This is a genomic window from Nocardioides luteus (assembly GCF_000960475.2).
GTDB classification, from domain to species: domain Bacteria; phylum Actinomycetota; class Actinomycetes; order Propionibacteriales; family Nocardioidaceae; genus Nocardioides; species Nocardioides luteus_A.
The window spans coordinates 1-43,064 of record NZ_JZDQ02000048.1; the positions used below are offsets into that span (position 1 = coordinate 1).

The 43,064-nt window shown below is 70.5% G+C and carries 38 protein-coding genes, 1 tRNA gene and 1 riboswitch; of the genes, 17 read left to right on the top strand and 22 right to left on the bottom strand.

Features of this window, described 5'->3' with window-relative positions; translation table 11 throughout:
• Positions 1-234: hypothetical protein (locus UG56_RS28720; RefSeq protein WP_218145284.1), on the top strand; the 234-nt coding region annotated here is incomplete at its 5' end.
• A gap of 221 nt (positions 235-455) precedes the next feature.
• On the opposite strand, the gene tyrS is transcribed toward UG56_RS28720, so the two are convergent.
• Positions 456-1,727 carry a tyrosine--tRNA ligase gene (tyrS, locus tag UG56_RS24870; protein WP_045551421.1) on the bottom strand — a complete coding sequence of 424 codons (1,272 nt, stop codon included), beginning with the start codon at positions 1,725-1,727 and terminating at the stop codon, positions 456-458.
• Positions 1,728-1,860: 133 nt separating this feature from the next.
• Between tyrS and UG56_RS24875 the strand changes: the two genes are divergently transcribed.
• From UG56_RS24875 to UG56_RS24885, 3 genes are all read left to right on the top strand, one after another.
• On the top strand, positions 1,861-3,333 hold the full coding sequence (locus tag UG56_RS24875; RefSeq protein WP_143055189.1) for a serine/threonine-protein kinase: 1,473 nt from the start codon (positions 1,861-1,863) through the stop codon (positions 3,331-3,333).
• Positions 3,334-3,468: 135 nt separating this feature from the next.
• Complete coding sequence (locus UG56_RS24880) at positions 3,469-3,714, top strand: hypothetical protein (RefSeq protein ID WP_218145285.1); 246 nt, start codon at positions 3,469-3,471, stop codon at positions 3,712-3,714.
• Between the two features lie 54 nt (positions 3,715-3,768).
• Positions 3,769-3,845: transfer RNA gene (locus UG56_RS24885), tRNA-Ile, on the top strand.
• Here UG56_RS24885 and UG56_RS24890 read toward each other — a convergent pair.
• From UG56_RS24890 to UG56_RS24910, 5 genes are all read right to left on the bottom strand, one after another.
• Positions 3,840-4,802 carry a GNAT family N-acetyltransferase gene (locus UG56_RS24890; protein WP_143055190.1) on the bottom strand — a complete coding sequence of 321 codons (963 nt, stop codon included), beginning with the start codon at positions 4,800-4,802 and terminating at the stop codon, positions 3,840-3,842. The genes UG56_RS24885 and UG56_RS24890 overlap by 6 nt on opposite strands.
• Positions 4,803-4,892: 90 nt before the next feature.
• The gene (locus UG56_RS24895) at positions 4,893-7,106 is read right to left on the bottom strand and encodes a transglycosylase domain-containing protein (protein WP_256206890.1); all 2,214 of its coding nucleotides are present in this window, start codon (positions 7,104-7,106) and stop codon (positions 4,893-4,895) included.
• Positions 7,107-7,348: 242 nt separating this feature from the next.
• The gene (locus UG56_RS29080) at positions 7,349-7,774 is read right to left on the bottom strand and encodes a ribonuclease domain-containing protein (protein WP_045551426.1); all 426 of its coding nucleotides are present in this window, start codon (positions 7,772-7,774) and stop codon (positions 7,349-7,351) included.
• Positions 7,775-7,883: 109 nt separating this feature from the next.
• A complete protein-coding gene (locus tag UG56_RS24905) occupies positions 7,884-8,537 on the bottom strand; it encodes a response regulator (protein WP_084101585.1) in 654 nt (217 codons plus the stop codon).
• The gene (locus UG56_RS24910; protein WP_084101587.1) at positions 8,534-9,838 is read right to left on the bottom strand and encodes a sensor histidine kinase; all 1,305 of its coding nucleotides are present in this window, start codon (positions 9,836-9,838) and stop codon (positions 8,534-8,536) included. The genes UG56_RS24905 and UG56_RS24910 overlap by 4 nt, the downstream gene beginning before the upstream one ends.
• Positions 9,839-9,955: 117 nt before the next feature.
• Between UG56_RS24910 and UG56_RS24915 the strand changes: the two genes are divergently transcribed.
• The gene (locus UG56_RS24915; protein WP_045551410.1) at positions 9,956-10,708 is read left to right on the top strand and encodes a GAP family protein; all 753 of its coding nucleotides are present in this window, start codon (positions 9,956-9,958) and stop codon (positions 10,706-10,708) included.
• 3 nt (positions 10,709-10,711) lie between these two features.
• Here the strand turns inward: UG56_RS24915 and UG56_RS24920 are convergent, their stop codons facing one another.
• From UG56_RS24920 to UG56_RS24965, 10 genes are all read right to left on the bottom strand, one after another.
• Positions 10,712-11,563: a hypothetical protein gene (locus UG56_RS24920; RefSeq protein WP_045551409.1), complete on the bottom strand. Its 852-nt coding sequence runs from the start codon at positions 11,561-11,563 to the stop codon at positions 10,712-10,714.
• 187 nt (positions 11,564-11,750) lie between these two features.
• Positions 11,751-12,356 (bottom strand): LutC/YkgG family protein, encoded by a 606-nt coding sequence (locus UG56_RS24925; RefSeq protein WP_045551408.1) that lies wholly within the window; start codon positions 12,354-12,356, stop codon positions 11,751-11,753.
• Positions 12,353-13,804: a LutB/LldF family L-lactate oxidation iron-sulfur protein gene (locus UG56_RS24930; RefSeq protein ID WP_045551407.1), complete on the bottom strand. Its 1,452-nt coding sequence runs from the start codon at positions 13,802-13,804 to the stop codon at positions 12,353-12,355. The genes UG56_RS24925 and UG56_RS24930 overlap by 4 nt, the downstream gene beginning before the upstream one ends.
• Entirely contained in the window at positions 13,801-14,556 is a 756-nt protein-coding gene (locus UG56_RS24935; protein WP_045551406.1) for a (Fe-S)-binding protein, read from the bottom strand. Before UG56_RS24935 ends, UG56_RS24930 begins: the two co-directional genes overlap by 4 nt.
• Positions 14,557-14,599: 43 nt before the next feature.
• Positions 14,600-14,821, bottom strand: a complete 222-nt coding sequence (locus UG56_RS24940; RefSeq protein WP_045551405.1) for a helix-turn-helix domain-containing protein — start codon at positions 14,819-14,821, stop codon at positions 14,600-14,602.
• A 3-nt stretch (positions 14,822-14,824) separates the two neighbouring features.
• Positions 14,825-17,920, bottom strand: a complete 3,096-nt coding sequence (locus UG56_RS24945) for a glycosyl hydrolase (RefSeq protein WP_071327316.1) — start codon at positions 17,918-17,920, stop codon at positions 14,825-14,827.
• Complete coding sequence (locus UG56_RS24950) at positions 17,917-19,419, bottom strand: rhamnulokinase (protein WP_071327317.1); 1,503 nt, start codon at positions 19,417-19,419, stop codon at positions 17,917-17,919. The genes UG56_RS24945 and UG56_RS24950 overlap by 4 nt, the downstream gene beginning before the upstream one ends.
• Positions 19,416-21,446, bottom strand: coding sequence for a bifunctional rhamnulose-1-phosphate aldolase/short-chain dehydrogenase (locus UG56_RS24955; protein WP_045551691.1), 2,031 nt, complete (start codon positions 21,444-21,446; stop codon positions 19,416-19,418). Before UG56_RS24955 ends, UG56_RS24950 begins: the two co-directional genes overlap by 4 nt.
• 17 nt (positions 21,447-21,463) lie before the next feature.
• Positions 21,464-22,633, bottom strand: a complete 1,170-nt coding sequence (rhaI, locus tag UG56_RS24960) for an L-rhamnose isomerase (protein ID WP_045551692.1) — start codon at positions 22,631-22,633, stop codon at positions 21,464-21,466.
• A 331-nt stretch (positions 22,634-22,964) separates the two neighbouring features.
• A complete protein-coding gene (locus UG56_RS24965) occupies positions 22,965-23,312 on the bottom strand; it encodes an L-rhamnose mutarotase (RefSeq protein ID WP_045551693.1) in 348 nt (115 codons plus the stop codon).
• 139 nt (positions 23,313-23,451) lie between these two features.
• On the opposite strand from UG56_RS24965, the gene UG56_RS24970 reads away from it, so the two are divergent.
• From UG56_RS24970 to UG56_RS24995, 6 genes are all read left to right on the top strand, one after another.
• Positions 23,452-24,495, top strand: coding sequence for a LacI family DNA-binding transcriptional regulator (locus UG56_RS24970; protein WP_071327318.1), 1,044 nt, complete (start codon positions 23,452-23,454; stop codon positions 24,493-24,495).
• A 242-nt stretch (positions 24,496-24,737) separates the two neighbouring features.
• Positions 24,738-25,772 (top strand): LacI family DNA-binding transcriptional regulator, encoded by a 1,035-nt coding sequence (locus tag UG56_RS24975; protein WP_045551795.1) that lies wholly within the window; start codon positions 24,738-24,740, stop codon positions 25,770-25,772.
• A 210-nt stretch (positions 25,773-25,982) separates the two neighbouring features.
• Positions 25,983-27,134, top strand: a complete 1,152-nt coding sequence (locus UG56_RS24980) for a Gfo/Idh/MocA family protein (protein WP_045551796.1) — start codon at positions 25,983-25,985, stop codon at positions 27,132-27,134.
• Positions 27,131-28,315 carry a dihydrodipicolinate synthase family protein gene (locus UG56_RS24985; protein WP_045551797.1) on the top strand — a complete coding sequence of 395 codons (1,185 nt, stop codon included), beginning with the start codon at positions 27,131-27,133 and terminating at the stop codon, positions 28,313-28,315. Before UG56_RS24980 ends, UG56_RS24985 begins: the two co-directional genes overlap by 4 nt.
• Complete coding sequence (locus UG56_RS24990) at positions 28,312-29,163, top strand: sugar phosphate isomerase/epimerase family protein (protein ID WP_045551798.1); 852 nt, start codon at positions 28,312-28,314, stop codon at positions 29,161-29,163. Before UG56_RS24985 ends, UG56_RS24990 begins: the two co-directional genes overlap by 4 nt.
• Positions 29,163-30,296, top strand: a complete 1,134-nt coding sequence (locus UG56_RS24995) for a glycerate kinase (RefSeq protein ID WP_071327322.1) — start codon at positions 29,163-29,165, stop codon at positions 30,294-30,296. The genes UG56_RS24990 and UG56_RS24995 overlap by 1 nt, the downstream gene beginning before the upstream one ends.
• Before the next feature lie 79 nt (positions 30,297-30,375).
• On the opposite strand, the gene rhaS is transcribed toward UG56_RS24995, so the two are convergent.
• Genes rhaS through UG56_RS25015 form a run of 4 tightly spaced genes read right to left on the bottom strand, consistent with a single transcriptional unit; the run spans position 30,376 to position 35,047 of the window.
• Positions 30,376-31,404, bottom strand: a complete 1,029-nt coding sequence (rhaS, locus tag UG56_RS25000; RefSeq protein ID WP_045551099.1) for a rhamnose ABC transporter substrate-binding protein — start codon at positions 31,402-31,404, stop codon at positions 30,376-30,378.
• 3 nt (positions 31,405-31,407) lie between these two features.
• The gene (locus UG56_RS25005) at positions 31,408-32,484 is read right to left on the bottom strand and encodes an ABC transporter permease (RefSeq protein ID WP_045551098.1); all 1,077 of its coding nucleotides are present in this window, start codon (positions 32,482-32,484) and stop codon (positions 31,408-31,410) included.
• Positions 32,481-33,524 (bottom strand): ABC transporter permease, encoded by a 1,044-nt coding sequence (locus tag UG56_RS25010; RefSeq protein WP_045551097.1) that lies wholly within the window; start codon positions 33,522-33,524, stop codon positions 32,481-32,483. Before UG56_RS25010 ends, UG56_RS25005 begins: the two co-directional genes overlap by 4 nt.
• Positions 33,521-35,047, bottom strand: coding sequence for a sugar ABC transporter ATP-binding protein (locus tag UG56_RS25015; RefSeq protein ID WP_045551096.1), 1,527 nt, complete (start codon positions 35,045-35,047; stop codon positions 33,521-33,523). Before UG56_RS25015 ends, UG56_RS25010 begins: the two co-directional genes overlap by 4 nt.
• Before the next feature lie 178 nt (positions 35,048-35,225).
• Between UG56_RS25015 and UG56_RS25020 the strand changes: the two genes are divergently transcribed.
• The 4 genes from UG56_RS25020 to UG56_RS25035 all read left to right on the top strand — a co-directional run bounded on the left by UG56_RS25020 (position 35,226) and on the right by UG56_RS25035 (position 39,131).
• Positions 35,226-35,924: an NAD(P)H-dependent oxidoreductase gene (locus UG56_RS25020; RefSeq protein ID WP_045551095.1), complete on the top strand. Its 699-nt coding sequence runs from the start codon at positions 35,226-35,228 to the stop codon at positions 35,922-35,924.
• 28 nt (positions 35,925-35,952) lie between these two features.
• A riboswitch (cobalamin riboswitch) is annotated at positions 35,953-36,139 on the top strand.
• 54 nt (positions 36,140-36,193) lie between these two features.
• The gene (locus UG56_RS25025) at positions 36,194-37,231 is read left to right on the top strand and encodes an ABC transporter substrate-binding protein (RefSeq protein ID WP_052694065.1); all 1,038 of its coding nucleotides are present in this window, start codon (positions 36,194-36,196) and stop codon (positions 37,229-37,231) included.
• A complete protein-coding gene (locus tag UG56_RS25030) occupies positions 37,228-38,373 on the top strand; it encodes a FecCD family ABC transporter permease (protein ID WP_256206892.1) in 1,146 nt (381 codons plus the stop codon). The genes UG56_RS25025 and UG56_RS25030 overlap by 4 nt, the downstream gene beginning before the upstream one ends.
• Positions 38,370-39,131, top strand: a complete 762-nt coding sequence (locus UG56_RS25035) for an ABC transporter ATP-binding protein (RefSeq protein ID WP_045551094.1) — start codon at positions 38,370-38,372, stop codon at positions 39,129-39,131. The genes UG56_RS25030 and UG56_RS25035 overlap by 4 nt, the downstream gene beginning before the upstream one ends.
• A gap of 7 nt (positions 39,132-39,138) precedes the next feature.
• Here UG56_RS25035 and UG56_RS25040 read toward each other — a convergent pair whose 3' ends face one another.
• Positions 39,139-40,008, bottom strand: a complete 870-nt coding sequence (locus UG56_RS25040) for a glycoside hydrolase family 16 protein (protein ID WP_256206893.1) — start codon at positions 40,006-40,008, stop codon at positions 39,139-39,141.
• Positions 40,009-40,175: 167 nt separating this feature from the next.
• On the opposite strand from UG56_RS25040, the gene UG56_RS25045 reads away from it, so the two are divergent.
• A complete protein-coding gene (locus UG56_RS25045) occupies positions 40,176-40,391 on the top strand; it encodes a hypothetical protein (RefSeq protein WP_045547858.1) in 216 nt (71 codons plus the stop codon).
• A complete protein-coding gene (locus UG56_RS25050; RefSeq protein ID WP_045547859.1) occupies positions 40,388-41,932 on the top strand; it encodes an amino acid permease in 1,545 nt (514 codons plus the stop codon). The genes UG56_RS25045 and UG56_RS25050 overlap by 4 nt, the downstream gene beginning before the upstream one ends.
• Here UG56_RS25050 and UG56_RS25055 read toward each other — a convergent pair.
• The coding region (locus tag UG56_RS25055; RefSeq protein ID WP_071327319.1) for a S1C family serine protease at positions 41,933-43,064 on the bottom strand (1,132 nt) is incomplete at its 5' end.

Here is a 43,064-nt window from a genome sequence, read left to right on the forward strand (position 1 = left end):
TCATTTCCCTGCTTCGCCTATCCGGACTTTAGCGGAGAGTTTCTCGCTTTCGCAATTCCGCGCATTCCACGCATTCCTGCTCAAACTCGAAGCTTTATCGCCTCAGTCCTGGAGGACTTTATCGGATCCCGCTTTCAACACCAACTCGGCGAATTCACACCACAATCGGATAAAAGCAATATCCACACCAACACAGCACAAGACAACTCCACTGCGATTCATCGTGACCTCTGATGTCTGGTCCGAGGACCCGACAGAGACTCTGAACCGAGCTGATGCTCGAGAATGTTGGCGGCCGACTCAGGGGCCGGAAACCCGCTCGAAGACTTGAGCTTGCTTCCCGCCGCACCCCGGCGACCAGATGAACATTACGCCTCGGTGACGCCCTTGCCAAATCGAGGAACGTCCCAGGGAAGGAGATCACCTTCCCCGGGACGTTCTCGCAGGTCAGCGGCCTACTTGAGGCGCACGCCGGCGAACTTCTTCTTGCCCCTGCGCAGGACCACCCAGCCGTCGCCGAGCAACTCCTTTTCGTCGAGGGACCCGTCGGCGTCCTCCACACGGACGTTGTTGACGTACGCCCCGCCCTCGGAGATCGTCCGGCGCGCCTCCCCCTTGGAGGAGACGAGACCGGCGGCGACGAAGAGGTCGACGTACGTCGGCAGCTCCTCACCACGCTCCAGCTCGACGGCACCGGCCTCCGTGATCGCGGCGGCCAGCGTCGTACTGCTCAGGGTTGCCAGGTCGCCGCCGCCGAAGAGCGCGGCTGCGGCCTGCTTGGCCTGCTCGGTCTCCCCTGCCCCGTGAACGAGGGTCGTCATGTGATCGGCGAGCGCCTTCTGGGCCACCCGCAGGAACGGCTTCTCCGCGTGCTGCGCCTCCAGGGTCTCGATCTCCTCGTGGGAGAGGAAGGTGAAGACGCGCAGCATCTCCCCCACCTTGGCGTCCTCGACGTTGAGCCAGAACTGGTGGAAGGCGTAGGGCGACATCATCGTCGGGTCGAGCCAGAGGGCACCGCCCTCGGTCTTGCCGTACTTGGTGCCGTCGGCCTTGGTGATCAGCGGCGTGGTGTAGGCGTGAACAGTCTCGCCGGTGACCCGTCGGACCAGCTCCACACCGCCGGTGATGTTCCCCCACTGGTCCGAGCCGCCGAACTGGAGGCTGACCCCGTGCGTACGGAAAAGGTTCAGGTAATCCATGGACTGCAGCAGGATGTAGGAGAACTCCGTGTAGGAGATGCCGTCCTCGAGGCGCTTCTTGACCGTGTCGCGGGCGAGCATCCGGTTGACCGGGAAATGCTTGCCGATGTCACGGAGGAAGTCGATGACCGACAGGGATGCCGTCCAGTCGGCGTTGTTGACCATCGTCCCCGCGTTGTCTCCCTCGAAGGAGACGAACGGCTCGATCTGCGCGCGCACCTTCTCCACCCACTCCTTGACCGTGTCGGCCGAGTTGAGGGTGCGCTCCCCCGAGTCGCGCGGGTCACCGATCATGCCGGTCGCGCCACCGACGAGGATGTAGGGCGTGTGGCCGGCCCGCTGCAGGCGCATAGCCATCGTGATCTGGAGGAGATTGCCCATGTGCAGGCTCGGCGCGGTGGGGTCGAACCCGATATAGAACTTCACACTCCCGCCGGCCAGCGCTTCTCGGAGCGCGTCGCGGTCCGTCGAGTCGGCGATGAGACCTCGCCACTCGAGATCGTCGAGGAGTGTGGGATCGATGGACACGTGGTGCCTTTCTCAGATCGTTCTCAGAAGGTGTTTCCGGGGCCCGGAACGGGTTGTCCCGGAAGCAAGGGTAGTAGGCGATACCCCCTAGAGTTGACCACTGGCGTTCGCGACGAGACTTGAGGGGACCTGGGTGATCGCAGGGAGGTACCGGCTCGAGAGGGAGCTCGGCCGGGGAGCGATGGGGGCCGTCTGGCTCGCCACCGACGAAGTTCTGGGGCGATCGGTCGCGCTCAAACAGCTGGTCGCGCTCGATGGCGTGTCCGATGCTGCCGTCGAACGCGAGGCACAGCTTGCCGCACGGCTGGTCCACCCGAACGTCGTCGCCGTCTTCGACCTCGTGCGCGACGACGACAAGCCGTGGCTGGTGATGGAGTACGTCGAGGGGAAGACCCTCGCTCACATGGTGCGTGACGACGGACCGCTGGATGTCGAGCACGCCGCGAGACTGATCGGTCAGATCGCCTCCGCCCTGCGCGCGGCGCACGCCGCCGGGATCGTCCACCGCGACGTGAAGCCCGCCAACATCGTGGTAGGCCGTGCCGGCCGTGCCAAGCTGACCGACTTCGGGATCGCGCGCGGCGTCGACTCCCAGACCACCCAGACCGGGCAGGTCACCGGCTCGCCGGCGTACCTGGCTCCGGAGATCGCCACCGGCGGGCGGGCCAACCCGGCCAGCGACATGTGGTCGCTGGGCGCCACGCTCTTCCAGGCGCTGACGGGCGAGCCGCCGTACGGGATCGGCGACAACGCGCTCGCGACCCTGTATCGGGTGGTGCACGAGGAGCCGCCGCGTACGCCGCTGGCCGGCCGGCTCGCGCCGTTGCTGGAGCACACGATGGCGTACGACCCTGCCGACCGGTGGTCGGCCGGGGACGTCGTCGACTTCCTCGCCGGGCGGATCGCGGCCGAGAAGCTGGAGCCGGTGGCGCTGCGTACGCAGACCCTTGCCGCGGTCACCGCGCCGGTAGCGGTAGCGGCAGAGACGCCCCCGAGCGCGGTGGCCTCGAAGCCGGTCGCGGCAAGTCGGCGCAGGTGGTGGCCGGTGCTGCTCGTCGCCGTAGCCGCAGCCCTGGTACTGCTGCTCGGCGGGGCACTGTGGGCCAACCGTGGGGACGAGCCGTCGGCCGAGCCGAAGCAGGTCACCTCGGGCTCGCCCTTGGCGGAGGCCACCGACGAGCAGACCGAGGAGGCCGCCGACGAGGAGTCGGAGGAGCCCTCGGAGGAGCCGACCCCCAGCGAGACCGCCAGCGAGACCCCGAGCGAGAGCCCCTCGGCGAGCGCGACCGCCGGCGCGACCGCCGAAGGCATCGACGCGTTCATCCGCAACTATCTCGCCACCGCGCCCGCGAATCCCGACAGCGCCTTCTCGATGCTGACCCCGGCGTTCCAGGCCAAGAGCGGCGGGATCGAGGGTTATCGCGACTGGTGGGGCTCCGTCGCGAGCACCAGTGTCGTCTCGGTCTCCCCCAGCGTCGACCCGCTCAGGGTGACCTACACCTACAAGTACACGATGAAGGACGGCCGCCAGGACGGCGGCACGGTGACGCTGGGGCTCGTCTACAGCGACGGCCGGTACCTCATCGACACCGAGGGCAAGGGCTGACGGATCCTCTTGCCAAAATCTCTGAATACGGCGCAGCCACTCGTCCTAGCATCGTGAGGCCGGGGGCATCTTCGGCGCAGGCCCGTCGCCACATCGGAGGTAGCCGTGTTCGCTCGAGTCGCCGTGTGGGAGCCCATGCCTGACGATGACCGCCAATGGGTGATCGATGCCGCGAAGACCGTTCCCGGCGTGCTCGGCGCATATCACCTGGTCGACCCGGCGACCGGCAACGGACTGTCCGTCGCGTTCTTCGAGGACGACGTGGACCCCGCCGAGGTCAGGGACGCGATCGCGGCCAAGGCGGCCGAGATCGGCTGGAACGACGTACCGCGCCCGGCTCCGTCGTCCGAGACCATCTATCAGGTTCTCCGGAGCGGCTGAGCCGCTCCGCTGGTCGACCGAGAGCCGTCCGGACCGGCCCGCTAGGATCTGCGCGGGCCGTTAGCTCAGTCGGTTAGAGCAGAGGACTCATAATCCTTGGGTCGCGGGTTCGAGCCCCGCACGGCCTACCAACGATCGGTGCGCTGGACCTCGTGCATGAGCTCGATCTTGCGGAAGCCGAACTGCTTGTTGATGCGCTGCATCACGTCGTTGGACGGGTCGGTCCAGGTGTGGATGCTGGTGCGTTCGGGGTGGTCGCGCTGGACGGCGGCGAGGGTGGCGACCTTGAGGGCGAGGCCGAGCTTGTGGCCGCGGTGGGCGGCCTTGACGAAGGTGTCGTCCTGGATGGCCTCGTCGCTGCCGTGGGCCAGGAAGATGACCGAGTAGCCGACCAGCTCGCCGGTGAGGATCTCGCGGGCGGCGGCGGTGATGCGGTCGTAGGAGCGGGCGGTGCTCTTCTCCGCGGACCGGATGCGGTCGGCGGTGTGGGCGATCATGTCCTGCTCGGACTTGCCCGGCATCTCCTTGCCCATCTGGTTGCGCAGGCCGACGAACTGGGCGAGCAGGTCCTCGGGCGTGCGATCCTCCCACATCAGGATCTCGTAGCCGAGCACGTTGAAGGGCTTGTGGGGCAGCGGGAGGTCGGCGGCGAGATGGTCCTCGCGGCGTACGGACTTGAAGCCGAGCGCCCGGGCGAAGGCCAGGGACGACTTCGGGGGGATGGTCACCTCGGCGGTCGTCAGGGTGCGCCCGTTGGTGCGGCGTACGTCATCGGCGGCCCGCCACAGCTCGGTGCCGACCCCGCGCCAGCGGTGCACCGGGAGGACGTGGATCCCGAGCTCGACGACGTGGCTGCGCTCCTCCTCGGGAAGATCGAGCTCGGCGATGCCGATCGTCTCGCCCTGCTCCTTCGCGGCGAGGAGGACGCGGCGGCCGTGGTCGTGCGGGGTGCGCACGGAGTTGGCGAGCGCCTCGAAGGTGCGATGTGACGCGTAGGGTCGATCGAAGGCCATCGATGCCGCCTCCACGGCGTACCAAGCCTTCAGAGCGGTGTCATCGTGGACGTCGACGGGGGCGATCACAGACACGGGCTCTATCTAACCGTGTCGGGCAAGGTCACGGGAAGTGAGGTCCCCCAGCAAGCGTTGACACGTCATCTGATCCGGACTGGAGCCGCCTCAGACCGGCCCCGGCTCGGTCCCCGGATCCTCCGGGGTGGGATCCGGAGGGCCGGGCGACTTGGTCGGCGTCGGGGTCGGCGTCGGGGTCGGGGTGGGTGTCGGCGTCGGGGTCGGCGTGGGAGTCGGCGTGGGTGTCGGCGTGTTCGACGGCGACGGCTTCTTGCTCGGCTTCGGCTCCGGGGGCGGCGTCACGTAGGGCGCATGGCCGGACTCGGGCGCATCCCCGTCGAGCCAGGCCGGCTCCGGGAACGCCTCGTAGTCGAGCCCGTCGGTCAGCGGGCCCATGATCTCGACCCAGGTGTCGGCGGGATAGTCGGCGCCGAAGTACGTGTCGAGCCAGCCGTCCAGGGCACCGCTGCCGAGGCCGCGGCTGTAGGCGACAGCGGTCGCCAGCTGCGGGGTGTAGCCGGCGAACCAGGCCGAGGAGACCTCGTCCTTGTCGTTGGTCGCGGTACCGGTCTTGCCCGCGGCCGGCTGGACCACGGCGCTGGCCGCCCGGCCGGTGCCGCTGGCGACCACCTGCTGGAGGGCGTAGGAGGTGTCGTCGGCGACGTCCTCCGACATCGCGCGCTCGCCCTTGGCCGAGTCGTCGTGCTCGTAGAGCACGGTGCCGTCGGCATCGACGACCTTGGAGACCACGAAGACGTCGTTGTGGACGCCGCCGTTGGCGATCGTGGCGTAGGCGTTGGCCATGTTGATCGGGCTGGTCCGGTTCTTGCCGAGGGTGAGGAGGAAGTCCTCCGGCTCGAAGTCACCGGTCGTCATCGGGATACCGGGATGGGCCGAGTCCGCCTTCGCCGGCGGGAGGCCGGCCGCCAGCGCCATGTCGTAGACGTCCTTGCTGCCGTTGGGCAACGAGTCGGACATCTCGACGAAGGCCGTGTTGACCGACTGCTCCATGGCCATGAGGCTGCTGATGTTGGACCCGTAGCTGTGGCCGCTCGGGTTGGCGGCGTCCTGGCCGGAGTTGCGGATCGGGTGGCCGGGCAGGGCGTCGAACTCCTTGGGCGAGTTGCCGTCCCAGCTGTCCTTGAGCGAGTAGCCCGCCTTCAGCGCTGCCGCGAGGGTGAAGGCCTTCATCGTCGAGCCGGCCATCGCACCGGTCGCGGCCCAGTTGGTCTGCGAGTCGAGGTAGTCCTGGCCACCGTAGAAACCACGCAGAGCACCCGTCTTCACGTCGACCGTCGCCGCGCCGACATGGAGCTCGTCGCCCTTCTTGCTCTCGTCCGCGATGTAGGCCTTCTTGTCCTCGGGACGTACGTCGTTGACCGCCTGCTCGACGGTCTTCATCGTCTTCTTGGTCAGCGTGGTCGTGATCCGCAGGCCGCCGCCGTTGATCTCGTCCTCGGTGAGCAGCTGGTTGCCCTGCTCGTCCTTCAGCTTGAGCAGCTCGTCGCGAACCAGCTTGAGCGCGTGACCCTTCTGGCCGCCGTAGCGGCTGTCGGAGCGCGGCTTCTTGAACTTCGGCAGCGAGGCCTTGGCCTTCTCGCCCTCGGCGGCGTCGACCATGCCCAGCTTGACCATCGAGTTGATGACGTAGCGGTAGCGGCCCTCGAGCTCGGTCACCGACTCCTCGCCGTTGCTCGGGTCGAGGTCGTTGGGGTCGTTGAGGATCGCGGCCAGCGCTGCGGCCTCCTGGAGGCTGATGTCCGCGGCCGGCTTGGCGAAGTAGGCGTTGGACGCGGCCTCGACGCCGTAGGCGCCGCGGCCGAAGTAGATGGTGTTGAGATAGCCGGCGAGGATGTCCTCCTTGGACTTCTGCCGGCTGATCTTCAACGAGATGACCGCCTCCTTCACCTTGCGGGTGTAGGTGCGCTCCTGGGTGAGGTAGAGGTTCTTGACGTACTGCTGGGTGATCGTCGAGGCGCCGGACTGGGTGCCGCCGGTGTTGTTGTTGACCACCGCGCGCAGGATGCCCTTGATGTCGATGCCGCTGTTCTTCCAGAACGTCCGGTCCTCGGCGGCGACCGCGGCGTCCTTCATCAGCTGCGGGATCTCGTCGAAGGGCAGCGAGTCGCGGTCCTGCGAGTCGGCGATGTAGCGCCCGAGCTCGTCCTTGCCGCCGCGGTAGTAGACGAAGGAGGTCTCCTTCTCGTAGGCGGCGTTGGCGTTGGGGATCGGGATGGCGTTGTAGGCCACGATCACAGCCAGGGTGCCGATCAGCGCGCCCACCAGAACCAGGACGAAGAAGGCCTTCAGGACCTTCCTCACCCGCTTCTTCTTCGGCTTCGGCGTGGGTGTGTAAGGCGGATTGCCCTGCCAGCTCAAAGTGTCCCCTCCCGCGGTCACAAACGTTCCTAGAGTACGGCCGGGCTCATGACCGTTCGTGATCCTCGGCTCCGTGTCCAAGACGTTTCGGCTGCGTATCAGGTTGCGCGAGACGTACGAAACGGCCTCCGGCCTAGGCCCGCGATGCGGTGTTCGCCCAGGTCAGAGGCCGTTACGGAGAACGATCAGGTCAGGAAGTAGAACGTGCCGTAGTGGTCGGGTGTGAAGTAGACGTCACCCGTGGTGCGGTCGAGGATGATCCGGTACGCCTGACGCTGGGCGCCGCACTCGCGCGGGGTCACGTCGAACTCGAGGTAGGAGTGGCCGGAGGGCAGCTCGCCCTCGTAGTTGTTGTAGGTGCCGCCGGCGAAGTTGCAGGTGCCGGTGGGCGGCCAGTCGTACCAGCCTCGCGAGGACGGGTAGCCCAGGGAGGCCCAGGTGCGGTTGGAGCTGAGCGCCTCGGCGCAACCCGAGTGGGTGCAGCTGGATGCCCAGTCGGCCTGGGCGGCGGGAGCGGAGATGATGCTGGCACCGAACAGGCCGGTGGTGGCGACGAGGGCTGCGAGCAGCAGCTTGACGACGGTGAGCACGGAGCGGTTCTTCCCGGACATGAATCCTCCAGTGTGTGCGTTACGGACGGTTGGTAATTCTGCTACCTAAGCCACCCGGATGGGGGCTCGCGAGGTCACGAACCGGTGAACTCTCGGGTGCGCGGGCCGCTCAGGCGAGGCCGGCCTCGCGGGCCACGATCGCCGCCTGGACCCGCGAGGTGACCTCGAGCTTCGCCAGGACGCGGGAGACATGGGTCTTCGTGGTCGCCTCGGAGATCACCAGCCGCCGGGCGATGTCGGCGTTGGACAGGCCCTGCCCCAGGGCCGCGAGCACGTCCCTCTCCCGCGGCGTGAGATCGGCGGGGAGCGGCGCGCCGGGACTGGTTGCGTGGCCGGGCCCGGCCGGTGTGCCGGCCAGCTCGGCGAGCACCCGGCGGGTGACCTCCGGGGCGACCACGCCGTCGCCCGCGGCGACGTGCCGGACCGCGTCGACCAGGGCGTCGGCCTCGGCGGTCTTGAGCAGGAACCCGGCGGCGCCGGCGCGGAGGGCACCGAAGACGTACTCGTCCAGGTCGAAGGTGGTGAGCACGAGTACGTCGGCGAGCCCCTCGTCCACGACCTGGCGGGTCGCGGTGACGCCGTCGGTGCCGGGCATGCGTACGTCCATCAGCACGATGTCGGGTCGCAGGGCTCGGGCGTTGGCGACCGCGGTCGCGCCGTCGGCGGCCTCCCCCACCACCTCGATGTCGCCGGCGGTGGCCAGGAGCATCCGCAGGCCGGCACGGATGGCGGCGTGGTCGTCGGCGAGCAGGACGCGGATCACGAGGTCGCTCCCGGGAGTGGCAGGTGGGCTCTGACCCGCCAGCCGGTGCCGTCGGGGCCGGCCGCGAACGTGCCGCCGAGCGCCTCGGCGCGTTCGCGCATCGAGATCAGGCCGGTGCCGGTGCCGGCTTCGGGTGCCGGCTCCTTCGCGCCGCCCTCGCTGCCGTGGTCGCCCTCGTCGCTGACCTCGACCTCGAGGGCGTCGCCGGGGACGAGCCGCAGGCGGGTCGTGCCACCGCCGTGCTTGAGCACGTTGGTCAGGGACTCCCGCACGATCCGGTAGACCGCGTGGTCGACGGCGACGGGCAGGGCCAGGTCGGCGCCGTCGAGGAGCCCGCCGGGGTCCTCGACCCGCAGCGGCAGACCGGCCAGGCGCGCCTGCTCCAGGACGGGGCCGAGGTTGGCGGCGCGGGAGGCGGCGGTGAGGTCCTCGGAGGCGCCTCCCGGCTCGCCGTCGGAGCGCAGGACCCGGATCATCGCGCGCATGTCGTCGAGCGAGGCCAGGCTCTCGGCCCGCACCAGGCGCAGCGCCGCCCGGTCCCGCTCGGGGTCGTGCTCGCCGGCCAGCGCCGCGCCGGAGGTGAGCGCGATGGCGGACAGGTGCGAGGCGACCACGTCGTGGAGGTCGCGGGCGACCGCGGAGCGCTCGGCCCGGACCGCGTCGTGCCGCTCTGCGTCCGCCAGACGCAATAGCGCGGCGCTGCGCTCGCGCTCGAGCCGGGCGCGGTCCTCGGCAGCGTCGGCGAGCTCGCTGCCCTGGCGTACGTTGCTGCCCCACCACATCGGAGTGACCACGAGCGCGACGAGGGTGAGCGCGAGCACCGCGGGTGTGCGCGGCTCGGAGGTGGCTGCGGCGGAGCCGACGACCGCGGCCACGATGACCACCACGACCGCGATCGTGGTGATGCGGCGAGCGCCCGGCGAGCCGTGCAGGTAGCCGGCGAAGAGAGCGTCCCAGAGGACGATCACCATCGCCACGCTGCCCCCGATGAGGAGGTCTCCGCCGAGGCAGAGCGCGACGACGGCCAGGACCGCGAGCGGCTGACGCCGCTTGAGCACGAGCGCGGCGGCTGACAGCGCCAGTGGGAGCAGGTGCCACCAGGCCGGGGCGGTGTCGGAGCCGAGGCCGAACGGGTGCAGCCCGCGTACGCTCCCGGTCTGCCCGAGGGCGTAGAGAGCGAGGCCCGCGGTGAGCACGACCGCGGCGTCGAGCCAGGCCGGGCGACGGTCCGCGGCGCGCAGGCTGGTGCCACCGCCGAGAAGCGCCGCGGGCAGCTGCTGCAGCAGGGTCGGGCGGTCCACGACACCATCTCAGCACGTACGCCGCCTCTGCGGAGTCATCCGAAGGATGTATCCCCGCGCGAGATATCAGCGGTTCGGCCGACGCGCGAGAGAGAGGCCGCGCGCGAGCCTCGGGGCATGGACATCGACCTCGGCCCACTGACCGGCGACCTCGGCGGCACCGCGACGTACCTCGCGCTGGCGGTGCTGGCGCTGATCGACTCGACCAGCTTCGGCACCCTGCTGATCCCGGTGTGGCTGCTGATGGCGCCCGGGCGGCTGCGGCCGGCGCGGATCCTGGTCTATCTGGGTGCCATCGCCGGGTTCTATGCGCTGCTCGGCATCGGGATCCTGCTGGGCGGCTCCGCCGTCGCCGACACGTTCGCCGGGCTGAGCGGCTCGCGCCCGTTCCTGTGGGGGCAGCTGCTCGTCGGCGCCGGCCTGTTCGCGTGGAGCTTCAGGCTGGATCCGCCCGGTCCGGGACGGGATCGTTCCGCGGCTGCCGAGCCGCCGCGTCGTCTGCTCCGCTGGCGCGAGCGGGCGGTCGCCTCGGAGAGCGGGTCCGCCTCGGCGCTCGGCGCGCTGGCGGTGCTCGCCGGTCTGGTCGAGGCCGCCTCGATGCTCCCCTACCTCGCCGCGATCGGGGTGATCGGGACCGAGGGACCGTCGTGGCCGGTCTCGGGTCTGTGGATCGTCGCCTACTGCGCGGTGATGATCGTGCCGGCGCTCCTCCTCCTGGGTGCGCGCGTGTTCGCCGCCCCGCTGGTGGCGCGGCCGCTGGCCGTTCTCGACGGCTGGCTGACCAAGCACGCTGCGAGCGCAACCGCGTGGGCGGTGGGCATCGTCGGGTTCCTGCTCGCCCGGGCAGCGCTCGGGCCGCTCTTCGGCTGAGGCTCACTCCCAGCCGCAGTAGCCGGGCAGGAAATCGTAGAGGGCGCGCCTGTGCGCCTGGTCGAGGATGAGGAAGTAGCTGGCCCCGTCAGGGACGTCGGGACCGCCGACGTGGACGCGGAAGAGGCTGCCGACCTTGTCGTCGGCCAGGGCGTGCGGGTCGCACCGGGCGGGCAGGACCCGCAGCTCCCGCGTTACCGGGTCTCCGGTCATCGGGTGAGGCGTGGCCCGCGGCCAGGTCGGTGTCTCGGTGGCGAGCTGGAAGAGGACGGTGCCCTCCCAACCGTCGAAGGTCACGTCCGGGGCCTTCTCGGTCGGGGTGAAGGTGATCGGGAGGACGAAGACTCTCTGCTTGCCCTCGCCCTCGACCCGGGGCTCGCCCACGGTGATCTCGGCCGCGTCGGTCAGGGTGCGCTCGGCGCAGTCGCGGTCGAGGAGACGCTCGATGTTGGCGTACCTGTCCTCGGCGGTGCCGGTGCTGGTGCGCCACTCCCCTGCCTCGCCGGCCTCGCCGGGCTTGCGCCAGGTGATGGTCAGGTCGGCGTCGCCGCCCTCGCCGCACTTTCCGCGGGGCATGGGGAAGTCGAAGTCCATCTCGGGGTCGACCGGTTCCGAGCCCGTCCAGCGGGCCCGGAACCGGTCGCTGCCCACCTCGAGGTGCGAGACCTCGATCGCGGAGCCGGTGTCGTTGACGAGGCGTACGAACGCCTCACCGGTGTTGCGCTGCAGCCGGGTCTGATCGACGTAGGCGGTCAGCCCGTCGGGCCAGTCCGTCTCCTGCGGCTCGGCCGTGCCGCAGGCGGCCAGCAGCGATCCGATCAGGAGACCCGCGGCCAGCGCGGCGGTTCGGCGCACGCCGGAAGGCTAGCGGACTCCCCGGATCCAGTCAGTCCAGTCGAGGCGTCGATCTCTGACGCCGAAGCGTCGAATATCGAGTGCGAGAGGTCGATTTCCGGTGGTCCCCGCGTACAGAAATCGACTCCTCGACGTCGAACAACGACGCTTCGCGGTCAGAAACTGACGTCTCGGCGTCAGGAAGTGACTACTCGGGGTGGGTTATCAGGACGTGGAGGGTGCGGGGGCCGTGGACGCCCTCGACGCGGTCGAGCTCGATGTCGCTGGTGGCCGAGGGGCCGCTGATCCAGGTCAACGGACGGGCGGGGTCCAGGAGGGCGATGGCGTCGGGGACGTCGGGGACGACCTGGTCCTCGCGGACGACGCAGATGTGGGTGTCGGGGACGAGGGAGATGGCGCGGCGGCCCTGGTCGGGGGTGTGGTCGAGGACGATGGTGCCGGTCTCGGCGATGCCGACCCGGGCCTCGGTGACGACGGCCGCGATCCGGTCCAGCTCCGCGGCGGTGAGGGTGCCGTCGTCGACGATGGCGTCGGCGACCCGGACCGAGAGGCCGGACGGGACGATCACCTGGCCCGCCGGGAGGGCGGCGGCGATCCGGTCCTCGAGGTCGTCGGCCCCGCAGCGCTCCACGACCGCGCGGTAGTCGGCGACGCGTTCGGCGAAGAGATCGACGACCTCGGGGGTGGCGACGGACGCGAGGTCGCGTCGCGCAGACGGCGGGGCGGGTTCGACCGCCGAGCCGGCCAGTGCCTCACGGACCCGGGCGAGGATCTCGGTGCGTGCGTCGGTCATGCGTCGTCCTTCCGTCCGCCGTCGGTCCGTTGCCACCAGGCCCGGAAGCTCTCCCCCGGCGCGTCCGGCAGGTCGCGGGCGCCGGTCCAGGCCGTGGGTCCGAAGCGGCGCGCGAACCGCATCCCGAGACCGGTGAGGCGCTCGAGGGCGGAGAGGCGGGGCGAGCGCCCCAGGACGTACGCCGCGCCCTTCATCGCCGCGGCCTCCGGCTTCGGCACGCCGCCTCGGTGGGCGTCGACCACCTGGGCGCGCAGGTCGACCAGGACGGAGGGGATGTCGATGCGTACCGGGCAGACCTCGAAGCAGGCGCCGCACAGGCTCGAGGCATACGGCAGGGAGTCGGTCTGGTCGTCGTGGCCGACGCCCTTCAGCAGCGGGTTGAGGATGGCGCCGATCGGGCCCGGGTAGACCGAGCCGTACGCGTGGCCGCCGGTGCGCTCGTAGACCGGGCACACGTTGAGACAGGCCGAGCAGCGGATGCAGCGCAGTGCCTGCCGGCCGACCTCGTCGGCGAGCGCGCGGGTGCGACCGTTGTCGAGCAGCACCACGTGCACCTCCTGCGGGCCGTCGCTCGGCCCTTCCTCTTGGGCATGTATCCCGCTCCACGTCGAGGTGTAGGGGTTCATCCGCTCGCCGGTCGAGGACCTCGGCAGCAGTCTCAGCAGAGGGTCGAGGTCCTCCCAGCGGGAGACGACCTTCTCGATGCCGACCACCGAGACGAGCACCTCGGGCAGGGTCAGGCACATCCGGCCGTTGCCCTCCGACTCGACCACGACGAGCGTGCCGGTCTCGGCGACCGCGAAGTTGGCGCCGGAGATCCCGACCTTGGCGCGCAGGAACTTCTCGCGCAGGTGCTCCCGGGCCGCGGCGGCGAGGACGGCCGGCTCATCGGTCAGATCGGATGGCGCCGGGCGGCCCGCGGCCGCCATCCGGGACCGGAAGATCTCCCGGATCTCGGCGCGGTTGCGGTGGATGGCCGGCACCAGGATGTGCGAGGGCAGGTCGTCGCCGAGCTGCACGATCAGCTCGGCCAGGTCGGTCTCCCAGGCCGCGATGCCCTCGGCGGCGAGCGCCTCGTTGAGACCGATCTCCTGGGTCACCATCGACTTGACCTTCACGACCTCCTCGGCGGCGTGCGTCTTGGCGATCGAGGCGACGATCGCGTTGGCCTCGGCCGCGTCACGGGCCCAGTGGACCGTCGCGCCGTTGGCGGTGAGGGTCTCCTCGAGGCGTACGAGCTGGGTGTCGAGGTCGAGCAGCGCGCGCTCCTTGACCGCGGCACCGGCCAGGCGCAGCTCCTCCCAGTCGGGGACCTCGGCGACGACCCTCGCGCGCTTGGCGCGGATGGTGCCGGTCGCGTGGGCCAGGTTGTGGCGCAGCTGGGAGTCGGCGAGGGCCTCGCGCGCGGCGGTCGGGAAGGCCGGCATGCCGACGAAGGTCCCGCTCATCGGAGCGTCCCTTCGATCGAGCGCGCCTCGGTCGAGGCGAGGATCTCGGCGAGATGGACGGTGCGTACGCCTGATCTCTGCCGGGACAGCACGCCGCCGATGTGGGTCAGGCAGGAGTTGTCGCCGGCGACCACGATCTCGGCGCCGGTCTCGCGGATGTGACGGGCCTTGTCGGCACCCATCGCGATCGAGGTGTCGGCGTTCTTGACGGCGAAGGTGCCTCCGAAGCCGCAGCACTGGTCGGCTTGGGGAAGGTCCACGAGCCGGATCCCCCGGACCGCCTCGAGCAACCTGCGCGGCCGGTCCCCCACCCCGAGCATCCGCAGCGAGTGGCAGGTCGGGTGGTAGGTCACCCGGTGCGGGTAGTAGGCACCGACGTCGGTCACCTTCAGGACGTCGATGAGGAATTCGGAGAGCTCGTAGACCTTCGGCCCGACCTCCGCGACGGCCTCCTGGAGGGCCGGGTCGCCGGAGCGCCGCGCCACGATCGAGTGCTGGTGGCGCGCCGAGCCGGCGCACGACCCGGACGGGGTCACGACGGCGTCGTAGCCGGCGAAGGCGTCCACGAACGTACGCACGACCGGGACCGCCTCGTCCAGATAGCCGGTGTTGACCATCGGCTGCCCGCAGCACGTCTGCGCCTGCGGGAAGTCGACCTCGACGCCGAGCCGGCGCAGGAGGCGCACGACCGCCTGACCGGTGCTCGGGTAGAGCGCGTCGTTGATGCACGTGACCATCAGCGCGACTCGCATCCGGCGGCCTCCTTCGTCTGTGGTTCTTCCATCACATCAGTTTTCAGATGAGTCCGGTACGTACGGCCCGAACGACCGCCTCCACGCTCGTCCCCGCTCCCAGCGCATCCGCGGCCGCCCGGAGACGGCGCCGCACGGTGCGCTCGGAGATCCCGAGCTCCCGCGCGATCCGTTCGATCGTGTAGCCCCGGGCGAACAGAGCCAGCACCTCCACCTCGTCCTGGGGAAGGTCGGTGGAAGGTCGTACGCCGCCCGAGGCTGCCACGGTTCACTCCTGTCTCAGCGTGGTGGTCACGTAGGGCACCAGACGCACCGGCCCGGTGAGCCCGTAGCTCTGCCGGGTCGCCGTGCCGTAGACCGACGGGGTGACGGTGCGCAGCCGGTTGAGCAGCGTCGAGGCCACCTCGATCTCGATCGTGTTGACTCCGGCGACCAGGGCGTCGCCGAGGTCGACGACCGGGTCCATCGGGTCGCAGGGTGGCAGCAGCTCGCCGTTGACCCGGACGCGGAAGGTGTCGTTGACGTCGCCGAGCTCCAGGTAGGCGCCGTCGTCCGCGGTCCAGTCGGTGCCGAGGTCGACGCTCGTGCGGTAGCGACCGATGCCGGAGACGTCCTCGAGGCCGGCGACCTTCGACCAGGCCTGCGGCGCCGCGAGCTCGCGCGTGACGACCTCCTTCGAGGTGGCGAGATCCTTCGGGTCGGCGTCGTTCGCCGGCTTCCAGTCCTCGAGCTCGAGGCTCCACGAGGCCGGGGTCACGGGTTCACGGACCCGGTCGACGGTGACGTTCACCGTCCGTCCGTCGGCTTCGGTCAGCTCGAAGCTGCCGGCGGTCGTCGTGCGTAGCGCGACGTTGGCGCCCCGCGCCACCACGGCTTGGCCAGCGGTGGCGACGGGGAGTACGGAGCGGGCCACGCCCGCGCCCGGGGCCGCGAGGGCGACCACGGTGGACTGCCCGGGAACGAGGTCGACACGGACCCGGATCCGGTCGCCGGCACGCTCGTAGCCGGCGATCCGGGTGATCCGGCCGCTCCACGCATCCAGCAGCCACGGCACGGCGGCGCGGTCGGTGGCGGTCAGCCAGACGTCCTGCTGCACCGGGTTGAGCCGCCGGTTCTCGGCGTGCCTCGCGTTGGCGAGGTAGTAGAGGTCGACCTCGCCGGCGACCCGGTGGACGTGCATCACCGTGGAGTCGGCGTGCTCGACGTCGCGTACGACACCGAGAGCGGCCAGCGCGTTGCCGACCTCGGCCTCGGGGACGGTGCGGGTGGTCGGCAGGGCGCCGATCTGGGCCATCACTGCGCGAACCTCGGCGGTCGCCGCGGCGTCGTCGCGGCCGGCCGAGGTGACCTGCGACCAGTCGCCGATGAGCACGATCGGCAGGCCCTTGCGGCCGAGCGCGAGCAGCCGCTTCGCGCCGTCGATGTCCATCGTGAACGCGTTGCCGCGCAGCGAGTCCGGGCCGACGACGACGGCCTTGTAGGCCGGTCCGCCGGGCGCCAGACGGCCGTTGGCGACGTCGACGCCGTCGAGCGCCAGCAGGGAGGCGCTCACGAAGGAGTGCGACCAGCCGAGCTTGGTGCCGTTGTTGGTGATCCACTGCGGGCCGATGCCGGTCGAGGCCCAGCCCTTGTGCCGCCAGAACGCGACGTCGTACTTCGCGGCGCCGGTCTGCAGGACCAGCTGGGTGCGGGCCAGGTAGGCCGCGATGCCGGGGACGTGCTGCCACTGCGGGGTCCGCGGGCCCCAGGCCTCGCCGAAGCCGATCGCGTTGTTGTAGTAGGGCGAGAAGGCGGCGAAACCCGGCCAGGTGACGTCAGGAGCCTTCGCGTACGGGAAGCCGTGGATCATCAGCTGGTTCACGCCCGCGACGAAGATGCTGTTGATCGTGAACAGGGCCTGGTTCTGGGCGGTCGGGCTGGTGCTGTTGGCGCCCCAGGTCGTGTTGTAGGCCGCGCCGTTGTAGCAGATCGCCTCGCAGGAGAGGACCGTGTGGCCGGCCAGGTCGCGGCCGGCCGCCATCACCCGGTAGTCGTCGAGGTTCTTGAAGCCGAGCGACTCGGTCTCCGGCACGTCGACCACCGCCGCGTGCTGCATGGTGTCGGTCTCCAGGCCGTACGGCTGGATCCGGATGCCCATGCCCAGCGACTTCGCGAACTCCTGCATCGGACGCAGGTGCTGGTCGCGGTAGAGGTCGGAGAGGACGATGTTGTAGTCGTCGCGGATCTCGTTGGTGCGCAGGGCGTCCGCGGTCGCGGGGTCGGCGGCCGCCAGGGAGAACTGGTACTTCTCGTCCTTGTCCAGCACGAACGGCAGCCACGGCCGCAGGTCGTAGCCGTGCCTCGCCTGGAACTCGTCGAGGAGGTCGCGCGTCCAGATCGTCGCGTCGGTCTCGATCTCCAGCGAGTCCTCGAAGAGGTAGCCGCCGGCTTTCCGGAGCAGGGTCCGCAGCTCGCCGTCGAGGAGGCGGTCCTGCCACAGGTCGATCACCTTCTGCGCGCCGCGGCGGCTGAAGTGGTCGACCACGTAGGCGCGCGGCGAGGTGTGGGGACCCGCCTCCGGCTCCTGGCCCGAGCCGCGCTGCCAGGTGGCGAGCAGGACCCAGGTGGCACCGGCCGGCTCCGCCGGCGCGGTCCAGGTGAGGTGCTCGCCCTCGACGCTCGCGCTGAGGTCGAGATAGGAGGCCGGGTCGAGGATCGTGCTGGTGACGTTGTTGTTGCGGTCGCGTACGTAGCCGGTGATGCGGTGCGCCTGAACGGTGACCAGCTCCGAGCGGGTCACCGAGGGTGCCGGCTCCACCACGGGCTCGGGCAGAGCGGCGTCATACGTCGAACCGGCCGCGACCACGGCCTGCCCGTGCACCAGCTCGGTGCAGGCCGCGTCGTCGTCGGGAGTGATCGTCGGGACCGCCGCGGGCCACGACGGACCGACGGTGACGTCGACGCGTACGCCCCGCTTCGCGGCCTGGGCGAGGGCCGCCTTCACGCCGGCGACCCACGGGGCACTCCCCCAGCCGTACGTCGCGACGTCGATGTCGATGTTGCGGGCGCGCAGGCTGTGGGTGACGTCGGCGACCTCCAGCACGCCGAAGCCGGCGTCGGCGACCTGGTCCACCTCGCGCGCGATCTCGGCCGGGTCGACCAGGCCGTGCGGCCACCACCAGCGGAAGCCCGCCGCGGTGGTGGTGCCGGGCTTGCGGAAGGACTTCGTGAAGGCGTCGGGCAGGCCGGTGGTGATCCCCGCTTCGGCGGCCTGGGCAGGGGCGCTGCCGACGGCGCCGGTGACCGCGGCGGTGCCGAGCGTGGCGGCCGCGGCACCGAAGAGCGCGCGCCGGGTGAGCCGGGGGTCGGTGAGGGAGTCGGTCATGTGGGGGCCTTCTTGTCGATCAGGTCAGAGATGCGGGCCTCGGCGGCGGCCCAGTCGAGGCCGTCGCGCGGCTCGAAGCGGCGTACGTCGTAGGAGCGGCGGACGAGGTCCCGCATCGCGGGCAGGTCGGGCAGGTCGGCTCCGAGGGACCTGCCCTGGATCAGCACGTTGCCGAGCGCGGCCGCCTCGACCGGACCGGCGAGCACCGGCAGGCCGCAGGCGTCGGCGGTGAGCTGGCAGAGCAGCTCGTTCTGCGAGCCGCCGCCGACCACGTGGACGACTGCGGGCGAGGTGCCCGCGAGAGCGGCCGCGGTGCGGACGTGGCGGCGGTAGGCGACGGCGAGGCTGTCGAGGATGCAGCGGGTGACGGCGGCCGGCGAGTGCGGGATCGCCTCGTCGGACTCGGTCGCCAGCGCGGCGATCCGCTCCGGCATCGGGTCGGCCGAGGTGCTCGGGAAGAGCAGCCGCGGGTCGTTGATGTCGACGACCGTACGCAGCGGCTCGAGCTCCGCGGCGGCCGCGAGCAGCGCGTGGAGCTCGGCGTCCCGGTAGCTCCGCTCGCGCCAGGAGCGCAGCGACTCGGACAGGACCCACAGGCCCATCACGTTCTTGAGGAATCGGATGGTCCCGTCGACGCCAACCTCGTTGGTGAAGTCGGCGAGCCGGGCGTCCTCGGTCAGCACCGGCCGGTCGAGCTCGAGGCCGACCAGCGACCAGGTGCCCGAGGAGATGTAGGCAAAGTCTCGGGCCTCCGCGGGGACCGCGACGACCGCCGAGGCGGTGTCGTGCGAGCCCACCGCGACCACGGGCACGTCGGTGCTGACACCCAGCTCGTCGGCGACGTCGGGCAGCAGCGGACCGAGGAGGGAGCCCGGGTCCCGGAGCGGCGGGAGGATCCCTCCGGGGAGACCGAGCTCCTGGCACAGGTCGAGCACCCAGGTGCCTCGACGGACGTCGTAGAGCTGGGTGGTCGAGGCGTTGGTGCGCTCCGCGCCGATGGCGCCGGTCAGCCAGTAGCCGAGCAGGTCGGGCAGCAGCAGCATCGTCTCGGCGGAGTCGAGGGCGCTGGTCCCCCGCGCCGCGACGAGCTGGTAGATCGTGTTGAACGGCAGCTGCTGGATGCCGGTGATGCCGTAGAGCGTCGCTGCGCCGATCTGGGCGACGACCTTCTCCGCGATCCCCTCGACGCGGGCGTCGCGGTGGCTGAAGACCTGGCCGAGGAGCTGGCCGTCGTGGTCGAGAAACCCGTGGTCGATCGCCCAGGAGTCGATCCCGACGCCGTCCAGCGGCCCGGTCCGGGCGGCCTCGCGGATGCCGGCGAGCACCTCGCGATGGATGTCGAGCACGTCCCAGAAGAGCGAGCCGCGGACACGTACGGCTGCGTTGGGGAAGCGGTGCAGCTCGTCGAGCTCGACCCGGTGACCACCGATCCGGCCGGACATCACCCGGCCGGAGGTGGCACCCAGGTCGACCGCAGCGACCCTGACGTGTTTGCTCATCGCAAGAAGGCGGCGGCGACGCCGGCGTCGACGGGCACGTGCAGGCCGGTGGTGTGGGTCAGGTCCGGGCCGCAGAGCACGAAGACGGCGTTGGCGATGTTCTCCGGGAGCACCTCGCGCTTGAGCAGGGTGCGCTGGGCGTAGAACTTGCCGAGCTCCTCCTCCTTGACCCCGTAGACCTCGGCGCGCTTGGCGCCCCAGCCGCCGGCGAAGATGCCGGAGCCCTGGACGACGCCGTCGGGGTTGATGCCGTTGACCTTGATGCCGTGCTCGCCGAGCTCGGCGGCCAGGAGGCGTACCTGGTGGGCCTGGTCGGCCTTCGCGGCGCCGTAGGCCACGTTGTTGGGCCCGGCGAAGAGCGAGTTCTTCGAGGAGATGTAGACGATGTCGCCGCCCATCTCCTGCTCGATGAGCACCTTGGCCGCGGCCTTGGAGACCAGGAACGAGCCCTTGGCCATCACGTCGTGCTGGAGGTCCCAGTCGCGCTCGGTGGTCTCCAGCAGCGACTTCGACAGCGAGAGCCCGGCGTTGTTGACGACCAGGTCGACACCGCCGAAGGCGAGCACCGCGGCGTCGAGCATCGACTGCACGGCGGCCTCGTCGGAGACGTCGGCGGCGAGGCCGACGGCGACGTCAGGGCCACCGATCTCGGCGGCCGCAGCCTCGGCCTTGGCGAGGTCGAGGTCGGCGATCACGACACAGGCCCCCTCGGCGGCCAGGCGCTTGGCGGTCGCCTTGCCAATACCGGAGGCCGCGCCGGTGACGAGCGCGACCCTTGTTGCCAGGGGCTTCGGGGCAGGCATCCGCTGGAGCTTGGCCTCCTCGAGCGCCCAGTACTCGATCCGGAACTTCTCCGACTCGTCGATCGGGGCGTACGTCGAGAGCCCCTCGGCCCCGCGCATCACGTTGATCGCGTTGATGTAGAACTCGCCGGCGACCCGCGCGGTCTGCTTGTTGCGGCCGAAGGAGAACATCCCGACGCCGGGGACCAGGACGATGAGCGGGTCCTTGCCGCGGATGGCAGGGCTGTTCTCATCGGCGTGGCGGTCGTAGTAGGCCTGGTAGTCCTCGCGGTAGGTCGTCGCGAGCTCCTTCAGATGAGCGACGCTCTCCTCGACGGTCGCGGTGGCCGGGAGGTCGAGCACCAGCGGCTTCACCTTGGTGCGCAGGAAGTGGTCGGGGCAAGAGGTGCCGAGCTCGGCCAGCCGCGAGTGGGCCTCGTGGGCGAGGAAGTCGAGGACCACCTCGGAGTCGTCGAAGTGGCCGACCATCGGCTGGTCCGCCGAGGCGATGCCCCGGATCGTGGGAGCGAGAGCCGCTGCCTTCGTACGCCGCTCCTGCTCCGGGAGGGCCGCGTAGCCCTCCAGCGCGGGACCGAACGGCTCGGCCTTGCTGTGCTCTTCGATGTAGGCCGCTGCGGTGTCGATGATCCAGAGCGAGTTCTTCTCGGCCTCCTCGGACGTGTCGCCCCAGGCGGTGATGCCGTGGCCGCCGAGGATGCAGCCGACCGCCTGGGGGTTCTTCGCCTTGATCTCGGCGATGTCGAGACCGAGCTGGAAGCCGGGGCGGCGCCACGGCACCCAGACGACCTGGTCGCCGAAGATCGTGGTGGTCAGCGCCTCGCCGTCGGCGGCCGTCGCGATCGCGATGCCGGAGTCGGGGTGGAGGTGGTCGACGTGGGCGGCGTCGACGAGGCCGTGCATCGCGGTGTCGATCGAGGGGGCGGCGCCGCCCTTGCCGTGCAGGCAGTAGTCGAACGCGGCGACCATCTCGTCCTCACGCTCGACGCCCGGGTAGACGTCGACCAGTGCGCGCATCCGGTCGAGCCGGAGCACGGCCAGGCCGCTCTCCGTCAGGGTGCCGAGGTCGCCGCCGGAGCCCTTCACCCAGAGCAGCTCGACGTCCTGGCCGGTCACCGGGTCGGTCGCGGTGCCCTTGGCGGAGGTGTTGCCGCCGGCGTAGTTGGTGTTCTTCGGATCCGCGCCGAGACGGTTCGAGCGCGCGATCAGGTCTTCAGCAGTGGTCATTGTCGTGTCCTTTGAAGTCACAGCCATCCGGCCTGGGTGCCGCCGACACGGGCGGCCTCGATCTGTTCCTGGTAGCCGCTGGCGAGGTAGGCGCGCATCGGGTCCGCGGGCAGGCCGTGGTCCTCCCGCCACCCGCCGAGGTCGGCGCGTACGTCGGTGTAGAAGGCGTCCATGAAGATCTCGTTGGCCAGGAGTACGTCGCCGTCCTCCTGTGCCCGGGCGAGAGCATCGGTGTCGAGGAGCAGCGCCCGTGCGGACATCTCCTGGACGTTGAGCACGGACCGGATCTGGCCCGGGATCTTCTTCTCGATGTTGTGGCACTGGTCGAGCATGAAGGCGACGCCGCCCTCCTTGACCGGCTTGAACCCGCCGCCGCGGACCACCTCGACGAGGATCCGGAAGAGCTGGAACGGGTCGGCCGCACCGACGATCAGGTCGTCGTCGGCGTAGAAGCGGCTGTTGAAGTCGAAGGAGCCGAGCTTTCCGAGCCGCAGCAGCTGCATCACGATGAACTCGATGTTGGTGCCGGGTGCGTGGTGGCCGGTGTCGAGACAGACGACGGCCCGGTCGCCGAGCGCGCTGACCTGGGCGAACGAGGTGCCCCAGTCGGGGACGTCGGTGTGGTAGAACGCCGGCTCGAAGAACTTGTACTCCAGGACCAGGCGCTGGTCCTCGCCGAGGCGCTCGTAGATAGTGGCGAGGGACTCCGCGAGCCGGTCCTGGCGGCCGCGCATGTCGGCCTGGCCCGGATAGTTGGAGCCCTCGGCGAGCCAGATCTTCAGGTCGCGCGAGCCGGTCGCGTTCATCACCTCGATGCACTCGAAGTGGTGGTCGATCGCCTTCTGCCGGATCTTCGCGTCGGCGTGGGTGAGCGCTCCGAGCTTGTAGTCGTCGTCCTGGAACGTGTTGGAGTTGATCGTGCCGAGCGCGATGCCCTGGTCCTCGGCGTAGCTGCGCAGGGCCGCATAGTCGTCGACCTTGTCCCACGGGATGTGCAGCGCGACGCTCGGCGCAAGGCCGGTGAAGCGGTGGACGGTCGCCGCGTCGGCGACCTTCTCCTCGGGGGTGCGCGGCGTGCCCGGGGTGCCGAAGACCTTGAACCGGGTCCCCGAGTTGCCGTAGGCCCACGAGGGGACCTCGATCTCCAGGGCGGCCAGGTCGCCCGAGATCTGGTCGAACGTCGTCATCGGAGAGCCTCTCTAATCCGCGAGTTGAAAGGTTTCAAAGCGCGCATCCGACGTTAGTGGCGCACGTCACTTGCGTCAAGTGGTGCGCGGGGTTCGTTTCGTTTCAGCGGGTGGCCGCGGCGACGTACGTGGGGCGGGGCGAGGTTGTGCCTTCGAGCCTCCGGGGCTGGCGCGCGATGCTCGTACGTTCGGAGGCGGCATGGCCGCAGCAACGGGTTCCCCCACTCCTGCGCACAGCTCCCCACCTCGGCGTCGTTTCCCCACCCTCCGGCGCATGGGGAAACGACATGAGGAGGGGGAATCTCCGCACCAGTGGGGATCGGTCGTGGTGCTAGGACCCTTCGGCCGCGCCCAGCTGATCCTCGAGGTGGAAGACCTCCTCGAGCCGGAGGAAGCCCTCGTCCGGAGCGACGCCGTCGAGGTCCTCGAAGAACTCCGCCATCTCGGCCTGCCAGCGGGCGTTGACCTCGGTCGCGGCCATCCCGGCCTGAGCAGCCTCGATGGAAGGCGTCTCCAGATAGCCGATCAGCAGCCCGTCGGCGCGCAGGAACAGCGAGTAGTTGTGCCACCCGGTGTCTTTCAGTGCCTGGAGCATCTCGGGCCAGACGGCGGCGTGGCGTAGCTTGTACTCCTCCACGCGCTCGGCCTTGACCTGCAGCTGGAAGCAGACGCGCTCCATGACAACCTCCGGTGAAACGATTTAGAATCTGGACGATAGTGAGCCGGACGGAATCGGTCAACCGGCAGATGCGTGGCTGCTCGCCACAGCCGCGGCCACCGGCCTATGCTGCGATTGAACGTTTCAGGAAGGAGCCCAGGTGGCGATCACTCCGGCTGCGGGTTCGCCGCGCAGCGCCTCGGTCAAGGATGTCGCGGCCACCGCCGGCGTCTCCCTCGGCACGGTGTCCAACGTGCTCAACCGTCCCGAGCGCGTCAGCCGGACGACGCGCGAGCGGGTGGAGCGCGCGATGGCCGACCTCGGCTTCGTACGCAACGAGTCCGCACGCTCGCTGCGCACCGGCAGCACCCAGTCGCTGGCCTACGTCATGCTCGACGCCGGCAACCCGTTCTTCACCGACGTCGCCCGCGGCATCGAGCTGGCCGCCGAGGCGGCCGGGCTCTCGCTGTTCCTGTGCAACAGCGACGGGCGCTCGGCCCGCGAGGGCGCCCACCTGGCCCACCTGCAGCAGCAGCGGGTCCAGGGCATCCTGATCACTCCGGTCGACCCGGACGATCCACAGATCGACCAGCTGAGCGAGCGCGGCACCCCGGTCGTCATCGTCGACCGCACCCGAGCGGGATCGTCGTTCTGCTCCGTCGCGGTCGACGACGTCCTCGGCGGGCGACTGGCCGTGGAGCACCTCATCGACGCGGGCCACAAGCGGGTGGCGTACGTCGGCGGGCCGGAGTCGATCGGACAGGTCCGCGACCGCGGCGAGGGCGCCCGGCAGGCCTGGACCGAGGCCGGGCTTCCGCCCGAGGACCTGATCACGCTCTCCTGCGAGGCACCGACCGTCGCCGCCGGCCGCGCGGCCGGCGAGCGGCTCGTCGGGCTGCCCGCCCGCCGCCGCCCCACCGCCGCGTTCTGCGCCAACGACCTGATCGCGCTCGGGCTGCTCCAGCAGACGATCTCCAGCGGCCGGACCGTACCCGGCGACCTCGCGATCGTCGGCTACGACGACATCGAGTTCGCCGCCGCCGCGGCCGTGCCACTCACCTCCGTACGCCAGCCCCGTCAGGACCTCGGCCGCCGCGCCGCCGAGCTGCTCCTCGACGAGGTCGGCGACCCCGCCCACCAGCACGAGCAGGTCGTCTTCACCCCCGAGCTCGTCGCCCGCGCCTCCACCCTCGGCCGCCCCTGACCGCCGACCCGGCGCATCTGTCTCAGATCCAAGCGCCGACTCGGCGCTGATGTCCCGCGTTTCGGCGCCCAGTCGGCGCAACTGTCCCGGGACCTGGGGCAGTTGCGCCGACTCGACGGTGTCAGGCGGGACAGACGCGCCGAGTCGGCGAGACGGGCTGGGACGTCTGTGGAGCCTCGGAGCGCGGCGTACGTCATCGTCGGATGCCTTAGGCTCCAGGAGCGGAAGCCGAAGGAGAGTCAGTGGCCGGAGAACGTGCAGCGACGCTGAGCGACGTCGCCCGCGAGGCGGGTGTCTCGCTGGCCACCGCGTCGCGCACGCTGAACGGGAGCGACCGGGTGGTGCGCCCGGAGCTGCAGGAGCGTGTCCTGGCGGCGGCGAACAAGCTCGGCTACACGCCCAACGCCAACGCCCAGGCGATGGCGCGCGGCTCGACCGAGACGGTCGGGCTGCTGGTCAAGGACATCTCCGACCCCTACTTCTCCACGATCGCCGGCGGCCTGGCCGCCGAGGCCGAGAAGCACGGTCTGCTGGTGATGCTGTGCAACACCGGCGGTCAGCCCGAGCGTGAGAAGAAGTTCCTGGCCGCCCTGCGGCGCCAGCGGAGCCGGGCGATCGTGCTGGCGGGTAGCGACACCGCCGACATGGGTCACACCGGCGAGGTCGCCGACCTGCTGACGTCCTACCTGGACGGCGGCGGCCGGGCGGCCGCGATCAGCCAGCCACGCCTGCCGGTCGACACCGTCGTGATCGACAATCACGGCGGCGCCCAGGCCCTGGCCGAACGGCTGGTCGGCCTCGGCTACCGCCGCGCCGCGGTGCTCACCGGCCCCGAGGACCTGCTGGTCTCCGCCGAGCGCCACGCAGGCTTCTCGGAGGCATGGATCGACGCGACCGGGTCCGAGCCGACGGCCCTCACCGACGAGTTCAGCCGCGACGGCGGCCACCGGGCGATGTCCCGGCTGCTCGAGGACCGCCGGAGCAATGGCACAGAGATCGACTGCGTCTTCGCCGTCAACGACCTGATGGCCGTCGGCGCCCTGGCCGCCTGCCGGGAGGCCGGCGTCGAGGTCGGGCGCGAGCTGGCCGTCGCCGGCTTCGACGACATCGAGACGCTCCGCGACGTGACGCCGGGCCTCACCACCGTACGTCTCCCCCTGGCCGAGATCGGCCGGCAGGCTCTCGAGCTCGTGCTCGGCGAGCCGTCGGCCGAGCTCCGCAACAAGCCCGTCCACGGCGAGGTCGTGCTGCGGGAGAGCACTCCCCCGCGCAGCTGAACATCCCGACCCGGCGGAACAGACGCGCCGACTCGACGTCTGTGGGCGAGACAGATGCGCCGGCTCGACACCGAGAAGCGGGACAGACGCGCCGAGTCGGCGGGGCTTGACGGAACGGGGCTCTTGCGACGGGCGCCACACGTGCCATACCGTGATCGGAAAGCGCTTTCCCCCATCGCTTCCAGGCTCTCTGCAGACGAGGAACCCCACATGGCGACACGACGGCTCGGCATCATCATGAACGGCGTCACCGGACGGATGGGCTACCGCCAGCACCTGGTGCGCAGCATCCTGGCGATCCAGGAGCAGGGCGGTGTCGAGCTCTCCGACGGGACCCGGATCCAGCCCGATCCGATCCTCGTCGGGCGCAATGCCGAGAAGCTCCAGGACATCGCCAAGGAGCATGGCCTGGACCGTTGGACCACCGATCTCGACGAGGCGCTGGGCAACGCCGAGGACTCGGTCTACTTCGACTCGCAGCTGACGAACGTCCGCGAGGCCGCCATCACCCAGGCCATCGCGGCCGGCAAGCACGTCTACACCGAGAAGCCGATCGCCGACGATGTCGAGGGATCGCTGCGCCTGGCCCGCCTCGCCGCCGACAGAGGCGTGAAGACCGGTGTCGTCCACGACAAGCTCTACCTGCCGGGCCTGCTGAAGCTGCGCCGTCTGGTCGAGTCGGGCTTCTTCGGGCGCATCCTCAGCGTGCGCGGCGAGTTCGGCTACTGGGTCTTCGAGGGCGACCTGCAGCCCGCCCAGCGGCCGAGCTGGAACTACCGCAAGGAGGACGGCGGCGGCATCACCATCGACATGTTCCCGCACTGGAACTACGTCCTGGAGAACCTCTTCGGCAAGGTCGAGGCCGTCACCGCCAAGGTCGTCACCCACATCCCCGAGCGCTGGGACGAGAAGGGCGAGGCGTACGCAGCCACCGCCGACGACTCCGCCTACGGCATCTTCGAGCTCGAGGGCGGCATCATCGCCCAGATCAACTCCTCCTGGGCGACCCGGGTCAACCGTGGCGAGCTGGTCGAGTTCCACGTCGACGGCACCCACGGCTCCGCGGTCGCCGGCCTGCACCACTGCGTCACCCAGGACCGCAACCTGACCCCGAAACCGGTCTGGAACCCCGATCTCGTCGAGTCGATCCGGTTCCGCGACCTGTGGAACGAGGTCCCCGACAACCAGCCCTTCGACAACGGCTTCAAGGCGCAGTGGGAGCAGTTCATCCGCTACGTCGAGGGCGACGGCGAGCACCCCTACGACTTCATGGCGGGCGTGCGCGGCCTCCGGCTCGCCGAGGCCGGGCTCATCTCCTCGGCCGAGGGCCGCCGCATCGAGCTCGGAGAGATCGAGCTGTGACCTCCGTACGCCTCCCTCTGCCCGACGGCGGCACCGAGCTGCACACGCTCGCCGGTCCCCGCGAGTGGGCGAAGCCCACCGCGCCGTTCACCTCCCGCACCGCGTACGCCGCCGCCCACGTCGTCCCCCGCACGCTCGGCGAGAACGTCCCTGGTGCGCCCGCGGACATCGACTGGGACTCGACGCTCGCCTATCGCCACGAGCTGTGGTCCTACGGTCTCGGCGTCGCCGAGGCGATGGACACCGCTCAGCGCGGCATGGGGGTCGACTGGACCGCGGCCGCCGAGCTGATCCGTCGTTCGGCCGCGGAGGCGGCGACCGTGGGTGGCGCGATCGCGTGTGGTGCCGGCACCGATCAGCTCGTCCTGTCCGCCGTACCCGAAGGCCGGCAGGGCCTGGACACCGTCGTCGACGCCTACCGCGAGCAGATGAAGGTCGTCGCCGACACCGGCGCGACCACGATCGTGATGGCCTCGCGTGCCTTGGCGCAGGTCGCCCGTGACGCCATGGACTACGTCGAGGTCTACGCGACCCTGCTCGACGAGGCGGACAGCCCGGTGATCCTGCACTGGCTGGGCGACATGTTCGACCCGGCGCTGGCCGGCTACTGGGGTTCGACGGACGTCGCGGAGGCGACCGAGACGTTCCTCGAGGTCGTCCGTGCCCGTCCCGGCAAGGTCGACGGGGTCAAGGTCTCGCTCCTCGACGCCGAGCACGAGATCGGGCTGCGCCGGGCACTGCCCGAGGGCGTACGTCTCTACACCGGGGACGACTTCAACTACCCCGAGCTGATCGTCGGCGAGGGCACCGAGGAGGGCGAGTTCTCGCACGCGCTGCTCGGCATCTTCGCGGCGATCCACCCGGCCGCCTCGGCGGCGCTGCAGGCGCTCGACAACGACGACCCCGGCACGGCACGCCAACTCCTGGACGACACCCAGGCGCTCGGCCGGAAGATCTTCGAGGCGCCGACCTACTACTACAAGACTGGGATCGCGTTCCTCTCCTGGCTCAACGGCCACCAGCCGGCCTTCTCCATGGCCGGCGGCCTGCACGCCGGCCGCTCGCTGCCCCACCTCGCTGAGGTCTTCAAGCTGGCCGACGCGGCCGGACTCCTCACCCAGCCCGATCTCGCGGCCGCACGCATGCGCGCCTTCCTCACCGTGCAAGGCGTCGACCAGTGACCGACCACGCCAGCGGGCTCGAGCGGCTCTCCCTCAACACCAAGACCACCAACTCCTGGACCCTCGCCGAAGCCGTCGACGGCGCCGCTCGCGCCGGGATCCCTGCCCTGGGGCTGTGGCGCGACCGGGTCCACGAGGCGGGCGTGGAGAAGGCCGCCAAGCTCGTACGCGACGCCGGGCTGCGCGTCTCCTCCCTCTGCCGCGGCGGGTTCCTGACCGCGTCCGACCCTGCCGGGATCGCGGACGCCCTCGCCGACAACAGGCGGGCGATCGACGAGGCCGCGATCCTGGGTACCGACGCTCTGGTGATGGTCGTCGGGGGTCTCCCCGAGGGAGACGTGGACCTGGCCGGGGCCCGGGGCCGGGTCGCCGAACGGCTCGCCGAGCTCGCCCCGTACGCCCAGGCCGCCGGCGTGAAGCTCGTCCTGGAGGCGCTGCACCCGATGTACGTCGCCGACCGGGCGGTCATCTCCACCCTCGGCCAGGCGCTCGACCTGGCGGCACCGCACCCGGTCGACGCGGTCGCGGTCGTCGTGGACACCTTCCACGTCTTCTGGGACCCCGACCTCGCCGCCCAGGTCGATCGGGCGGGCGCGGAGGGGCGGATGGCGGCGTACCAGGTCTGCGACTTCAACCTACCGATCCCCGCCGACGCACTGCTGGCGCGCGGGATGATGGGCGACGGGGTCATCGACTTCGCATCGATCACCCGGATGGTCGCCGCGGCCGGCTACACCGGTGACGTCGAGGTCGAGATCTTCAACGATGCCGTCTGGGCCGCCGACCCCGACGAGGTTCTCGCCACGATGACGCAGCGCTACCGCGACCTCGTGCTCCCCCACCTGTGATGGCTGGATCTCCGGTTGTCGTGGTCGCCTGCGACAAGTTCAAGGGCTCCCTGACCGCCCGCGAGGTCGACGAGGCCGTGGCCGCAGGGATCCTCGCGGCGGACCCCAGGACAGAGGTACGCATCGTGCCCATCGCCGACGGCGGCGACGGCACCGTGGCGGCCCTGGCAGGCGCCGGCTTCGACCTGGTGCCGGTCACCGTCGCCGGCCCGACGCTCGAACCGGTGGCGGCGCACTACGCCGTCCGCGGCGACCTGGCGGTCGTCGAGCTGGCCGACACCTGCGGGCTGCTGCGGCTGCCCGGAGGCCAGCTCGCCCCGCTGACGGCCTCCTCCCGCGGGCTCGGTGAGGCCGTGCTCGCCGCCCTCGACGGCGGCGCCCGCACGGTGGTCATCGGTCTCGGCGGCAGTGCCAGCAACGACGGCGGAGCAGGGATGCTCCGCGCACTCGGCGCCCGGCTTCTCGACACTTCCGGGGCCGAGGTCGCGGAAGGCGGAGCGGCCCTCCAGGACCTGGCGCGCATCGACCTCGACGGCCTCGACCCGCGCCTCCAGGAGACCGAGATCGTGGTCGCCTGCGACGTCGACAACCCGCTGCTCGGCCCCCGCGGCGCGGTCGCCACCTTCTCGGCACAGAAGGGCGCCGGCCCCGAAGAACGGGCCATCCTCGAGGCGTCCCTGGCGACGTACGCCTCCCTCGTCTCCGCCGTGCTCGATCTCCCTGGCCTCGACCTCTCCGCGCCGGAAGACGCCCCCGGTGCCGGAGCGGCCGGGGGCGTCGGGTTCGCCGCCCTCGCGGTGCTGGGCGGCCGGGTCGAGCGGGGTGTCGACCTCCTCCTCGACCTGGTCGGCTTCCACGAGGCCCTCCACGGCGCCGACCTGGTGGTCACCGGCGAGGGCTCGTTCGACCACCAGACCCTGTCGGGGAAGGCGCCGATGGGCGTGCTTCAGGCCGCACGCAGGCGCGGCATCCGCGCCGTCGTCGCTTGCGGTCGCACCACCCTCTCCCCCGCCGAGGCCGAGCACGCCGGCGCCGTGGCCGTCCACGCCCTCACCGATCTCGAGCCGGACCCCGAGCGCTGCATGACGTACGCCGCCGAGCTGCTCTCACAGCTCGGCGGCGGAGTCGTGTAACACGTCGTTCGTAGGTCTATCCGGTCGTTCTGATGGGGCGAGCAGTCCTACGAACAGCGTGTTACACCCGCGAGAGAGGTCAGAAGTCGAAGTCGTCGATGTTCGACTCCTCGAAGACCGTCGGCTCACCGAGGACGATGACACCGTCGGCGCCGACGGTGTACTCGCCCAGGTCACCGGCCTTGAACGTGTCGCCCTCCTTGCCCTCGATGTCACCGGAGGCGAGCGCGTCGGCGGCGTAGGCGGCCAGGTAGCCGAGCTGCTCGGGGTCCCAGAGCGCGAAGGACTTCACGGTACCGTCCTTGATGTACTCGCGCATCTGGTTCGGGGTGCCGAGACCGGTCAGCGCGACCTTGCCCTTGTACTCCGAGTCGGACAGGTAGCGCGCGGCCGCGGCGATACCGACCGTGGTGGGGCTGATGATGCCCTTGAGGTTCGGGTGGGACTGCAGCAGGCCGGCGGTCTTGTCGAAGGACGTCTGGTCGTCGTCGTTGCCGTAGACGGTGTCGACGAGCTTGATGTCGGGGTGGTTCGCCGCGAGCTCCTCCTCCATCAGCTTGATCCACTCGTTCTGGTTGGTGGCGTTGGCCGCCGCGGAGAGGATCGCGATCTCGCCCTTGTCGCCGATCTGCTCGGCGATCAGGTCGACCTGGCTCTTCGCGATGCCAGCGGCGTCGGCCTGGCTGACGAAGACGTCGCGGAACTGCGGCTCGGTGTCGGAGTCCATCGTGACGACCTTGGTGCCGGCGTTGCGGGCCTCGTCGAGGGCGTCGCCGATCGCTTTCGGGTCGTTGGCCGAGACGACGAGCGCGCCGGCGCGCTGCTGGGTCGCGGTGTTGATGAAGCTGACCTGGGAGTCGGGGGTCGACTCGGTCGGGCCGACCTGCTTCCACGTCGTACCGATCTCGTCAGCAGCCTTCTTGCCGCCCGCGTCGGAGGCGTCGAAGTAGGGGTTGCCGAGGTTCTTCGGGATGAAGGTGATGCTGCTGGTGTCGCCGCCACCCTCACCATCGCTGCCGCTGCCGCTACCGCCGCAGGCGGACAGCGCGAGGCCGAGGGCCGCAACGATGGCGACGGCGCTGCCGGCACGTCGGAACTTGCTGGTCATGTCTCACTCCGATTTCTTTGAGGATGGTTCGTCCGAGCTCTGTTCGCCACGTTCTTTCGGCAGGCGATGGGTGCCGACGATGCGGCCGGTCCAGCCGAGGACGCTGGCTGCGATGACCGCTGCGATGAGAAGTACGCCGGTGATGATCTGGATGAGGTTGGCGCTGAGGCCGTCGAGGCGCAGCGCGCTGCCGATCGTCCCGATCAGGACCACGCCGGCGATGACACCGGGGATGGCGCCGCGGCCACCGAAGATGGAGACCCCGCCGAGCAGCACGGCCGCGATGACCTGCAGCTCCATCCCGGTGGCGTTGTCGCCCCGCGCGCTGCCGTAGCGGAGCGTGAAGTAGATGCCCGCCAGCCCCGAGATCAGCCCGCTGAGGGTGAACAGGATCAGCTTCGTACGGTCGACGTTGACGCCCGAGAAGCGGGCCGCGTCCTTGCTGAGGCCGGCGGCGAAGATGCCACGGCCGAACGGCGTGAAGTGCAGGACGACCGCGAAGACCACGATCAGGACGACCAGCGGGATCGTCATCAGCGGGATCTGGGAGCCGCCGATCCGGGCCTGGACGAGATCGCCCCAGGCGTCGGGCCAGTCGGTGATCGCGGTGGTGCCGAGGGCGCCGACCGCGATGCCACGGAAGAGCGCCATGGTGCCGATCGTGACGGCCAGCGACGGCAGCCCGTAGCGGGTGACGAGCACGCCGTTGAGCGCTCCGGCCACCGCACAGGCGAGCAGCGCGAGCACCATCGCGACGGCCACCGGGAGGCCCTCGCGGTGCACGACCCCGAACAGGACGCTGGAGAGCCCGACGACGCTCGCCACGGACAGGTCGATCTCGCCGGTGATGATGATCAGCGTCATCGGCAGCGCGATCAGCAGGATCGGCGCGATGTCGAGCACCAGGAAGTAGACCGTGATCGGGTCGGAGAAGTTGAGGATCGCGATCGAGGCGTACGTCCAGACGACCACGAGCAGGGCGATGATCGCCGAGTCGCGGGTCATCAGGGTGCGCTGCCACCAGGGCTTGGCGTGCGCCGCGTACGTGCGCGCGGGTGCCTTCTCGGCGAGCAGACTCATGCCTCTTCCCTCTCTGCGAGGAGCTTGTCGTGCTGACGGCGGGCGAAGTAGCGGTCCAGGACGATGGCGCCGATGATCAGCGCGCCGACGACCGCCTGCTGCCAGAAGTCGGGGATGCCCAGGACCGGGAGCGCCCGGTTGATGGTGGTGAGGAGGTACGCCCCCAGGGCTGCCCCGAGGACGGTGCCGCTGCCGCCGAAGATGGCCACGCCACCCACGACCGCGGCGCCGACGGCCTCGAGCTCGATGCCCTGGCCGACGCCGGAGCTGATGGTGCCGTAGCGGGAGACGTACAGGATCCCGGCGAGGCCGGCGAGCGCGCCCGAGGTGGCGAACGCCTGCAGGACCCGGCGCTTGTCGCGCAGCCCGTAGAGGGTGGCGGCGTCGGGGTCGGAGCCGATCGCGTAGAACTCCCGGCCGACACGCGTGGAGCGCATCAGATAGACGGCCACGGCGAGCAGCGCGAACGAGATCCACGCCAGGTTGGGGATGAACAGGAACGATCCGGTGCCGAAGTCGAGCAGCCCGGGCGGGATGTCGGAGGCGTTGATCCGGTCGCTGCCGGCCCACTCGAGCATGATCCCGCGGTAGACGTAGAGCGTGCCGAGGGTGATGACCAGCGCCGGCACCTTGGCGAAGGCGACCAGGGCGCCGTTGACCAGACCGAGCACGGCGCCCGCGGCGACGGCGATCAGGACGACCACGATCACCGGCAGCCCGGTGTCGAGGAAGAGACGACCGGCGAGGTACGCCGTCAGCCCGAGCGTCGAGCCGACGCTGAGGTCGACGTTGCGGGTGACGATCACCATCGCCTGGCCGATCGCCAGGCAGACCAGGATCGCAGGGGTGAGGGTGAGGTCGCGCCAGCCGTCCGTGCTGAACAGGAAGTTGGGGTTCACCGCCGTGGTCACCACGAGCAGCGCGATGAAGGCGACGGCGATGCCGGTCTCGCGCTGCTTGAGGAGCCAGGTCAGCCGGTTGGCTGCACGATGGCGTGGCTGCGGCGCGGTGGGGGCGGGCGCGTCGAGCGTGGTGGTCATGATGCCTCGCTGACGTTCAGGGTGGTGGAGTGATGGGCCGTGGCCGCGCGCATGACGGTCTCGGGGGTGGCCTCCGCGCGGCTCAGCTCGGCCGTCTGGTGGCCCTCGCTGAGGACGATCACGCGGTCGGCCATCCCGAGCACCTCGGGGAGCTCGGAGGAGATCATCAGGATCCCGAGACCCTCCTGGGCCAGCGTCGAGAGCAGCCGGTGGACCTCGGACTTGGTGCCGACGTCGATGCCCCGGGTGGGCTCGTCGATGATCAGCACCTTCGGCTGGGTGGAGAGCCACTTGGCCAGCACGACCTTCTGCTGGTTGCCGCCCGAGAGCGTTCCGGCCAGGGTGTCGAGCGTCGCGGCCTTGACCTCGAGCCGGGCGGCCCAGTCGGCGGCCGAGCGGTTCTCGATGCCGGTGCTGATCAGCCCGGTGCGGGCGAGCCGGCCGCTGGTCGGGAGGGTGATGTTGCGCGAGATCGGCGCGTCCAGGACGAGACCGTGCTGGCGGCGGTCCTCGGGGACGAACGCCAGCCCCATCTCGATCGCCCGCCGCGGGTCACCCGGCGGGACCGGCTGACCGTCGAGGGTGACCTCGCCGCTCTCGTAGGGGTCGACGCCGAAGATCGCCTGGGCGACCTCGCTGCGCCCGGCGCCGACGAGGCCGGCCAGGCCGACGATCTCGCCCTCGCGGACGGTGAGGCTGATGTCCTGGAACAGGCCGGTGCGGGTGAGGCCCCTGACCTCGAGCAGGGGCTTGCCGACGGTGGCCTCGAGCTTCGGGTAGAGGTCGGAGACCTCGCGGCCGACCAGCCGGCGGACGATCTCGTCCTCGGTGACGTCGGCGATCGGGTCGGTGGAGATGTAGGCGCCGTCGCGCATCACCGTGATCGTGTCGCACAGCGCGAACACCTCGTCGAAGCGGTGCGAGATGAAGACGACGGCGCAGCCCTGGTCGCGCAGGGTGCGCGCCACGGTCATCAACCGCTCGACCTCGTTGCCCGACAGGGCCGCGGTCGGCTCGTCCATGATCAGGACCTTGGCGTCGAGGGAGAGCGCCTTGGCGATCTCGATCAGCTGCTGGTCGGCGATCGAGAGGCCCTCGGTCGGCCGGTCGGGCTCGATCGGCACGCCGAGCCGGGCGAAGAGCTCGACGACCTCGGTGCGCATCGCGGCGCGGTCGATCCTGCCCCAGCGGTTGGTCGGCTGGCGCCCCATGAAGATGTTCTCGGTGACCGAGAGGTCGGGGAAGAGCGTCGGCTCCTGGTAGATGACCGCGACGCCGGCCTGCTTGGCCTCGGCGGTGTTGCGGAAGTCGACGCTGGTGCCGGCCAGGAGGTAGTCGCCGGCGTCGCGGCGGTAGAGCCCGGCGACGATCTTGACCAGGGTCGACTTCCCGGCTCCGTTCTCTCCCACGAGCGCGTGGATGGATCCGGCCTCGACCCGAAGGCTTCCCGACCGGAGGGCGCGTACGGGGCCGAACGACTTGGCCACGTCCCGCAGCTCCAGTGCGGCGGGTGTGTCCGGCATGGGCAGCTCCTCGAATTGAAAGGTTTCAAGCCTGGTTTACGCTAGTGATGGCAATCACATACGTCAACACTCTGAGGCGGCTAATTTGAGCGAGGTCCGGACTTTGTCATCAGACCGCTTCGACGCCCGCACGCGTCCGGGAGGGAATCCCGCCGCGTCAGACCGCGTTGAGAGCCCCATGCACGCACTCTGGGTATGGGCACATCCGCACGCGTCATCGCTCAACGGACGACTCCGGGAGGTCGGTCTGGACGCGCTCGGCGCGGCTGGCTGGAGCGTCGACGAGATCGACCTCTACCGGATGCGTTTCAACCCGGTTCTCGCCGACCAGGGCGGGGCCGACGTACGCCGCCACCAGGAGCTGCTGGGGGCCGCCGATCTGCTCGTCGTGCAGTTCCCGCTGTGGTGGTATTCGATGCCGGCCATCCTCAAGGGCTGGATCGACCGGGTCTTCGAGTCGGGCTTCGCCTTCGACGTACCGGATCCGGAGACGGGCAAGCCGCTCAAGTACGGCAAGGGCGGTCTGGCCGGCAAGCGCGCGCTGACGGTCGTCACCGCCGGAGACCGGGCCGCGACGCTCGGTCCGCGCGGGATCAGCGGCCACATCGAGGACGTTCTGTGGCCACTGCTGCACGGCACCTTCTGGTACACCGGCATGGACCCGCTGCGCCCGCACCTGATCACCAACGCCGACACTGTCGACGCCGAGGCCATGGCCCGGATCGAGGCCGACCTGACCGTACGTCTCGCGGGCGTGATGACCGAGCCCCGGATCGACTACCGGCCCATGGCCGAGGAGCACTACGACCACACGATCAGGCTCCACGACTCGGTCGCTCCCGGCGAGGACGGGCTGAGCGCCCATCGCCAGGGCTGAGGTCGTGCCCCGGAGAGGTGGGGCCGCCTGCTACGGTCGTCGAGCCAGCCGCTCGGGACGTAGTCCCGGCACGGGAACCCGGTGGGAGTCCGGGACTGACGCGCAGCGGTGTGGGTGACGGACGGGACACTGTGCCACTGGGCCCTCGGGCCTGGGAAGGCGTCTCGCGCCGGTCGATCCCGAGTCCGAAGACCTGCTGGCCCTGCAGCAGACCGCTGCCGGTCAGCACGGGCGACGCGCACCAGCCCGCGACCCGCTCGAGGACCGACGTGCACCTGCCTCGCCCCATCCGAACGATCACCGCGAGCACCGTCCTGGTGCTCGGCTCCACGCTGGCCGGCTGCGCCGCCGATCAGTCCTCTGGAGCACCACAGGCGGCCGCCGACACCGCCGGCTTCCCGCTCACGCTGACCAACTGCGGGCGCGAGATCACGCTCGAGGCACCGCCCGAGCGCGCGGTCTCGCTCAACCAGGGCTCCACCGAGATCCTGCTCTCGCTCGGCCTCGCCGACCGGATGGCCGGCACGGCGGTCTGGACCGACCCGGTGCTCGACTCGCTCGCCGAGGACAACGAGCGCATTCCCCGGCTCGCCGACAACTGGCCCTCCTACGAGCGCGTCCTGGAGGCCGAGCCCGACTTCGTCACCGCCTCCTTCATCAGCACCCTGGGCGAGGGCGGGGTGACCACGCCCGAGGACCTGGAGAAGCTGGGCGTCGGCTCCTACCTCTCCCCCGCCGAGTGCGTGAAGGACAACGAGGGCGACGACGACGGCACCCGCCTGGACCCTCTCGAGATCGAGACGATCTACCAGGAGATCACCGAGCTGGCCCGGATCTTCGGCGTACCCGAGCGCGGCGAGGAGCTCGTCTCCGACCTGTCTGCGCGCCTCGAGGCGGCCGAGCGCAAGGCACCGGCGCGCGAGGTGAGCGCGATGTACTGGTTCGCCAACTCCGAGTCGCCCTACCTGGCCGGCTGCTGCGGCGGCCCCGGCATCATCGGCCGCGCCCTCGGTATCGAGAACGTCTTCGACGACACCACCGACGAGTGGCCGCAAATCAACTGGGAGACCGTCGCCGAACGCAACCCCGACGTCATCGTCCTCGGCGACCTCACCCGCAAGAGCCAGACCGCCGAGACCGCCCGCGCGAAGATCGACTACCTGAAGAGCAACCCGGTCACCGCCCAGATGGACGCGGTCCGCAACGACCGCTTCGTCACGCTCTCCGGCGCCGAGCTCAACCCCTCGATCCGCACCGTCTACGCGGTCGAGAACGTCGCCGACCAGCTCGCCGACCTGGGCCTATGACCCTGCGCGCGCAAGACCCCCAGCCGAGGCGTCACCCCGGTCGGCCGAGGCGTCGCTCCGGTCGGCCGACCGGGCACAGCCGTGACACCTCGAGCGACGTACGTGACGCCTCGGCCGACGTACGTGACGCCTCGGCGATCGGGGTCACCGGGATGCTGCTGGGGCTGGCTCCCCTGCTCGTGCTGGCCTCGGTCGCGGGGGCGATCACGGTCGGGCCCTCCGACCTGGGCGTGGCCGACGTGTACGGCGTCGTTGCCGACCGGGTGGGGCTCGGCTCGTCCGACCTGACCCTGCTGCAGCAGAGCATCGTGTGGGACCTGCGGCTGCCGCGTACGTTGCTGGCGGGGATCTGCGGGGCGGGGCTGGCCATCTGCGGGGTGATCCTGCAGTCGCTGCTGCGAAACCCGCTCGCCGATCCGTTCGTGCTCGGCATCTCCTCGGGCGCCTCCACTGGAGCGGTCTCGATCGTGGTGCTCGGCATCGGGTCGGGCGCGATCGGGCTCTCCACCGGGGCCTTCGTGGGTGCGCTGGCCTCGTTCGGACTCGTGCTGCTGCTCGCCTCGCTCGCCGGCGGCACCACCGACCGGCTGGTGCTGGCCGGCATCGCCGCCACCCAGCTGTTCTCGGCCCTGACCTCGTTCATCGTGTTCACCGCGGCCGACGCCGAGCAGACCCGCGGGGTGCTCTTCTGGCTGCTCGGGTCGCTCTCCTCGGCGAGCTGGACCGACGTCCTCGTCTGCGGGGTGATCGTGCTCGGCGGGCTGCTCTGCTGCGTCGCGGGCGCGGGGTGGCTGGACGCGTTCGCGTTCGGCAACGACGCGGCGGCCTCGCTCGGCGTCGACGTCACGCGCATCCGGGCGGTACTGCTGGTGCTGACCGCGCTGATGACGGCCGTCATCGTCTCCACGTCCGGAGCGATCGGCTTCGTCGGGCTCGTCCTCCCCCACCTCGCCCGCGCGCTGGTCGGGGTCGGGCACCGGCTGCTGCTTCCGGCCACGGCGCTGCTCGGCGCGATCTTCCTGATCTGGGTCGACACCGCGGCCCGTACGGTGATCGACCCCGAGGAGCTCCCGGTCGGGGTCGCGACCGCGCTGGTCGGGGTGCCGGCCTTCGCGCTGGTGCTGATGCGGGCACGCCGATGACGGCGCTCGAGGCCGAGCGGGTCCGCTGGGCGCCTCGTGGCCGCTTGGTCGTCGACGACGTGTCTCTCCGGGTCGAGGACGGCGCCACGGTCGGGCTGCTCGGGCCCAACGGCTCCGGGAAGTCCTCGCTCATCCGGATCCTGGCCGGTCTCCGGGCACCCTCCTCCGGTGACGTACGCCTCGACGGCAACCCGCTCGCCGGGATGTCCCGGCGCCGGCTTGCCCGCCGGCTCGCGGTCGTCGAGCAGGAGCCGGCGACCAGCCAGGACCTCCGCGTGCGCGATGTCGTCGCCCTCGGCCGGGTCCCCCACCGCCCGGCCTGGGCTCCCGACAGCACCCAGGACCGCGCCGTCATCGAGGAGGCGGCCGCCCACGCGGGCATCGCCGACCGCCTCGACCAACGCTTCTCGACGCTGTCGGGCGGCGAGCGGCAACGTACGCAGATCGCCCGGGCGCTCGCCCAGGAGCCCGAGATCCTGCTCCTGGACGAGCCGACGAACCACCTCGACGTACGTCACCAGCTGGCGCTGCTCGCGCTGGTCCGCCGGATGCCCACGACCTGCCTCGTCGCCCTGCACGACCTCAACCTCGCCGCCGCCTACTGCGACCAGGTCTTCGTGCTCTCCCAGGGCCGCGTCGTGGCCGGCGGCCCTCCCGCCGAGGTGCTCACCGAGTCCCTCATCTCGGAGGTCTACGGCGTCCGCGCCCGGGTGCACCACGACGAGGGCGTCGTCATCCGCTTCCTCGGCCCGCTGTGACCTGCGATCAGAGCTGGGAGTCGTAGACGCGTACGTAGTCCACGACCATGCGCTGCGGGAACTGGGTCGTGCCGTCGGGGTTGCCGGGCCAGTTGCCGCCGACCGCGACGTTGAGGATGAAGAAGAACGGCTGGTCGAAGACCCAGGGGTTGGCGCCGGTGTTGGCCGTGGTGAAGGTCTGGTAGGCGACCCCGTCGACGGACCAGGTGATCGAGCCGGGCTGCCAGTCGACGGCGAAGGTGTGGAAGGTGTCGGCGAAGGACCAGCCCTGCGGGTGCATGTACTGACCGGTGATGCCGTTGGCGCCCGAGTAGCCGGGACCGTGCAGGGTGCCGTGGACCAGGTGGGGCTCGTAGCCGACGTTCTCCATGATGTCGATCTCTCCGGAGCCGGGCCATCCGACGTTGTCGAACTGACCGCCCAGCATCCAGAACGCCGGCCAGATCCCCTGGCCGCGCGGGATCTGGATCCGTGCCTCCAGGCGCCCGAACTTCGGCTGGACCTTGCCCTTGGTGGTCAGCCGGGCCGAGGTGTAGCCGCTCCCGTTCTGCCGGGCGGTGATGACCAGGTTGCCGTTGCCGTCGAGCGCGGAGTTGTCGCGGGAGTCGGTGTAGGTCTGCAGCTCGTTGTTGCCCCAGCCACCGCCTCCGGTCTCGAAGTTCCAGCTGGCGCCGTCGGGGGCGCTGCCGGCGGGGCCGTCGAACTCGTCGGACCAGGTCAGGGCGGCGGCCCCGACCTCTCCGGCGGGGGCTGCGCCCTCGCCCGCGGGCACCGCGGCCGGTGCGGCCAGCGGGGCCACCAGGACGAGGGCCACGGCGGCGGTCGCGGTCAGTGTGGTGCGGATGGTGCGGATGGTGCGGATCCTCGAGCTACGCATCGAACGCTCCTTCATGGGGGTTAACTGTAAAGCGACCTTACAGATATCTGCTCTTCGCCGGAACGGAAACGCCGGGCGACGTCCGGTCACCGCCAGTTGCCTCTCGATGCGCTCTAATTGGTCACCGGAACGGGGGCCATCGGGGGCCTCCGCAGGAGGTGATCGCAATGGCACGGGATCCGTACAGGCCACGGACGCCGATCATCGGCATGGTGATGGTGTTCCTCGCCCTGGCGATCGTCGGGGTCACGGCGTACCTGCATCTGGGCTGGTGGTCGCTGATCGGCTACGCGGCCGCGGCGGTCGTCGCCGTCGTCGGCGGGTGGCTGCTGTTCAAGGACGTGCCCGAGCCGCCTCACTCCGGACCGGGAGCAGACCGATGACCGACACCGACGACCAGACCGTCCACCAGACCGGCCTGACCGACGAGGACGAGGGCTACCACAAGAGCCTCAGCCCGCGGCAGCTGCAGATGATCGCGATCGGCGGCGCCATCGGCACCGGCCTGTTCCTGGGCGCGGGCGGCCGCCTCCACGAGGCAGGCCCCGGTCTCTTCCTCGTCTACGCCTTCTGCGGCGTGTTCGTCTTCCTCATCCTGCGCGCGCTCGGCGAGCTCGTGCTGCACCGGCCGTCGTCGGGGTCGTTCGTCTCCTACGCCCGCGAGTTCCTGGGCGAGCCGGCCGCCTTCGCCGCCGGCTGGATGTACTTCCTGAACTGGGCGATGACCTCCATCGTCGACGTCACGGCGATCGCGACGTACGTGCACTTCTGGGGCACGTTCGAGGCCATCCCGCAGTGGCTGATCGCGCTCGTGGCGCTCGCGGTCGTGCTCTCGATGAACCTGATCTCGGTCAAGCTCTTCGGCGAGCTGGAGTTCTGGGCAGCGCTCATCAAGGTGGTCGCGCTGCTCGGGTTCCTCGTGCTCGGGATGATCGTGCTCGCCGGGCGTGACGAGCTCAACGGTCACGAGACCGGGATCGGCATGATCATCGACAACGGCGGGCTGTTCCCGGTCGGCGCCCTCCCGCTCGTCGTCGTGGTCTCCGGCGTCGTCTTCGCGTACGCGGCCGTCGAGCTCGTCGGCACCGCGGCGGGCGAGACCGCCGAGCCGGCCAAGGTCATGCCGCGCGCGATCAACTCCGTGATCGCCCGGATCGCGGTCTTCTACGTCGGTTCGCTGGTGCTGCTCGCGCTGCTGCTGCCCTACACGTCCTACCGGGCCGACGAGAGCCCGTTCGTGACGTTCTTCGACCAGCTCGGGATCGCGAACTCCGGCACGATCATGAACCTCGTGGTGCTGACCGCGGCGCTCTCCTCGCTCAACGCGGGCCTCTACTCGACCGGGCGGATCCTGCGCTCGATGGCGATGAGCGGGAGCGCACCGAGCTTCACCGCGAAGATGTCGAGGAACGGGGTTCCGTTCGGCGGGATCCTGCTCACCGGGTGCATCACGCTGCTCGGTGTCGGCCTCAACGCGATCGTCCCCGGGCAGGCGTTCGAGATCGTGCTGAACATGTCGGCCCTCGGCATCATCGCCTCCTGGGCGACCATCGTGATCTGCCAGATCCAGCTCTACCGGCGCTGGAAGAACGGCCTGATGTACCGGCCCGAGTTCCGGCTGTGGGGCTCGCCGTGGACCGGCTACGCCACGCTCGTGTTCCTCGCGACCGTGCTCGTCCTGATGGGCTTCGACTACCCGATCGGCACCTGGACGGTCGCGACCCTCGTCGTGATCATCCCGGCGCTGATCATCGGCTGGCGCCTCGTCCGCGACCGTGTCCAGCAGATCGCCCTCGAGCGCGAGGGCTACACCGGCGCGATCCCGATCCGGGCCGAGCGCCCGATCGCCGACGAGGCGACGGGCGACTCCCGCGACTCGCGGGATTCCCGCGAATCCCACGACGACGAAGGGCCGAGCAGCTGATCAGGCGACCGGGCCCTCGCCGAGGGTGACGGTCCCGGCGTGGGCCTCGCCGGTGGCATCGGTCCAGCCGACGGGGATCCGGTCGCCCGGCTCGTGCTCGGCGAGCACCGAGGTGATGTCGTCGATGCTCGCCACCGCGGTCCCGTCGACGGAGGTGATCGTGCTGCCCTCGGCGATCCCGGCCGCCTCGGCGGCGCCGTCCTCGACCACACCGACGACCAGGGTCGAGCTCGTCGTGTCGACCTGCACCCCGAGCGCTGCGGCCGAGCCACCGATCTCGACGTCACCCGACTCCTGCCCGGCGAGGATCTGGGCGGCGATGTCGAGCACGGTGTCGATCGGGATCGCATAGCCGGAGATCTCGGCCGAGCCCGAGGTGGCGGCGACGTTCATCCCGATGACCTCGCCGTCCTCGTCCAGCAGCGCGCCGCCCGAGTCGCCGGAGACGACGTCGGCGTCGGTCTCGATCAGGTTGGTGAGGTCGGCCGCGGTGCCGTCCTCGTCGTGGACGGTGATCGCCGTGCTCGGGTCGGTGACCGTCCCGTCCGCCGCCGAGAGCGACCCCTGTCCTTCGGCGTTGCCGACCGACGTGACCTGCTCGCCCTGGGTGGCCGGGTCTCGGTCGGTTGCCACGGTCGAGAGCCCCGAGGCGTCCTCAAGCTGCAGCACCGCGACGTCGTGGGTGGCGTCGTAGCCCAGCACGGTCGCGGCGTACGTCTCCCCGGTGCTCGGGTCGGTCACCGTGATCGAGGTGGCGCCCTCGACGACGTGGTGGTTGGTCACCACGATCCCGTCGTCGGTGATCGTGAGCCCCGTGCCCGCGCCCCGGGCGGTGCCGTAGTCGACGGTCGTGTCGACCAGCACGACGCCGGTCGACTCGGCCTCGGTCGCCGGCTCGGAGTCGACCGTCGCGGTCGAGGTGCCGAGGCTCTGCCGGTAGGGGTCGACCCTCCCACCGGAGCCGCCGATCCCGCCCTGGTAGCCCTCACCACCGTACGTCTCGGTGGTGCCCTGCCCAGGGCTCGCCTCGGCGACGTACGTCCGGCTGGCCGCGATCGCCGTCGCCGCGAGCGCCGGGGTGGCGACCGGGATCGCGACGAGCGGGATTGCCGCAACGGCGAGCAGAGACTGG

What these genes read in the sequence shown, in the direction of transcription:
- UG56_RS24880 (WP_218145285.1), top strand. Translation starts at nt 3,469, where the DNA reads ATGCCTGACGATGACCGCCAATGGGTGATCGATGCCGCGAAGACCGTT.
- UG56_RS24915 (WP_045551410.1), top strand. Translation starts at nt 9,956, where the DNA reads ATGGACATCGACCTCGGCCCACTGACCGGCGACCTCGGCGGCACCGCG.
- UG56_RS25030 (WP_256206892.1), top strand. Translation starts at nt 37,228, where the DNA reads ATGACCCTGCGCGCGCAAGACCCCCAGCCGAGGCGTCACCCCGGTCGG.
- UG56_RS29080 (WP_045551426.1), bottom strand. Translation starts at nt 7,774, where the DNA reads ATGTCCGGGAAGAACCGCTCCGTGCTCACCGTCGTCAAGCTGCTGCTC.
- UG56_RS25020 (WP_045551095.1), top strand. Translation starts at nt 35,226, where the DNA reads ATGCACGCACTCTGGGTATGGGCACATCCGCACGCGTCATCGCTCAAC.
- UG56_RS24935 (WP_045551406.1), bottom strand. Translation starts at nt 14,556, where the DNA reads ATGCGAGTCGCGCTGATGGTCACGTGCATCAACGACGCGCTCTACCCG.
- rhaS (WP_045551099.1), bottom strand. Translation starts at nt 31,404, where the DNA reads ATGACCAGCAAGTTCCGACGTGCCGGCAGCGCCGTCGCCATCGTTGCG.
- UG56_RS24950 (WP_071327317.1), bottom strand. Translation starts at nt 19,419, where the DNA reads ATGAGCAAACACGTCAGGGTCGCTGCGGTCGACCTGGGTGCCACCTCC.
- UG56_RS25045 (WP_045547858.1), top strand. Translation starts at nt 40,176, where the DNA reads ATGGCACGGGATCCGTACAGGCCACGGACGCCGATCATCGGCATGGTG.
- UG56_RS25015 (WP_045551096.1), bottom strand. Translation starts at nt 35,047, where the DNA reads ATGCCGGACACACCCGCCGCACTGGAGCTGCGGGACGTGGCCAAGTCG.
- UG56_RS25035 (WP_045551094.1), top strand. Translation starts at nt 38,370, where the DNA reads ATGACGGCGCTCGAGGCCGAGCGGGTCCGCTGGGCGCCTCGTGGCCGC.
- UG56_RS25040 (WP_256206893.1), bottom strand. Translation starts at nt 40,008, where the DNA reads ATGCGTAGCTCGAGGATCCGCACCATCCGCACCATCCGCACCACACTG.
- UG56_RS25010 (WP_045551097.1), bottom strand. Translation starts at nt 33,524, where the DNA reads ATGACCACCACGCTCGACGCGCCCGCCCCCACCGCGCCGCAGCCACGC.
- UG56_RS24995 (WP_071327322.1), top strand. Translation starts at nt 29,163, where the DNA reads ATGGCTGGATCTCCGGTTGTCGTGGTCGCCTGCGACAAGTTCAAGGGC.
- UG56_RS25050 (WP_045547859.1), top strand. Translation starts at nt 40,388, where the DNA reads ATGACCGACACCGACGACCAGACCGTCCACCAGACCGGCCTGACCGAC.
- rhaI (WP_045551692.1), bottom strand. Translation starts at nt 22,633, where the DNA reads ATGACGACGTTCGACCAGATCTCGGGCGACCTGGCCGCCCTGGAGATC.
- UG56_RS24965 (WP_045551693.1), bottom strand. Translation starts at nt 23,312, where the DNA reads ATGGAGCGCGTCTGCTTCCAGCTGCAGGTCAAGGCCGAGCGCGTGGAG.
- UG56_RS24955 (WP_045551691.1), bottom strand. Translation starts at nt 21,446, where the DNA reads ATGACCACTGCTGAAGACCTGATCGCGCGCTCGAACCGTCTCGGCGCG.
- UG56_RS24945 (WP_071327316.1), bottom strand. Translation starts at nt 17,920, where the DNA reads ATGACCGACTCCCTCACCGACCCCCGGCTCACCCGGCGCGCGCTCTTC.
- UG56_RS25005 (WP_045551098.1), bottom strand. Translation starts at nt 32,484, where the DNA reads ATGAGTCTGCTCGCCGAGAAGGCACCCGCGCGCACGTACGCGGCGCAC.
- UG56_RS24980 (WP_045551796.1), top strand. Translation starts at nt 25,983, where the DNA reads ATGGCGACACGACGGCTCGGCATCATCATGAACGGCGTCACCGGACGG.
- UG56_RS24925 (WP_045551408.1), bottom strand. Translation starts at nt 12,356, where the DNA reads ATGACCGACGCACGCACCGAGATCCTCGCCCGGGTCCGTGAGGCACTG.
- UG56_RS24930 (WP_045551407.1), bottom strand. Translation starts at nt 13,804, where the DNA reads ATGAGCGGGACCTTCGTCGGCATGCCGGCCTTCCCGACCGCCGCGCGC.